The sequence below is a fragment of the Rhodococcus sp. B10 genome (genome assembly GCF_011770055.1).
Taxonomy (GTDB): domain Bacteria; phylum Actinomycetota; class Actinomycetes; order Mycobacteriales; family Mycobacteriaceae; genus Rhodococcoides; species Rhodococcoides kyotonensis_B.
Map to the genome: position 1 here is coordinate 115,343 of NZ_JAAFYV010000009.1, position 42,255 is coordinate 157,597.

Sequence of the window (42,255 nt, forward strand, 5' to 3'; positions counted from 1 at the left end):
GGAGTCGCGTTCGACGTCACCGATCCCGAACCACTCCCCGACCAGCACCCGTTGTGGTCGCTCGAGAACGCGATCATCACACCTCACGTCGCGAACCCAGCGTCCGGATTGTCGACGGCACTGGCTGCACACATCGCACGCAACGTCGAACTTCGCTGCGCTGGAAGCGAATTGGTAGCCAAGATCGACCCGAACCGGGGCTACTGACCTCGTTCGGGCGGACGAGTGTTGGCGGCGACGTACTCCGCCAACACCGTCCGTAGCACCTCACGAACCGCTTCGGCGGGTTTGGACAGCGGCTGGTTCGCGGGTGTCCCCAACGACACCTGCACTTCGATGACCGGTTCGATCCGTCGCAGCTCCAGCCCCTGAACGTTCATCATTCTGCGCGCCACGGACAGCGGTAACACCGTCGCGCCGAGGCCACTTCTGACGGCTTGACCCATCAGGGTCACCGATTCGACCTCCGCCACGATCTTGGGTTGTGCCAGAGCGGATTCGAACGCTGCTCCGACGACCTTGCGGATCGTGTGCATCCGGCCGGGAAGCAGCAGCGGCACTTCGAGCAGGTCGAGCAACGACACGGCGCTACCGGCTTCGCCGGGAAGACCGGTGCCCGACGGCGCGACCACCATCAACTCCTCGGTCAGCAGCCTCTCGAACGTGACGCCCTTGATCGGGCCCGCGTCGTAGAGCAGAGCCATGTCCATGCGGCCGGTCATCATTGCTTCACTGAGCACACCGCCGAAATTCTCGTTGATATGCAACAGAATCGACGGGTACCGCGCACGGACCGCCGTCAGCAGCGGTAGCGCGATCGCGGCGACGGTGCTGTACGGAGCAAGCCCCACCGACACGCCGCCGGCCAATTCCCTTCCGACGACACTGACTTCGGCCTGTGCGCTCTCCACCTGCCGCAGAATCACCTGCGCGTGTCGGTACAGCGCCTTTCCTGCGTCGGTCGGTTCGACGCCCTGTTTGCTGCGAATCAAGAGCTGCTGCCCGAAGTGCGACTCCAACGCCGTCATCTGTTGACTGAGCGCCGGCTGGGCGATGTGGAGGATGTCCGCTGCGCGCGTGATGCTGCCGGCATCGACGATCCGAACGAACGAGTACAGCCGTCGTGTGTCCACTGTTTGTTCTTCTCTCCTATCGGTTCAGCACAAGGTTTCCTCACCGTTTCAGATGAGCTACAGCGCTGTAGCGATTCACGTGCATCCGACACGCGGGTCCCGCATATTCCCAGGTGAACCAGCATAAGCCTTTGCTATTACATCACTGCGAACGGGTATTAACGCTCGATCGTCGTTCCTGCGTAGCGTCCGTTCCAACGAGATGCGGCACCGGGCGTACAGCCCACCGTCACCTGACGTTCCACTTCGACAGGCAGAAAGGCAGGAAGCGATGGTTTCCAGAATCGACCTCGTCGCCGATCTGGGCGAGAGCTTCGGCGCATGGACCATGGGCGAAGACGAGGCGCTGCTCGACCTGCTCACGTCGGCGAACGTCGCCTGCGGCTTCCATGCAGGCGACCCGCGCACGATGGATCTGACCGTTCGGCGTTGCGTCGAACGTGGGATCGCCGTCGGCGCGCACCCGAGCTTCCCCGATCTGGCCGGATTCGGCCGTCGCGCAATGGATCTGACGCCCGACGAGGTACGAACGGACGTCCTGTACCAAATCGGTGCCCTGCAGGCGTTCGCGACGGCGCACGGTACGTCGGTCACGCACGTGGCTCCGCACGGCCGGCTCGGCAATCTCGTCGCGACACGACCGGATTACGCCACCGCGGTCGTCGACGCCGTCTGCGCTCTCGACCCGAGCATGATCGTCATGGCGCAGGACGGCTGCCTCGCGGACGAGGCCCGTACGCGTGGTGTGCGTGTCGGAATCGTCGGAATCGCCGATCGCGCGTATCGACCGGACGGCACCCTGGTGCCGCGCACCGAGCCGGGAGCCGTGATCGAAGACCTCGACGAATTGGTGGCTCGCACGGTGCGCATGGTGGTCGACGGTGTTCTCGACGCGGTCGACGGCACACCGATCGCCATCGCGGCCGATACCGTTCTACTGCACGGCGACAACCCGGGTGCAGTCCGCACCGCCGCAGCCATTCGAGCTGCTCTCGACGCGGCAGGCGTCGAGATTCGGGGGTTGCATTCGGACACCGTGCGCCGCGATCGCTGTCCGGCATGACGGGCTTGACCATCACCGACTGCGGCGACTCGGCACTGCGAGTCACGTCGTCGGCGGCGACGACGGAAGAGAAGTGGGCCCGGGTACACGCCCTGGCGGCCACCCTCGACGCTCGCAGTCCATCAGGCGTGTTCGGCGCGATCGTGACCTACGACGCGCTGCTCGTCGAATTCGATTGCGTGACAACCTCACACGACGCAGTACGGAGGGCCGTCGAGTCCGCAGCACAGGCAGGTGGCGACACCGAGCATCGCGCACCGCGGTCCTTCGTCGTTCCGGTCGTCTACGGAGGTGTGCACGGTCCCGATCTGGAGCTCGTCGCCTCGGTACTCGGAGTGAGCACGGACGAGGTCGTCCGTATCCACTCCTCCGAGCCGCTCACCATGCGTTGCTTCGGGTCTCCGGGCGGAGCGCCCATGCTCGACGGGCCTGCGTTCGAACTTCCCATTCCTCGACGGTCCAGTCCACGCCCGAGTGTTCCGGCCGGAGCGGTCGCCGTCGCGGGGCGTCAGGCCGTCGTATCCGCCCGACCGGCACCCGGCGGGTGGCAGGTCCTGGGCCGCACACCTGTCGAACTGGTCGACCTCACGTCGAGCCCGTTGTCGCCTTTCGCCCCGGGAGACACCTTCAGCTTCGAACCCATCGACGCTGCGGAGTGGGACGCGTACGCAGGAGGCATCGATGGCTGAAACCTTGACGATCCTGCAGCCTGGGATCTCCGCCGTCACCGACCTCGGACGGCGACGCGCGAGCCGTGTCGGGCAGATGACCGGTGGCGCGTCGGATCAGTACAGCGCCGAGGTCGCGAACGCTCTCGTCGCGAGCGAACCCACTGCACCGTTGATGGAACTCATGGCGTTGGACTTCGCCATGGTGCCGAGCACCGACATACTCGTCGCTGTCACCGGCGCCCCGGCCGATGTTCGCGTCGACGGCGTTCGGGCCGCGCAGTGGGAACCCGTGGTGGTTCCGGCGGGCGCGACGCTGTCCGTCACACGGATCCGTCATGGGCTGCGCGTCTACATCGCCGTGCACGGTGCCGTGCACGCGCGGTCGTTGATGAACAGTTGCGCACCAGATTCCGTGCTCGGGTTCGGCAATCACCTCGCATCGGGAGACACGATCGAGATCGATGTCGACTGCCCTCCGATACGACACCCCCATTTCGACATCCCCGTCTTTCGTCTCGGCGCCGCCCGCCCCCGGTTCGGCGACCACTGGGACGTTCCCGTCACCGACGGCCCCGACATCGGGGACTTCGGTGGCACCGAGACACGGCTGTTCGACACCACCTTCACCGTCGGTGTCGCCAGCAATCACATCGGACTTCGCCTGGCCCCACCCGACGGCCATCGGCTACCCGAACGCACCGCGGCGACGGAGATGTTGTCCCGCGGTGTTCCGATCGGAGCCGTCGAGGTTCCCGCCGGTAACGAACTTCTCGTCCTCCATCGAGGACGCGGGGTCACTGCCGGTTACCCGGTGCTCGCCGTCGTCACCACGATCGGCCTGTCACTACTCGGCCAGGCTCGACCCGGCCACACCGTCCGTTTCACCCGTACCGGCATCGACAGCGCGGTCGCTGCGCACCGACGACGGCAATCCGACATCGATGCAGTGCGGTCGAGAGTCCACACGGTCTTCACCGCGCTCGGCATTCCGACTCACGTCGGCCCTGGACCACTACCCAGCTCTGCACTCACACTGGAGTCAGCATGACAAACGCACTCACCCCGGACACAGGCACTGCACCCCCGGCACCGGAGACGACCAAGATTCGCAAGGTCGTCCTGGCCGGTTGTGTCGGCATCTTCGTCGAGCTGTACGACAACGGCATCTTCGCCTTCATGGCGACGGCGCTGGCCATCGTGTTCTTCGACGTCTCGAAGTCGTCGGATGCCCTGATGCTCGTGTTCGCCGGCTACGCCATCTCGTTCTTCATTCGACCGCTCGGCGCCGTGGTCTGCGGCATCCTCGGTGACCGCATCGGCAGACAGAAGATGCTGGTGTTCGTCATCATGCTCATCTCCGTCGCCACCGCAGGCATCGGTCTGCTTCCGACCTATCAGGCCATCGGAATCGCTGCTCCCGCGCTGTTGATCCTGCTGCGAATCATGCAGGGCTTCTCGGTGGGCGGCGAGGCTGCAGGCGCGATGACGTTCCTCGCCGAGCACGCTCCGGACAACAAGCGCGGTCGAATCACCAGCTACGCCCAGATCGCATCGTTCCTCGCTCTGCTGACCGGCACGCTCGTCGCCTTCGCGATGTCGCCCTGGCTGAACGAGGCAGCGATCGACGGCGGCGGCGTCGCGAGTTGGGCATGGCGCGTTCCGTTCCTCGTCGCAATTCCGATGGGCATCGCCGGGTGGTACATCCGTCGTGCAATCAGCGACACCCCCAACTTCGAGAAGCTCAAGGCCGAAGGCGGTCTGTCTCGGAACCCGCTCAAGGAAGCATTCGCGACCCCCGAGCACCGCAAGGCAATGATGTTGGCCCTGTTCATTCCGCTGATGAACGGCTCCGGTTACTACGTCCTGTTCTCGTACATGCCCACGTTCCTCAAGGGTGAGAGCATCGGATTCTCCACCGGCACCGCGCTGCTCGTCACCGCCGCATCGCTGGTTGCGATCTGCATTGCAATCCCGTTCATGGGCGCGCTGTCGGACCGGATCGGTCGAAAGAACGTCATTGCCGGAGCGGCTGCGGCCATGGCCGTCGCGGGCATCCCGTGCTACGCACTCATCGCTACCGGCAACGTCGCCCTCGCCGTCCTCGGCGCCTGCGTCATGGCCGTCATCTTCGCCGGACACACTGCCGTCATCCACATCCTGATCGTGGAGCTGTTCCCCACCCGCGTTCGCTACTCCGCGTACGGCCTCGGGTACAACATCTCCTCCGCTCTGTTCGGTGGAACGGCTCCGCTGCTGATGACCTGGCTCATCCCCCACTTCGGAATCTACGTCCCTGCCTACTACGCGGTGATCACCGCGATCGGCACGCTCATCGCCGTCAGCACCATCACCGACCGCGCCCACGAACCGCTTCGGGACACTCTCTAAGGACTCTGTCATGCCATTCAGCGACTACAGCACTGCCCTCGTCACCGGAGCGAACACCGGAATGGGCGCCGCCGCCACCGAACTGCTCACCAAACGCGGAATTACCGTGTACGGCCTCGCCCGCGATGCTGCCAAACTCGACGACGTCGCATCACGGACCGGAATGATTCCGCTCGCCGTCGACGTCACCGACACAGCCGCATTGACTGCAGCTGTCGGGGATCTCGACATCGACATTCTCGTCAACAACGCAGGCGTGTCGGCGACGGGCAACATCCTCGACGCCAGCGAGGAATCCGTCGACGCGATGGTCGACGTCAATCTCCGTGCCGTGCTCCATCTGTGCCGGCTGCTTCTGCCGGGCATGGTCGAACGCGACCGCGGACACGTCGTCAACATCAGCTCCATCGCCGGTCTGTACAACTTCTACGGACACACCGCCTACCACGCCACGAAGGCTGCGGTGCACCAGATTTCGCGCCAGCTCCGCAACGACACCAAGGGCAAGCGCATCCGCGTCACCGAGATCTGCCCCGGCCGCGTCGAGACCGAGATCTTCGGTCGCAATCTCGGCGGAACACCGGAAGCCATGAAGGAAGCGTGGGACACGTTCTACGAGGGCTTCGAATCGATCACCACCAAGGACATCGCCGACGCCATCGAGTTCGCACTCGATGCACCGCGCCACGTCAACATGGGCCTGATGGAGATCATGCCCACGTTCCAGGTCCCCGGCGGCCTCGACTTCGTGCGGCGCAATGACTGAGACGACACTCGGCGTGGTCGCACACGCAGCCGACGACCTGCGCGTCGAACAGGTGCCGGTTCGCCGTCCTGCTGCCGACGAGGCCGTCGTCGAGATCGCGTTCGGCGGAATCTGCGGATCCGATCTGCACTACTGGACGCACGGCGCCGCAGGCGAGTCCATCCTGAAAGCTCCGATGCTTCTGGGCCACGAAGTGGTCGGCACGGTCGCCGCGGCGGCGGCCGACGGAAGCGGTCCCGCCGCCGGGACCCGTGTCGCGGTGCACCCTGCCACACCGAAGTCCGGCACCGTGCGTCATCCCGAGGATCGGCCGAACCTGTCACCAGGATGCACCTATCTCGGTAGCGCGGCCCAATTTCCCCACACCGAGGGAGCTTTCGCGAAGTACTCGGTGCTGCCGAGTCGCATGCTGCGCCCTCTGCCCGACACTCTGGACTTCCGCACGGCTGCCATCGCGGAACCGGCTGCGGTGGCATGGCACGCGGTTGCACGTGCCGGCGACGTGACGGGAAAGAAGGCGCTCGTCGTCGGATGCGGCCCCATCGGCGCACTCGTCGTCGCGGTGCTGGCACGCGCCGGTGCCGCCGAGATCGTCGCGGTCGACCTGCACGAGACGCCGCGCGAGATCGCCCGGTCGGTGGGTGCAACCCGCACCCTCGACGCCTCGGACTCCGAATCGATTGCCTGCGTCGATGCCGACGTTGTCATCGAATGCTCAGGCAATCGATTCGGTCTCGAGTCGGCCATCCGCGGTGCGACGCGCGGTGGCCGAGTGGTCATGCTCGGGCTGCTTCCGACCGGAATGCAGCCTGCCCCACTGTCTCTCGTCATCACACGCGAACTCGAGCTGGTCGGTTCCTTCCGATTCAACAGCGAAATCGACGACGTCCTCGAGGCGCTCGCCGACGGTTCGCTCGACGCGGGCGCCGTGGTCACCCATACCTTCGGCGTCGACGATGCTCTCGAAGCATTCGCCGTCGCCAAGGATTCCGCACACTCCGGCAAGGTACTGCTCGAGTTCTGAGCCTGCGCGTCATCGCCGATCGTTATATCCCGAGAACGAACAGGTCTTGGGCATCAGGAACATTCGACGCTAGCGTCGATGTCGATACCACCATATTCACCCGAGGAGATCACATGTCTTCGCCCCTTCTCGCCTCGCGTGTCACCCGCATGCGTGAGTCTCCGAGTGTTGCAGCGGCACAACGGGTTCGGGAACTGAAGGCCGAGGGGCGATCGATCCTCGATCTCACCGTCGGTGAACCCGACTTCGACACACCGGACCACATCAAGGCGGCCGCGATCGCGGCGATGCAGTCCGGATTGACCAAATACACTGCCGTCAACGGTATTCCAGTACTGCGCGAAGCGATCTCCAAGCGGTTGATGGAGAAGACAGGTCTCGACTACGACGCGTCGCGCATCACCATCGGCGGTGGCGCGAAGCAAGTCATCTTCCTGGCGTTGATGGCGACGGTCGAAGCCGGCGTCGAGGTTGTCGTCCCCTCCCCGTACTGGGTCTCGTACCCGGACATGGTCGAGGCGCACGACGGCACCCCCGTCGTCGTCGACTGCCCCGAGTCGGACGGATTCCTGCTGACGCCGGAACGTCTCGAAGCTGCCATCACACCGGCCACCCGCTGGGTCATCCTGAACACCCCGTCGAACCCAACCGGCGCGATCTACGACGCGGACAGGTTGGCGGCGTTGGCCGCGGTGCTCGACAGGCACCCGCATGTCCACGTGCTCTCCGACGAGATCTACGACGAGATCTGCTATCTCGACGCCCCCGCTCCCACGCTGCTCGGCATCGCACCCCACCTGCGCGATCGCGTCTTCCTCACCAACGGCGTGTCGAAGTCGTACGCGATGACCGGCTGGCGGCTGGGTTACGGCGTCGGCAATCCGGAGCTGGTCGGCGCGATCAACAAGTTGCAGTCTCAGTCGTCGTCGTGCCCGTCGTCGATCAGCCAGGCTGCTGCCGCCGAGGCGCTGTCCGGTGATCAGAGTTTCGTCACGGAGTCGGTGGCGAGTTATCGACATCGACGCGACGTCGCGTTCGAGCTGCTCGACGCCGTGGACGGGCTCGACCCCGTGCTCCCGCAGGGTGCGTTCTACCTCTTCGTCGGCTGCTCCTCCCTGATCGGCGCGCGCACACCCGAGGGTGTCGAACTCCGTAGCGATCAGGATGTCGTTCTCTACCTGCTCGATCACGCTTCGGTCGCGACGATCCAGGGGTCCGCGTACGGCGCGGACGGATACTTCCGGGTCTCGTTCGCCACGTCCGAGGACGTTCTACGTTCCGCCGCGGCCAGTATCTCCGCAGCCGTCTCGTCACTGACTCGATAGGAATTCTCATGGTCCACGTCACCACCAAGATCGACCGCCCCGCGAAGGAACTCGTCGACGAGCTCGGCGCTTTCTCGGCCGCAACCATTCACGAGGCCCAAGGGCGTTCCGGCGCATTCGATTCCGGCATCAAGCCCATCGATCGCGACATGTCGTTCTGCGGACCGGCTTTCACGGTCGTGTGCCATCCCCGCGACAACATCATGCTGCAGGTCGCCATCAGCTACGCCCAGCCGGGTGATGTGCTGATCGTGTCCTCGGGCGACCAGCCCGCGGGCCAGTTCGGCGACGTGCTCGCCAATGCCTGTGTTGCACGCGGTATCGCAGCACTCGTCACCGACGGCGGTGTCCGCGACTCGCGTGAGATTCGCGAACTCGGCTTCCCGGTCTTCAGCAAGCACGTGTGCATCCAGGGAACCGTCAAGGAATCCCTCGGGCCGATCAACCAGCCGCTCGTCTTCGGCGGACAGCTCGTCCGCCCCGGAGATGTGATCAAGGGCGACTGCGACGGTGTCGTGCTGACGCGTAGGGAAGAAGTGCGGTCGGCGATCGACGCCTGCCGCGAACGCGACGCCGCCGAGGCGGAGTACATCGAACGCTACAAGCGAGGCGAGACGCCCATTCAGGTCAGCAATCTCGCAGCGGTTCTCGAAAGCAAGGGTCTCACCGTCGACGTCTAGAGACGCTTACCGCGACGAGATCGTCATGGTCAAGGCCGCGAGATCGACGTCGACAGCACTCGGTGCGCGCAGCGAGGTCACGGTCGCCCACTTACGGCCGATGAGCCCGGCATCGCTGTCGTCGTCGCTCTCCGCGACGATCTCGTCGAAGCGCACGGTCACGAAGCCCTCGCCTCGGTCGCCGATCTCCGCCTGCACCGCGCCGAACTCGGCCAACGGCGCAGCGGCGACGCCCTCGAGTTCGTCGAGTGGCACGTCGGGAATGTTGACGTTCAGCACGGAATCCGGCCTACCGTTCTCCATCGTCCACCGCACCGCATCGCGTACCACGAGCTCGGCGGTGTCCCAGTGCGTGGGGTTCGTCGTCGCGAGCGACGCCGCCATTGCCACCACGCCGTGTGTCGACGCCGTCAGGGCCGCGCCGACGGTTCCCGAATGCAACACGGCCGAGCCGGTATTGGGGCCGTGGTTGATGCCCGACAGCACCAGGTCGGGTGGATCCCCGAACGCGCCGCGTGTGGCGACGAACGCGATCAGGGCCGGCGACGCCTTCACGGCATACACCGGGACGTCGGCCAGACCGTCGATGGACCGGGTCGTGACCGCCAGACGCGAGTCGCTGCCCATCCCCGTCAGCGACGCGCTCGCACCGCTGCGCTCCTCGTGCGGAGCGGCGACGACTACGTCGAGACCAGCTTCGACGGCGATACGCGTCAACAACGCGATGCCGTCGCTGAAGACGCCGTCGTCGTTGGTGACCAGTGCCCTCATGACGCGGATCCGAACGTGCGGACATCCACGGCTTCCGTCAGTCGCAGGACGAGATCGCGCTGACCGCTGCCGAGGCCACGTCGCGTGACGTTGGCGCTTCCCGCACCGCCACCCAGTTGCAGAGCGTCCCTCATCGACATTCCTCTCGCCAGACCGGTCGCGATACCGGCACTCATCGAATCGCCCGCGCCGTGGTGGTCGACCTGACTCAGGTCGGGGGTCACGATTTCGAGGACTTCGTCGTCCACCAGAGCGAGCGCGGGTTCCGCGGCACGGGAGATGACGACTACCTGGGCGCCCTCGTCGTGCAGCGCTCGCATGGCCTCGATCAGCGCCTCCGGTTCCTCGGAATCTGCTCGGCCGTCCTCGATCAGATCCTCGTGACTGACCTTGAGCACGGTGAGCCCACCTGCCAATGCGGCCGTCATCGTCGGTCCGGACAGATCCGCCACGATCGGCACCCCGAGCGCAGTCAGATCGGCGGCCAGTCGGGTGTAGAGCTCGGGTGGGACGACGTTCCCGGAGTGGGGTCCGCCGAGAATGGCGATGTCGCTCTTGCTTCCGACTGCAAGCGACAGGCCGAACAAGTCGTCCAGTGCGTGGCGCGCCAAGGGCGGCGGGTCGACGGTCGCGACTTCCTTGCGTTCCCCGTCGCGGCGGTCGTGCACGTACGAACCGCTTTCCTGGCCGATTTCGACGGCCTCGACCTTGATGCCCTCGCGTTCGATGAGGTCACGCAGAACGCCACCGATCTCACCACCGAAGACCCCGCACAGCGTCACATCCAGGCCGAGCACCGAAGCCATCCGGGAGATCCAATGCCCTTGGCCACCCGCATGCACGTGCAGTTCCGGGTCACCGCTGGGCGAACAATCCAGCGTCACCGTCAACAACGGCGAAGGGGCGAATACGAATGCGGTCGGACTTTCGCGAATGTCAGGCACCGAGACGGAATGCCCGATCCACGCGCGGGTCAAACGGACTTTTCGGACGCCGTCGATACCGGTGGCGCCGCCGTCGTGCATGTTTCGCGGGGCGACGGTTCGGCAACACCGAAGAGGTGTGGCCCTCTCGCGCGCCTCGCCCGAAGCGCGGTGTGAACCAGGCACACGACCACCGAAAGGGCTCGCACACGTGCACTTCGACATCGTCATCATCGGCGCAGGTTCGGGAAACATGGTCGCGGACAGCCGCTTCGACGACAAGTCCGTCGCCATCGTCGAGGAAGCCGCCTTCGGTGGTACCTGCCTGAACGTCGGATGTATCCCGTCGAAGATGTTCGCGTACACGGCCGATGTGGTCGACACCGTCGTCGGCGCGCCGAATTTCGATGTACCTGTCGATCAGGACTCGGTGTCGGCCCGGTGGCCCGACGCTCGCGATCGCATCTTCGGTCGCCTCGATCGTGACGCGCGCGACGCGCGTCGGGGGCGTGAGGAGGCACCCAACATCACGGTCCTGACCGGAACCGCTCGGTTCGTCGCTGAGAAATCCTTGCGCGTCGAACTGGCGGACGGATCGACGACCGATGTCAGCGGCGATCGCATCGTCGCCGCGGCGGGAAGCAGACCCGTCGTCCCCGACGCTCTCGCCGGCGACGACATCGGCTGTCACACATCGGATTCCATCATGCGCATCGACGAGGCCCCGACGCGCCTCGCCGTTCTGGGCGGCGGGTACATCGGAGCCGAATTCGCACATATCTTCTCGCGCTTCGGGTCGGCCGTCACGATCATCGAACCGTCGAAGACTCTGTTGTCGGGCCACGACGAGACGATCACCGACACCTTCACGACAGTGTCCTCGGCCCGCTTCGATCTTCGACTGGAGAACTCGGTGACGGCGGCACGCCGCACGGCCGACGGCATCGTCCTGTCACTGGAGAACGGCGACACACTGACCGTCGACACCGTGCTGGTCGCGACGGGGCGCACACCCAACACCGATCGACTCGACTGCGCCGCAGCAGGACTCGACATGGACGACGACGGGCACCTGCTCACCGACGCGCAACAACGCACCAACGTCGACGGCATCTTCGCGCTCGGTGACATCTGCGCGTCCGTTCCACTCAAGCATGTCGCCAACCGTGAAGCGAAGGTGGTGGCACACAACCTGGCCGACCCGGACCATTTCCTCCGGATGGACGACGACCTCGTGCCGTCGGCTGTCTTCACCATTCCCCAGATCGCCAGCATCGGAAAGACGGAACAGCAACTGCGAGACTCGAACACCGCCTACGTGGTCGCACAGAAGAAGTACTCGGACGTCGCCTTCGGGTGGGCCATTCAAGACGACACGGGTCTGTGCAAGATCCTGGCCGACCCGGACAGCGGTCGAATACTGGGCGCCCACATTCTCGGACCGCAGGCGGCGACGATGATCCATATTCTTTCCGTCGCAATGCACTTCGACATCTCGGCGCAAGACCTCGCCCGACGGCCGTTCTGGACACATCCGGCGCTCCCGGAACTGATCGAGAACACGCTGTTGGACATTCACTGAAATCATCTCGAACGAAAGGACATGCACATGACCGACCCGACGACCAGGTTTCCGATGCCCGAACGGAGCGGACAGCCGGAACTGCCGCATCCAGGGCTGACCCAGGACATGGTGACCGCTCCCGACCACGGAGAGAACAGCTACCGCGGATCCGGGCGACTGGACGGGCGCAAAGCACTGATCACGGGCGGCGATTCGGGAATCGGCCGCGCGGTCGCGCTGGCGTTCGCGAGAGAAGGCGCCGACGTCGTCATCGCGCACCTCGAAGCGGAGGCTGCCGACGCCCAGGCGACCGTCGAACTGATCGAATCCGCGGGACGTTCCGGACGCGCGATCGCATGCGACATCACCGACGAGGCGCAGTGCGCTTCTCTGGTATCCGCGGCGGTCGACACACTCGGCGGCCTCGACATTCTGGTCAACAACGCCGCGTACCAGATGGCCCAGAACGGCGGTATCTCCGACATCACTACCGAACAGTTCGATCGGGTGCTCAAGACCAACCTGTACGCACTGTTCTGGATTTCGAAAGCCGCTGTGGGAGTGATGAAATCGGGGTCCACGATTGTCAACACCACGTCGATTCAGGCGTCGAATCCCTCGCCGGAGCTGTTGGACTACGCTACGACGAAGGCCGGTATCGTGGCCTTCACCAAGGGTCTGTCCGCTGATCTCGCCGAGCGCGGAATCCGTGTGAACGCTGTCGCTCCGGGACCGATCTGGACCCCGTTGATACCGGCGACCATGCCCGCATCCAAGTTCGAGAAGTTCGGTGAGACGGTCCCTCTCGGACGCCCAGGACAACCTGCCGAGCTCGCGCCCGCGTACGTGTTTTTGGCCTCGGACGATTCGAGCTACATCACCGGCGAGACCATCGCCGTGACCGGGGGAACGCCGATGACGTGAGGCGACTCCGTCGTCGTCATCGGGTGCTCGGGGCCTGCCACAACCCGACGATCGCGTCGATCAGATCGGTACCGCACCGATTCCACTCCTCGACGGGGTCCGCGCGCGAGTCGGCGACGTCCCGTTCCGTTTCGGCGACGAAGTGTGTCATCAGGTTGCGTGCCATCGCCCCGCGCGAGCTCCTGACGTCGGCGGGCAGGTCGGGCTTGCGCGCGTCGAGGCCCGCGACGATGCGACGCAGCGATGCAGACGCGAGTGCTTCCTCGTACACGATCGGACGGAGCACGGGATCGGTGATCACCTGCGCGGCGAATCGTGCATACCACGTCGGACGTCCGAGCTGCGCCAAATAGTCGGTCGACGGCCTGACGAGAAGCGTGATCCATGTGCGCAGATCGTCTCGGTCCGAGTCGTCGTTCGCATCCGATTCCAGCAGGTCTCGCCGGATTCGCTCTATACCGCGAGCGTGTTTGACGACGATCGCGCGCACCAGGTCTTCCTTCGTACCGAAGTGGTAGCCGACAGCCGTGTTGTTCCCTTGGCCCGCAGCTTCGCTGACCTGACGGTTCGACACTGCGAACACGCCCTGTTCGGCGAACAGCCGTTCTGCGGCAGTCAGAATCACCTCGCGCGTCTCTGCCGCGCGAGGTGATCTGCTCTTCGAATGCGTCACTGCACCATTATCGGGCCGAGACCGACTCGTCGTCGTCGGAGACCGCCACCGACCGGCTCGCATCGGCGTCCGGTCGTGCCGGAACGAACCGCGGCAGGAAGGCTGCGATCACCAATGCGACAACCGCCGCGCCCGCGGCGACCCCCATGACGACCTTGAAACCGTCCTGCGACGGCAACGACACCGAGCCCATCGACATGGTCATCTGCGCGAGGATCACGCCCGCGACCGCACTTGCGAACGACGTTCCGAGAGAACGCATCAGCGTGTTGAAGCTGTTCGCCGCGGCAGTCTCCGACGCGGGGACGGCTCCCATGATCAACGCAGGCATCGCACCGTAAGCCAGACCGGTGCCCGCACCGATGACGAGCGAGACCAGAACGAGCTGCCACACGGCGCCCATCAGGAAGACGCCGCCTCCGTAACCGATTGCCACCGTGATCGCACCCACCATCAACGTCACCTTCGGACCCATGGTGGTCGTGATTTTCGACGAGAGCGGCGCCACCACCATCATGACGAGACCGGACGGCGCCATCACGAGACCGGACAACAGCATCGACTGCCCCAATCCGAATCCGGTCTCCTTCGGCATCTGCAGAACCTGCGGAAGAACCAGCGTCATCGCGAACATCGCGAAGCCGAACACGATGGACGCGAGGTTCGTGAACAACACCTGCTTGCCGACACTGACGCGCAGATCGACGAGCGGCTGCGCCACTCGAAGTTCCCACCAGGCCCACACCGCGAACGCAGCCGCCGCGACGACGAAGCACGCCAGCGTCGTGCCACTGCTCCAGCCCCACGTTGCGCCCTTCGAGATCCCGAGGAGCAGCGTGACGAGGCCGATCGACAGCGAGGCCGCACCACCGAAATCGAACCGACCACCGGTGCGGACGGCCGATTCGGGGACGACCGTGACGACCAGCACCGTGACGACCGCACCCAGCCCGGCCGCGGTCCAGAACAGGAAGTGCCAGTTCGTGTATTCGGCGATCAAGGCGGCTGCAGGCAATCCCAGTGCACCGCCGACGCCCAACGAAGCGCTCATCAAAGCGATGGAGCCGGGCAGTTTGTGCACGGGCAGGACGTCCCGCATGACGCTGATCCCCAGCGGAATCACGCCCGCTGCAAGTCCTTGCAGCGCGCGCCCTGCGACGAGCGGAACGAGGCTGCTGCTCAGCGCGCCGACCACGGACCCGGCAATCAGGAGCCCGAGGCTGACGAGCAGCATCCGACGCTTACCGAACATGTCTCCGAGACGACCCATCGTCGGGACCGCGACTGCTCCGGCCAAGAGCGTCGCCGTCACCACCCACGCGGTGTCCGACGCCGGCGCGTTCAGCAGCGACGGCAACTGCGGGATCAACGGAATGACAAGGGTCTGCATCAGTGCGACGACGATGCCCGCGAACGCGAGTACGGCGACGACCGGACCCGTTGCGGGCGCGTGCTGCTCGTCGTGCGCAGCGTGCGTAAAGCTCATGAGAACTCCAGAAATAGGGGACGTGCGACCGCCATGTGGTTCAGTCGACTGACTTAAACTACGAACGTTGCTTGTATCCGTCAACTAATTCGCGGTGGATGTGTCCTCTATCACGCGACGGGCTGACGCAAGATGGTGCGCAGTTTCGACGCGTCCACGCGGCGTGGGTCGTTCAGATAGATCTCGTGATGCTTGCCGGTCATCGTCAGCCCCGCTTCGGGCAGATAGCGGTGATGCAGTTCTGCGAGCACAGGAGCCTCGTCGTCGTAGGGGCCCACATGGAGCGTCTGAACACACCGGCCTTCTCGAAGCGTCTCGACACGCACCGCGTCGATACTCCGCGGGTTGCTCTTGCCCCTCACGGCGACGACGGCCGCGTCGAACATCGACGCGTCGATCCAGTCCGGCACCATGATCATGACCGTCCAGTGCCATGCCGTTTTGTCCCGAGCGGTCGTGAACGAGTCCATGTCCGGCGCCCACCACAGCGCCTCCAGCGGCGGTACGACGTAGTCGCGTGTCAGATCGCGTTTGCTGGCGAACTTCAGCGTGTACGCCACCGGGTACAGCGCGGCGAGCGCATCGGCGTATGCGGATGCAGTGTTGGGGTCGCCCTGACCGTCGATCATCGCGTACTGCATCGGCGGCATGTCGACGACTCGAAACTCGCCGAGACGCGCGACGTATCCGTCGAGTGTCGTCTTGAAATCGACCTTCACGCCGGGCCCCGTCCGTCGGTTCAGGCGATCACAGTACCGCTGACCGCCTGAACGAGGACTCGACCGAGCACGCCACGGCGCCCGAATCGTCCATTTCGTACAGTGGATGCAGTGAACCACGTATCGAGCATCGCTGCATCCGAGAACGAGCTGGGTGGACTGGCCGGTTGGGCCGTCGGATTGATGGAGGCGATCGGCGGCCCAGGAGCGGGCATCGCGGTCGCGGCGGAGAACTTCTTCCCTCCCCTGCCGAGTGAGATCATCCTGCCGTTGGCGGGGTTCACCGCGTCGCAAGGCGGGATGACGCTGTTCAGCGCGTTGTTCTGGACCACAGCAGGCTCGGTGATCGGCGCGCTCGTTCTGTACTGGCTGGGCGTGAAGCTCGGGCGTGACCGGATGTACGCGATCGTCGACCGCATGCCGTTCGTCGACACGAATGATCTCGCGAAGGCAGAGGATTGGTTCGCCCGCCACGGTCGATCGGCGGTGTTCTTCGGTCGCATGATTCCGATGGTGAGATCGGGCATCTCCGTACCTGCAGGCGTCTCTCGCATGCCCGTCCTGCAGTTCACCCTCTACACCACGCTCGGCAGCCTGATCTGGAACTCGATCTTCGTCCTCGCCGGCTACTTCCTCGGCGAGAACTGGCACTACGTCGAGAATTACGCCTCGGTTTTCCAGTACGTCGTCATCGGGGTCGTCGTCGCTCTGGTCGTGTTCTTCGTCGTGAAGAAGAGGAAGAAGCGCCGCCAGCCGGCCTCCTGACGAAGACCGGCCGACGGCGTCGAACCGTCTAGGCCTGGTGACGAGCGAACAGCGCTCGTGCCGCCACGTCGAATTCCTCGAGGCTCATGCGGCTGTCCACGGCGCGCTTCACCAGTTCCGCATGGGTCTCCCCTGCCAATCCGGTGATCGGCTGGTCGAGATCCAGGTTCGACGGAAATGCGTAGCCCTCGGCGGATGCAGCGATCACGTTGTCGACCTCGCGGTCCCGACCCCGCTCGGTCCAGTCGAGCAAGATCGGGTACAACGCGGAACCGATGACCTCACGGTCGACGCTGTCGAGCGCCCTTCCGAACGGGGACGAGACCTGCAGCAGGTTCGCCATGCGGTAGATGTCGCTCGACGTGTTGTGACCGGCGGCATGGAACAGGGCGGGATTGAAGAACACCGCGTCGCCCTCCTCGAGGGGCAGCTGAATGTAGTTGTCCGCGAAGTACTCTCTGAACTCCGGAAGGTTGAACGCGATGTAGCCCGCTTCGAACTTCTGCGAGTACGGAAGGTACATCGTCGGACCGCTCTCGATCGGCATGTCGCAGTGCGCCACTGCTCCCTGCAGCGTCAGGGCCGGTGACAGTCGATGGATGTGTGCCCGGAACTTCGCCGCGGTGTCCGTCGACATGAAGCCTAGGTGGTAGTCGCGATGCGGATTCTGTGCGGCCCCACCGGGGTTGACGACGTTGATCGCCGACGTGACTTGGTACATCGGACCGAGCCACGCCTCGGACACCAGCGCGAGAAGGTCGTTGGAGTAGTAACGGGCGAACTGCTCGGGCTCGGCGATCGCGAGCTTCTGCAATGCGGACCAGATGCGGTCGTTCGCACCCGGCTTCGCGAAATGATCTCCGCCCACCACACCGCTCTCGTGCTGCCGACGAATGATGTCACGGAATGTCGAGGTGGTTTCTTCGATCGCGTGTTCCGACGTGAAAGCCTTCTTGAACACCACGATTCCGGGCCCGTTCAGCAAAGCGTCCGCGAGCTCGTCCTGAATCTCGGCACGAACAGCCGCATCCGAGGCCTTGTCGGTCAGCGCAGCTGCGTCGTAGATCAACACGTTCTTCAGTACGTCGAACGCGTGCGGGTAGTCGGCCAACGCCGTTTCCTGCGACACCAGAGCGCGGAATTCGTCGATGTCGCAATCGGACTCGCGAAGTCGGTCGGTGCGTGGGGTCTGCTGGATGTTGCTGGTCATGACACCGTCCTCGGCTGTGGAAAGGGTGGAACCGCGCATCACGGCTCCGGTGAAGTGATTCAAAGCTTGCCGAACGCGGCAGCACGTGCACAACCCGCAAACCCATCAACTTTCCCTCGAGGATATCAATGGCGATCGCGTCGGCGCGCGCGGCTGTGGAACGCGACCGACGCTAGCTCTTGTCGCTCGCCATCGTGGCCGCAAGCCGTGCATGTCGACGTCCGTACGCAAAGTAGATGACCAGCCCGAGCGCGAGCCACACCAAGAACCGAATCCACGTCTCGACCACCAGGTTCACCATCAAGTAGACACAGGCGAGACCGGACAGGATCGGCACGAGCGGAGAGAACGGAACACGGAAGGGCCGCTTCAGATCCGGCTTGGTCCGCCGAAGAATCGGCACCGCGATGGAGACGAGGAGAAACGCGAACAACGCTCCGATGCTGACCATTTCGGCGAGTTCCTTCAGCGGCACCAGCGCGGCGAGCAACGCGACGGCTACCACGACGCCTGCGGTCAGTCGGGTGGGTGTGCCGAATCGGGGTGAGACCTTGGCGACCGATTTCGGCAGCAAGCCGTCCCGTCCCATGGCGAACCCGATGCGGCTGATCGTCACCAGTTCGACGAGGATCACCGACGTCAGTCCTGCGACCGCTGCGATCGACACGAGCGAGCCGGCCCAGCTCGCACCGACCGCGTCGAAAGCTTTGGCAATCGGAGCACTGTCGTCGAGATCGGTGTACTGGACCATTCCCGTCACGACGAACGCGACGAGCATGTAGAGAACTGTGCAGGCCACCAGCGTGCCGATCAACGCCCGAGGCAGATCGCGTGACGGATGCTTGGATTCCTCACTGAGATTGGCGACGGCTTCGAAACCGGTGTAGGCGAAGAACACCACTGCTGCGGCAGCGACGACGCCCGCGACGCCGAATGCTGCAGGCGCGATACCCGCCACTGCCTGCATGAGCGGTTGGTCGAGGGTCGAGCCGCCTGCCTCCGCCGGGGCCGACTTCGGAACGAAGGGCACGAGGTTGGATTTGTTGATGAAGAAGAAGCCGGCGACGACGATGAACACCGAGATCGCCACCTTGACCACGACGAGCGTGTTCGTCACGCGCGCAGACTCTTTGACACCGACCGCCGCGACCACACCGAGCGCGACGACGATCAGCACAGCGCCCACGTTGACGGGCGCCTCCTCGGTGAACAGACTCGGTGGAAGTCCGAACAGGTCCGCAAGGTAGCCCGACCAGCTGCGGGCGACGACTGCGGCGCCGAGGGCGAACTCCAACACGAGATCCCAGCCGATGATCCATGCGAACAGTTCGCCCAAGGTGGCGTAGGCGTAGGTGTAGGCGCTCCCCGCCGTCGGAACCGCGGACGCCAGTTCGGCATAGCACAAGGCGGCGAGCAAACTGACGACACCAGCGATCGCGAACGACAGAACGACGGCGGGACCGGCATTCTCCTTCGCTTGAACTCCGGTCAGCGTGAAGATGCCCGTCCCGATGACGATTCCGACGCCGAAGCCGACGAGATCACGAAGACGCAGTTGCTTGCGCAGACTTCCCGGGCCACTGTCGTCATCCACATCGTTCTTGATCTCGTCGACCGTCTTGGTGCGGAATATGTCCATTCATGTGACGCTAGAACACGAATTGTCGTGTTCGCCAACCGAACTCGATGTTTATTTTGCGACTCCTCGGGATTACGGACATATCGGGAAATACGCCCGTTCCTGTGCGCTCGTACGGAACCGGTCAGGACCCGTCGGCGAGGTGGGCATTCAGTACTGCACGATTCAGCTCAGCCGCGGCGACGACGATGGCGGCCGCCTGAGCGGGGTCACACGTGCCATCGGTCGTCACCGCCACCGCTTCGCGTAGTCGCGCGCACATCTCGGTCACCTCGGGGTCGGAGGACTCGTCCACGTCGGCCGGTTCCGATTCGTCGACGAGCGAGAGCCGCGGCAACGAAACATCGTCGACGGTCGGAGCGCTCTCACCCTCGCGGTCGGCGGTCTCGTCCGCGGTCTCGGGACGGTAGTTTCTGGCATTGCCGTTCAGTACCGTCCGCTCCCCTTTCGACAGTGCGACGAAGGTCGTTCGTCCCGCGTCCGGATCGCCGCTCACCCGGAACACCGATGACGGCGCTGCCACCTTGCGCACCACCATCCCGTCTTCGACGCCGTTGGGGTTGCGGCGTGTCCACGCCATATCGGTCACCTCCGGGTGCGCTCGACGGGATTCGGCTCCCGTTTCAGACTTGCACACGACCGATTCGGCGTCGACTTTCGCTAAGACGGACCCTGCACCGCCACCGACCTCAGACGGACCCGTCGAGGAGCCACCGACCGGCCCGGTGATACTTCCATCGAGCCGGGTCGTGGGTGCTATGCGTGCGCACGTCACGCCAGTAGCGGTGGAAGTTCAGCGAGTCCGACGTCGACCGGGCGCCGATGAATTCGAACAGCTCACTCGCCGCTCGCTCCGCACTCTCGCTCGCGAAGGCACTGGCTTCGGCCACCGTGACGGCTGCCCGTTCGTAATCGTGCTCGGTGCGCACGACGTCGGCATGGTCGAGTCGTCGAGCGGCTTCGTAGAGCAGCTGCTCCGCGGCGTGTACGTGCGTCCCGAGCTTGCCCACTCGGTACGCGGTCAGCGGGTCGTCGACCGCGCGGTCGACGTGCGCTGTACGCCACGGTCGAGCGACATCGCGCAGCAGTTCGGCACCCCGGTGCAGGACGCCGAGCCCTATTCCGACGTCGACGGCGGCATGGATGACGGTTGCGTACGGCGGGAACGTGTTCTTTCGATGATGCCCGTCGAAAGGCCTCAGCGAGAACAGTTCCGGCACTTCCACCCCGCTCAACCGGACCGTTCCGCTGTGAGTACTGCGCTGCCCCATGGCGTCCCAGTCGTCGACCACGGTCAGTCCCGCTGCGTCGCGCGGCACGTACGTCAACGAGAATTCGCCGGATTCGGTCGCGGCCTGCACCGGAATCCACTGCGCGGTCAAGGCCCCGGTCGAGTAGTGCTTGACGCCGTCGAGCACGACCGTTCCGTGACCGGTCTCGGTCAGCGTCGTCGTCGGCAACGACAGCACGGGCCGTGACCCACGTTCGGCTTGCGCGTTTCCGAACCGGTGTCCTGCAAGGATTTCCGCCGCGAAGTGACGCTTCTGTTCGAGTGTTCCGTCGGAGAACATCGGTTCGATCAGGTGGAAGTGGTTCTGCGGTACCTGACCGAGCGATCCACTGGCGCGGGACAGAACGACGAACACCCGGACGACGGTTTCGTAGGAGACGCCGGCGCCACCGAACTCGCGAGGCACGCGGATTCCCAGAAGACCACTCTCGGCAAGAGAGGTCAGTTCCTCGACCGGGACCTCCCGAGAGCGGTCCAATCGATCCGCCGCCGCACGAAAGACGTCGGCCAATTCATGGGCTGCCGCGAGAGCCTCGTCGGCGTCGCGTAGAACGGCGACCTTTCCGATCGGCAAAGCGGTGTCCGCGGTCATCGATTCTCCTACCATTCTCGGGGAATTACCCGCCGCTGCAGCATTGCGAGGGGCGCGGGCAGACTCAATCACCGGACCGAGAAAGCTGTCAACCTGCGATAACGTCCATCTGTGATGTACGTCACCACCGTCCCGGCATGCGGTCGACAGGAATGCCCTGTGGTCTGGCGAACTTTAAAACCAGCGTGAATTTAACTGAGGAATTTCACTCCGACGAAGAAATGCGCACGCACGAAAAGTTTGACTTCAATTCGAGCCGGTGTAACTGTTCTGCCCGGAACTGCACAGTCCGAAAAGAAAGTTCTGTCGATGCCAAGACCGCTCGTCTACAACGCTTTCCTGCACTTGACACCCAATCACCACAGCCACGGCTACTGGCGGACCCCCGAGGGCCGCGTCCAATACGGATACAAGGATCTGCAGCCGTACATCGACGTGGTGAAGACGCTCGAGCGGGGCCGAATCGACGCGCTCTTCATCGCTGATGTCGTCGGGGTGTACGACCTCGACTTCGGAGACGGCACGACGACCATACGCGCAGGCTCGCAGTTCCCGGAGAACGATCCGATCACCATCGTCTCGGCGTTGGGGCATGCTACCGAGCATCTCGGTATCGCTGTGACCAGCAACATCATTCAGGACCATCCGTTCTCGTTTGCCCGACGCCTCTCCTCGCTCGACCACTTCACGAACGGTCGCGTCGCGTGGAACATCGTGACGTCGTATCTCAGCAACGGATTCCGTAACTACGGGTACGACGAGATAGTCGGCCACGACGACCGATACGAGTGGGCACAGGAATACGTCGACGTCACCTACAAGCTCTGGGAACACTCGTGGGAGGACGACGCAGTTCTCCACAACCACGAGACCGGTGAATTCTTCGACCCCGCCAAGATCCACACCATCGATCACGTCGGCAAGCGCTACAAGGTGCAGGGTCCGCACATCGTCGAGCCGTCACCGCAGCGCACACCCGTTCTCTTTCAGGCCGGGAATTCCCCTGCCGGACGTAATTTCGCGGTCACCAATGCCGAGGTGACGTTCCTCCCCTCGTACAGTCCCGCCTCAGCGGTGCGTGACGTCGCGATCCTCGACGAGCAGGCGCGCGCGATCGGTCGCGAGCCGTCGTCTCTCAAGAAAATCGTGATGCTGTCCACCATCATTGGTTCGACGGAAGAGGAAGCGAAACGAAAGCGCGAGTACTTCCGAGAAAACGTCGACTTCGAAGCACTGCAAGCATTCTGGAGCGGAGGATCCGGCATCGACCTGTCTTCCGTCGATCCGGATACGCCGTTGTCCGAACTTGCCGGCCGGGCCCAACTCGGCAACCACGTGCAGTCCAACTTCCGCGCCGCGGCAGATTCTCTGGAGGACCCGTCGACGGTGAGTTGGCGCGAGTACCTCGTCGAGAAGTCTCTTCTGCCGGGCAGATTCGCCGGCACGCCGGAGCAGATCGCCGATCACGTGCAGGATTGGGCCGACTCCGGGATCGACGGTTTCAACGTCGTACCCATCACCACGCTCGGTTGGTGGGACGAGTGGGTCGACCACGTCGTGCCTGTACTGCAGGACCGCGGCCTAGCTCAGCGCGAATATGCGCCGGGCACGCTGCGTGAAAAGCTGTTCGGCCGTGGCGACCGCCTCGGTGACGACCACCGTGCCCGCTCTGTCCGCATCGGCAGCCACCAACCCGCATGATTCATATCCACTTCTCCGGAGCCACTTCATGACTGCCACGCTCGACCCCATCACGGTGCGAGAACGATTCGCCGATGTCCTGGCCGACATCGCAGCCACCGCCGTCGCGCGCGACCGCGATCGCACACTCCCCCACGACCTGGTACGACGGCTCGCCGAACGCGGTTTCGGCGCCCTGCGCGTACCGACGGAATTCGGCGGGTCGGGTATCGCGGTTCCCGAACTCGCCGAGCTGGTACTCGATCTCGGCGCCGCCGACTCCAATGTCGTGCAACTGCTTCGCACGCACTTCATCTTCACCGAGGCGATCATCCACTCGCCTGAATCCGACGAACGTTCGGAGTGGTTGCGCCGCATCGGACGTGGCGACCTGTTCGGCGGCGCCTACACGGAACAGAATGCGCAGAACCAAACCCACTTCTCGACGCGCATCGAGTCGAGAACCGGTCGACGCCTGGTCACCGGACGCAAGTTCTACAGCACCGGGTCCCTCTACGCGGACTGGATTCTCACCACTGGAGAGGGAGACGACGACACTGTCGAGCAGGCCGTCGTGCCCGCGAAGGCCGACGGCGTCACACTCGTCGACGACTGGCACGGATTCGGTCAGAAGCTGACCGCAAGTGGCACGACGGTGTTCGACGCGGTCGACGTGACCGACGCTCCCCAGTTGCCCGCCGACCTGGAGCTGGGAAGCTACGGTACGTCCGTCGCGCAGTTCTGGCACCTGCTCGCCCTCGCGGGAATCGCCCGCGCGGCGCACGTCGACGTCGTCGAGTACGTCCGCGGTCGGGCCCGCTTCTTCAGCCAGGGTGCCCGGCAGTTGCCCCGTGAGGACGCGCTGGTGCAGCAGGTCGTCGGTGAGGTCAGCGCGGCACGCCATGTCGCCGAGACGCTGGTACGTCATTCGGCTCGCACGCTCGGCGACCACGGCACCGCCTTGCTGGGAGGCAACAACTCGCAGGAGCTGGAGGACGCGACCGAGATCGAGATCTACCGTGCTCAGGTGTCGGTCATCGATACCGTGTTGAAGGCCGTCACCCGGTTGTTCGACGTCGGCGGCGCATCGGCGCTCAGCGTGGAGAAGGGCTGGGATCGACACTGGCGCAACGCACGAACACTGGCGAACCACAATCCGACGCCGTACCGTCTGGCGAGTATCGGCGACTTCGACCTGAACGGCGCGTCCCCGTTCCGGCAGTGGCTCAGCGGCATCGACCTGCGCAACAGGGAGAGCTAGCCGTGGACTTTCTCACCTACGCCTCGCTCGGATTGTCGACGGGTGGCGCCTACGCACTGGTCGCGCTCGGGCTGATCGCCGCCTACCGCGGCACCGGCGTCATCAATTTCGCGCAGGGCGCGCTGGGAACTTTCGGTGCTTACTCCTTCTGGAAGCTGCACGAAGCCGGCTTGCCGCTCCCCATCGCCATCGCAGCAGGCGTCGTGGTCAGCGGTCTGATCGGCGTCGCCTTCTTCGCGATCGTCGGCAAACGCCTGGCGCATGCACCCGTTGTCACCAAGATCCTGATCACGCTCGGTCTACTACTGGTTCTGGAAGCCGTCATCCGACTCGTCTGGACCAATCACCAGATCACCATCGATCCGTTCCTGGTCAGCGGCGGGTTCGAGGTCGGCGGGGTACGCGTGCAGAACATTTCCGTCCTTCTCGGAGTCACCGCCCTCGTCGCCACCACAGCGTTGCATGCGCTGTTCACCCGAACGCGGTTCGGCTTGATCACCATGGCCATCCAGGACACCGACCTCGGTGCTCAGTCCATCGGAATCGATCCACGTAAGTGGGGATCGGCCGCATGGGGTCTCGCAGGTGTGCTGTCCGCTGCGGGCAGCGTCCTCGTTCTCCCGATAACGCAGTTGTCGCCGACGTCGGCTGCGCCGATTCTGGTCCCTGCGCTGGGGGCCGCGCTCGCGGCGAAGTTTCGCAGATTCTGGGTGGCGTTCGGCGTAGCGATCGGAGCCGGTGTGCTCGAGGGCCTCGTGACCGGACTGTACGACGCGCAACTTGCGCGTGCCGTTCCGCACATCATCGCGCTCGCAGTTCTCATCGTGTTCGCACGCACCGACATGAGCCGAGGAACCCGCGAAGTCAAGGCGGTCTTCCACGTCGGATCGGGACGAATCCGCCCGCTGCATGTCGTGATCGGTACCGCTGTCGTCGTCACGCTCGTCACCTTCGGAAACGGTTCGACAGTCGACGCATTGAGCCTCACTGCGATTTTCGGCCTCGTCGCTCTCGGCATCGTCGTGTCGACGGGTTACACGGGCCAGGTCAATGCACTGCCGCTCACGTTCGCCGGCATCTCGATGCTCGTGTTCGGTGCAGTGAGCCACCACGGCGCCTCGCTCCTCACCGCCGCGGCGGCAGCGGTGGTCGTCTCACTCGTCGTGGCAGGCCTCTCGTCGATCGTGTTCGTACGTGCCCGCATCTACGAAGTGACCATCGGGTCCCTGGCAATCGCGTCGATCGTGCAAGTCCTTGTGTTCTCGGTGGACAAGTTTTTCAACGGCACGACGGGATGGGCCATCGGTGACACCGAGCTGTTCGGGATCTCGTTCAGCAACATCGTCGAACCTCAGAACTTCGCACTGCTGGCGTGGACCGTGCTGATCGTGGGGCTGATCGTCGTCGCGAACATTCGACGCTCTGCTGTCGGCCGCTATCTGCTGTCGGTGCGCCAGGACGAGCGCCTGCCCGCCGCTCTCGGAATCAACGCTGTGCGAGCGAAATTCACGTCGATTCTCCTGTCGGGCACGTTGTGGGGGCTCGCGGGAATTCTGCTCGCGATTCAGCGTGGGTTCATCTCCAAGGGTCAGATCACGTTGGAGGGCTTCACCTACAGCGATTCGTTGGCACTGATCGCGTTCACGATTCTCGCCGGTACAGGACATCTCGCCGGCGCGGTCCTGGCAGGGTTGTTCGCCCCAGGTGGACTCCTCGCGAGCATCCTGTCCTTCACACCCGACATCAACGACTGGTTGTCGTTGTTCTTCGCCGCGAACATGATCCTCGTTCTGACCACCGAACCCGACGGTGTCGTCGGCCAGTTCCTTCGGCTCCGCGGGGCGGCGTTTCGCACGTTCCGATCGGCTCCCGTACAGAAGGAGAAGGTGCATGCCACGCTTGAACGTCTGTGACCTGTCCGTCGACATCGGAGACCACAGGATTCTGAACGACGTGTCCTTGTCGGTGCCAGAGGGCCGAATCGTCGGACTACTCGGAGCCAACGGTGCAGGCAAGAGCACCGCGATCGACGCAATCACCGGATATCAGCGCGTCACGTCGGGCACCGTCGAGGTCGACGGCAAGGACGTGACGAGGACGACCGCACCCGCTCGAGCCCGTCACGGCCTCAGCCGCACGTTCCAGGACTACCTGCTGTTCGAGGACCTCACCGTGGAGGAGAATCTACTCTCCGCTACGGAAGTCAGGAGCCGAAAGTCGATCGCTGCCAGCATTGTTCGGTTCGGTCGGCCCGGCGCCCAGGAATTCGCGCGGGTCGACGAGGTTCTCGTGGCCCACGGTCTCGACGACATCCGCCACAAGCGCGTCGAGGAGCTGTCTCTCGGTTGGCACGCACGAGTGAATCTGGCGCGCGCCGTCGTGCAGGATCCGTCCGTGCTGTTGCTCGACGAGCCGGCCGCCGCGCTCAGCGTCGATGCACGACGACGCGTCGTCGACACCGTCAAGAACATTCGTGACACCTCGGACGTCGCAATACTGTTGGTGGAGCACAACTTGGACGTCGTCACCGAAGTCTGCGACGACATCTACGTTCTCGAAGCGGGGTCCGTCATCGCGCACGGCCCCACTTCCGAGATCCTCGATCATCCGATGGTTCGGTCCATCTATTTCGGCGAGGAAGAACCCGGCGCTCTACCGGCCGGGAGCGGAGCCGGCGGAGTGACCCAGAAACACACCGAGGTGACCGCATGACGATGGCAATCGACACCGCTGGCCTGCACGTGAAGGGCCTGACCGTCGACTACGGCAACGGCGCGGGGCTGTGGGACTTCGATCTCGACGTCGCACCCGGCGAAGTGGTCTGTGTCATCGGCAAGAACGGCGCGGGCAAATCCAGCGCATTGCTGGGCATTTCGGGTTTCGTGAAGCCACAGTCCGGATCGGTCGTGGTCGACGGGCACTTGCTCGCGGGTACTCCGTACCGGCGATGCAAGAAACACATCGGTCTGGTCGTCAAGGGTCGATCGCTGTTCGGAAGCTTGACCCTGGCCGAGAACCTTGCGCTCGCGCACATCGACGAACGCGACTTCTTCGACCTCTTCCCACAGCTCGCCGATCGTCGCGACGTACCCGCCGGAAGCCTCAGCGGAGGTCAACAGCAGCTGGCCGCCGTCGGCCGCGCGCTTCTGCGTGACGTGCGTGTCGTGTTGCTCGACGAATTGACGTTCGGACTCAGCCCGGCCGTCCGAACCCTGATCGCGCGTGTCGTCGGCGAGCAGGCCCGAGACCGAGGCATCAGCGTGGTCGTAGTCGAGCAGCACGTGGAGACTGCGGTTGCCATCGCCGATCACACCCTCGTACTCGCCGACGGCCGAACCGCGCTCGAGCTCTCACGCGACGAATTGGTCGACGCCACCGAGCACGTCGAACACACCTATCTACATCCCTGATCACGAAGGAAAACCATGTTCACACGTAAGTTCCGTGCGGGTCTGATCGGCTTGTCCGCACTGTCGCTCCTGGCCGCCGGATGCTCCGGGGGTGGCGACAGCGACTCCGACACGATCAACGTCGGCTTCATCGCGCCGCTGTCGTCGTCGCCGTCCGCGTTCCAGGATCCAGCATTGGTTGCCGAGATCGCCGAGAAGGCCGTCAACGACCAGGGCGGCATCAACGGCAAGAAGCTGAACGTCATCGTCTACGACACGAAAGGTCAGCCGGCCAACGTCATCGCGGGCGCACGCAAGCTCGTGAACGAGGACGACGTCGTCGCGTTCATCGGCGGCAACAGCGGCGACGGTCTCGCCGAGATCGGCAAACAGGCAGGCGTCGTCAACTGGTTCCCGATGGGCTGCGCCGCTGCCGACGTCTCGAACGAGCTGTCGATGATCGCTGCACTCAACTGCGCCGGCGCGGCTCAGGGAACGTATTTGGGCGGCACCAGGTTCAAGCCGAAGAAGGCCGTCTACGTCGCGTACGCAGGCAATACTCCGTACATCGAGAATGCGAAGCTCGGGTACCGAAATGCCGGCGTCGACGATGTCGAGATCATCGAGATCGCGCCCGACACGACCGATTACGCGCCCGTCATCGCCAAGATCAAGGCGGCGAACCCGGACGTGTGGGGCGGCATGATCTACACGCCGGAAAAGCTGACCGCACTGGTCCAAGCTGCCGTCGACCAGAACCTGCGGATTCCGTTGGTGCTGAGCAACAACGTCATGGAAGACGCAACCATCAAGGTCGTCTCCGACTCCGGAATCCCGAACTCCGTCGCGCTCGAAAAGGGTGAGGATGCGGCGCAGTTCGCCACGTGGAAGGAGTACGAGGACCAGCTCGCGAAGTACGACCCGGAAGGCAAGGTCAAGACTCCGCACGACGGCAGCGTCAGCACCGACTGGCTGGCCGTCTGGACGTTCGCACAGGAAGCACGCAAACTCGACACCGTCGACCGCGATACCTTCCGCGAGCACACCCAGAATCTGACGGACTTCCAGACCGACGTACTGCACGACATCGACTTCACGATCCAGGACGGTCCGGTCCTCACTGCACCGCGTCAGGCCAACTTATGGGCCTTTGCCGGTCACATCGCCGACGGCAAGCTGCACGTCGACGACCCGACTCCGTTCAGCGCGTTCGAGAAGACGCCAGTGCAGTAGCACCGCCACTTCGTCCGACGAGATCGAAGTTGTGTAACCGATCAGAAGAATGCCGGTAAACAACTTCGGTCTGGTCGTCGTGTCGACAGGCCGTGACCCCCACGTTTCGCGACGGTCCGGCTCGGGCATGCGGACGCCATGCCCTCAATCCTCTACACCGCACAGGTGACCGCGACACCCGGATCCGTCGAAGCAAGCGACGGCGCTCTGACGTTGGACGTGCACGAACCCTCCGAACTCGGTGGAACCGGTGGATCCACCAACCCCGAACAACTGATGGCCGCGGCTTTGGCGTCGTGTCTGCTCGAGTCCGTCCGCATCGCTGCGGGCACGGCCGGCGAAAGCATCGACGACGTGTCCGTCGAAGGTTCGGTCAGCCTGTCCGACACGGACGGCGTCGGCTACGACGCCACGTACTCTCTCGCTGTGTCGCTGCCGAACTTCGCGAACCCCGACAACGTTCTGGCTCAAGCGAAATCGATCTGCCCGTTCCTGAAGAAACTCGACGACGTCGACGTGACCCTCACCGACTGAAGTCTCTTTTCGCGCCGCTGCGAGTCAGCACGAGACCTGTACCGACGACGCCGATCAGACTGATCGCCAACGCAATCGAGGACCACCCCTCGGTGTGCCAGTACACGTCCTCCAGAGTGATCAACAGCGCTGCTTCGTCCACGATCAGACCGAGACCGATTCCCAGTGCCGCTCCCATCCAGGACCGGCTTCTGGGTGAGCGGTCGACGAGCCCGAACACGGCCACTCCCGCCAGAATCAGTATCCCCCACAGGTAATGGTGAAGGTGTACGCCGCCGGCGGACACGTCACCGACATTGCTGGTGTCGATTTGGATCAGCCACGTCACCAACCTCGCGCCGCCGAACGTCACGGTGAATGCCAACCACGCCAACACGATTCCTCGGCGCGCGGGATCCACTTGTCGGAGCCGACGTGGAAACCGGAACCGAGCGGGAGTGGATATCTCGTGGGACTTAGCGGCGGCATCGTCGGACATACTTACTGTCTACTCCAGTATGCCGGGGCGCCATCCCTCACCCTCGCCGAGCGGTGATGTGACGGCAGAGGAAGATGACGACGCGTACACAGTCTGGAGGACACGTGACATCTGGTGGGGCGCTCGCGCGGCGACTGGGGCTGTCCGACGCGATCGTGATCGGCGTCGGATCGATGATGGGCGCGGGTGTGTTCGCGGCGTTCGCCCCGGCATCGGCAGCCGCGGGCGTCGGTCTGCTCGTCGGTCTTGCTGTCGCCGCGATCGTCGCCGTGTGCAACGCCCTGTCGTCGGCGCAGTTGGCTGCCCAGTATCCGACGTCGGGTGGCACGTATGTGTACGGGCGAGAACGGCTCGGGCACTGGCCGGGGTTCCTCGCCGGGTGGAGTTTCGTGATCGGCAAGACTGCGAGTTGCGCAGCGATGGCGTTGACGTTCGCCCACTACGCAGTACCCGACGAGTACACGAAACTCGCTGCCGTGGCGGCGGTGGTGGTGCTCGCCTCCGTCAACTACGTCGGCGTGACGAGAACCGCGGCGCTGACCAAGGTGCTCGTGACACTCGTCCTGATCGTTCTGGTGGGAACCACGCTCGTCGGGCTGTCGGCACCGACGCGTCTGCCCGACGCCTCGGCGAGTATCGACCACGGCTGGTACGGAATCCTTCAATCGGCCGGACTGCTGTTCTTCGCATTCGCCGGCTACGCGCGCATCGCCACGATGGGCGAAGAAGTCGCGGACCCACGCCGAACCATCCCTCGCGCCATCATCACGGCTCTGGCGATCGCTCTGTGCATCTACGCCGTCGTCGCGGTAACGGTCCTCGCGGTGCTGGGACCCGACCAGCTCGCTGCGTCCACCGCACCGCTCGTCGATGTCGTGACCACGGCGGGCCAGGCATGGGCAGCCCCGATCGTGCGCGTCGGCGCCTCGCTGGCAGCGCTGGGTGCCCTGCTGGCGCTCATCGCGGGAATCGGGCGCACATCGCTGGCAATGGCTCGCAACCGCGACCTACCGCGCTGTCTGTCAGCGGTGCATCCGCGCTTCGCGGTACCCCACCGCGCCGAGATCACCCTCGCCGTGGTGGTCGGAGTTCTGGTTCTCACCGTCGACCTTCGCGGCGCGATCGGGTTCTCGTCGTTCGGGGTTCTGCTGTACTACCTGATCGCCAACGTCAGCGCGTGGACGCAGGCGCCGGACGATCGTCGGTATCCCCGACCTGTTCAAGCAGTGGGGGCCGTGGGATGCGTCGCGCTCATGGCGACCTTGCCCGCGCCGGCGATCGGCGTCGGCGTCGCGGTTCTCGCCGTCGGGGTCGTGTATCGCTGCGTTCGACTCCGACGGGCCCGCTGACGTCTCCGCCCGTCCGACATGTTCTGCGACGGCACAGGGTCGACGACCCGCCCTGTCTCCGAACCGCCCGACATCGTCGACAACATGTCCACGGCCCCGACGAGGGCCAGCAGACAGAACAACGCAACGAACCACACCGAGAATCCCATCACGACAGACGCAATCCCCGCCCCGGCCAGCCCCACGACAACGAGGGCACCCCATCTTTCGTACACGCGAGAACTCCACTCGTTGCGGTTCCACTGTTTCGTCAATGAACATTCGCAGCGCGCGCAGCGGGGGCACAGAGTCCAAAGTCACCGACGGACGGCACAAGACCTCGTGTGCGGTGCCGCGAATTCAGTTCTCTCTGCTGACTTTTCGGCGACTGGACCTGCGGTCGTCACGAAAACGAGGGGCGGCGACGCGTAGCACGCGATCCGCCGGCGGAGTAGTCGGTTTACAGCGGCGCCCACGACCACCGTGCCGGGATACCACTCGCCTCCCCCCACCCGGTTTCCGTTTCGTGCGTGTACGGAACGGGCACACACGCGCATGGTCACGAACGAGCCTGGAACAACCTCACCTCCGAACACCTCGACACCGTTGAAGCGTGCGATCACCGGGAAGATGCTGTTCGTGTTCATTCTCGGCGACGTCCTGGGCGCCGGGATCTACGCGCTGGTGGGCGAAATCGCGGGTGAGGTCGGCGGGGCCATCTGGCTGCCCCTCTTGGTCGCGCTACTGATGGCGATGCTGACGGCGGCGTCCTACGCGGAGTTGGTCACCAAGTACCCCCGCGCCGGTGGAGCAGCCGTGTTCGCGGAGAGGGCTTACCGACGACCGTTCGTGTCGTTCATGGTGGGATTCTCGATGCTTGCTGCGGGTGTGACCAGCGCTGCCGGTCTTGCGCTCGCCTTCGCGGGCGACTACCTACAGGTTTTCGTCGAGATACCAAGTGTGGCAGCTGCTTTGATCTTCCTGGCGGCGGTCGCGATGTTGAACGCGCGCGGTATCACCGAGTCCATGCGAGCCAATCTGGTGATGACGGTCGTCGAAGTGTCCGGGCTCGTGACGATCATCGCGCTTGCCGGGCTCGTCCTCGGGCGCGGCGAAGGTTCACCGTCACGCGTTCTCGAGTTCGCCGACGGAACCACCCCCGCATTCGCTGTCCTGGGAGCCGCACTTCTCGCCTTCTACTCCTTCGTCGGTTTCGAAACCTCGGCGAACGTGGCAGAAGAAGTGACGGATGTTCGCCGCGTGTATCCGCGCGCGTTGTTGGGCGCGGTCGTAGCGGCCGGAGCGGTCTACATCCTGGTCGGTCTGGCAGTGTCGACCGTCGTCGATGCGGACACCCTTGCCGGGTCGAGCGGGCCCCTGCTCGAGGTCGTGAACAAGGCAGACGCGGGATTCCCGCCGTGGCTGTTCAGCCTGGTCGCGCTGATCGCGGTCGCGAACGGCGCCCTGCTGACCATGATCATGGCGTCGCGATTGACGTTCGGCCTGGCACGCGACGGACTTCTTCCGTCGGCGTTGAGCAAAGTACTGCCGGGTCGGCGCACTCCGTGGGCGGCCATCGTCGCGACCACTGCCGTCGCCATGATCCTGTGTGCGACGGGATCGGTCGCGGCTCTCGCCGAGACTGTCGTCCTGCTTCTGCTGGTCGTGTTCGTGAGCACGAACGTGGCCGTGCTCGTTCTTCGCCGCGACGATGCGGACGGGGACCATTTCCGAGTTCCGACGGTGTTCCCCGTTCTGGCTGTCGTGACGTGCATCGTCCTGGCCACGCAGCAGTCGGCGGAGACCTGGCTGCGTGCGTTGGTGCTGCTTGCGATCGGAGCTGTTCTGTACGGCGTGCGGCGTCTCGCGACGGCTCGGTCGGGCGGTAAGTCCGCGACGTCATGACCGATCCTTGCCGATGGAGACGGTCCGCCCCCTCTCCACGTACAGAACCTTGTCTCCGATTCCGTCGGCGTCGGCCTCACGAAGAAAGTCATCGAGCGGCGACGAGAACACGCCGTAGTCGTCGAAATGAATGGGGATTGCCCGGTCCGGGTCGATCATCCGGATCGCGCGAACTCCCTGCTGTGCATCCATCGTGACCATCAAGCCGCGTCGAGGCGACTGCCCGAACGGTAGCGTCGTGCCGCCGAGGTGAAACACGCCGGTGTCGATGGACGGATACCGTCGCGGGATCTCCAGGAGGTCGTCGACCACGAGCGTGTCGCCTGAAATGTAGATTCGCAACTCGACATTCTGCGATTCGAGTCCCGGATCGATGCGCGAGAACTCGATCATGCTTCCCATGACGGGCGGCACGAGATGGCCGGCGACTGCCCAGCGCGGGCCGTGACGTCCCGGCATCGACGTCACGGTTGCGCGGGTGCCGCGTCGTTCGATGGTCTCGGACTCCCATGTCTTCACCGGGCGTGCGTCGACGAATCCGCGACGGCCCAGTTTCGTCGCCGCGTGCCCCGTGGTGATGATGGGGGTCTCGCGATCCAGCTGTTTCTGGGCGCGCCGATCCCAGTGATCTCCGTGCAGGTGCGACAGAACGACGGCGTCGATGGGAGGCAGTTGGTCGATCGACAACGCCGGTTCTCGCAGACGTTTGGACACCAATCCGTGGCCCAGGTACGCGTACTCCCCCGCATGGAGAAAGTTCGGGTCGGTCAGCAACGTGATGTCGCCGACCGAGATCAAGCACGTTGCATTGCCGATGAAGGTGAACGTTCCGTGCATGGTCTTCTCCCACGACGACATCGAATGGACTGTCGTTCGGCTTCCACGGAGTCACTTCTCGCAAACCCGCTCCGAGCTGGCGCACTAGTTTCGTCGCGGCTCGGAACCCGATCCCGATTCACGCGGCCGAACGTCGCTGAAGAAGGGACAGTCGGACGCCCGACACCAGGAAGAACACCCCTCCCAGCACCGCGTACCCTGCGACTCCCCCGACCTCGGCGGCACCCTGCACGCCCTGCGCCAGAAAGCCGCCCCCGGCCAGTATCGAAATGCCGCCGCTGAGCATCTGCGGCACCTGACCCCCGCGATGCCGGTTTCGCACCGCAGTGACGAGTTGCGGAAGGCCCGATCCGACAGCCCAAATTCCCCATACGACCAGGACAGCTGCGATGGATACGGTCGACGCCCACCCGAGCGCGACCGCGACGACAACGCTCACCACGACATTGATCCACTGCGCGATGCGCGCCGCCTGTCCGTTGTGGCGGTTCCTCACCTGCCAGAGAACCGCGGCCGCGTCGACCAGCGGGTAGACGACGAGCAGAAGAGTCAGCGCCGGCCCCGACGAGCCCCCGGCCGGTATCAGCGACGCCGCCCACAGCATCGCGAAAGCGAAACGCGCGAGATAGAGCCGACGCAATCCCACGTCGTGGGTCGATCTGGACGTCGCTTCTGTCGTGATCGTCATGGTTCTTCTCTTTTCTGCACCCGAAAAGGTGGTTGTAGGGTTACTAGTTCGTCTACACGGAGAGTAGACTGGCCGACACTCGGACGCAACAGCACAGAGTGTCGAATGCAGTGCACATCCGCAGGACCTCCGACTCTCGCGTGCACTCCGCCGATCCTCGATCGTCGAATGTGCGAGAACGCGAACACACGCCACTCGATGGACGTCTTCGCCAGAAGGAACCGATGAACACCCTTGTGGTCTACGAATCCATGTACGGCAGTACCCGTCTCGTTGCCCAGACCATCGCCCGGGGAATGCGCGTGACCGACGACGTTCACGGGTCGAGTCGGCTCAGGACGCGGGATGCCGGCATCGGAGCGGCGTGGGCGTCGCAATCAGTGCACGACCAGAACGGGACACTGGGCGTAATGAATCATGTTCTGGCTCACCGAACCGAGTAACGCTCCTGCCATCTTCCCCCGGCCCCGGCTCCCGACGACGACGAGCTGAGCAGAGGCGGACAGTGTTCGAAGGTGATGTGCGGCTTGCCCTTCGACACTGGCGCACGTGACCGCGACATCCGCGAACGAATCGGCGATGGGGTTGACCGTGTCGCGCAGCCATTGCCGCTGATCGCTGCGCAACCGGTCCCAGTCGATGAGACCCGCCGTGTATCCCACTCCGACGGACTCTGCGATCTGCCACGCATGTGTCGCGATGACCGGGGCCTTCACGGTGTCGGCGAACTCGAACGCGGCAAGCAACGCGTGATTCGACGACTCCGTACCGTCGACTCCGACGACGACCGGCATGTCAGCATCGGCGTCGTCAGCCGAGTGTGCGCGCCACACCAGCACGGGGCACTCGACCGAGTTGCACACGCGAATCACCTCGCCCCCGAGGACGAGATCGGTCAGCGCAGACGACCGACGGGAGCCGACCACGATGACGTGCGCATCGTCCGATACCGATTCGAAGTAGTCGGTGACGGATTTGCGCGTCTGCACCGCCCTCAGGTCGATGCTCGGGTTTACCTCCCGTACGGCGCGTTCTGCAGCGTCGAGCGCCTGCCGTCCCACCTCGCGCAGCTCGCCGAGAATCTCCTGCTCACCCGCAAGGACCCCCGTCCCCAGGTACCAGGTCACATCGGGAAGCGAATGCACCAAGACCACCGAGCGTCGAATCCGAGCGGCGTACTCCCCCGCCCACCGTGCGGCTTCCAGAGCCGGAACGGACCCGTCGATGCCGACGTAGATCGGCATCGCGTCGTTCGTCGATTCATCCATCCGAGTCACCCTCCCGGTCGAAGCGAATGATGGCCCTTAAGATTTCCTCGACGCGGGCGACGCCGTCAGTGCCGAAAGTCCTCGCCGACGGCTCTATCGGTGCCTCGGGACGACGCAGGTTGCGCCCGGCCGGCACCGCGACCTATCGCGGTGACACCCGTCCGTCGAGAAGCCGTTCGGACAGGTCCCACAACTGCCTGGCGTGCTCCATGTTCTGCATCGGCTTCCACAGCGTTCGGAGTGCGGGCGGCCCACCGATCACGCGAGTCGGACCGAAGAACTGGTCTCCTTCCGACGTAGTGCCCACTGCCGCCACGACAGCTGGACGGGCAGCACTCTCGACGGTGCCGGTAACACCCACGCGGGTGAGTGCACTGATGACGCGTCTGCCGACCACGTTCTTGTCTCTGCCCATACCTGGTTGCGCGGCAAGCAGATTCGTGGGAGACACACCGGGATGGGCGATGTTGCTGGAGATTCCCCACCCAGCGGCCTTGCTTCGTGAGTCGAGTTCTCTCGCGAACAGCGCGACCGCAAGCTTGGACTGAGCGTACGCTTTCGAGACGTCGTAATGCTTCTCCCAGTTCGGATCGTCCCAGTTGATCGAGCCCGATCGCGCCGCGATGCTCGTCTGATGCGTCACTCGTGCACCACCCTCGCGCAACAAGTCCAGCAGGCCGAGCGTCAGCGCGAAGTGGCCCAGATGATTCGTCCCGAACTGCAACTCGAACCCGTCCTCGGTGACTTGCCGGTTCGGCGGCTGCATGACACCTGCGTTGTTGACGAGGATGTCGATCGCACGCCCGTCGGCTCGGATGCTGTCCACCAGTGCCGCAACAGAATTCAACGACGCGAGGTCGAGAGGCCGCGTCGACACCTTCGCCCCCGGCACGGCGGCACGGATTTGTTCGATCGTGGCCGCGCCCTTCGCGGAATTGCGAACCGGCATCAGCACTTCGGCGCCTGCGGCGGCGAGTTGCGTTGCGACAACTCGCCCGATCCCGTCGCTCGCGCCGGTCACGATCGCCAGTTTGCCGGTCGAATCTCGAATATCGATGTGGTGTGCCATGAGTCGCTCCCGCTCGTTCGGTTTCCGTTACACCTTCGATGTTCGCGGTCCGTCCCGTCGATAACCAGTGACTGTCGATCCACCGTTAAGGAATTGTCTGCGTGCCGACGACAGCCAGCAGCTGTAGTTTCTCGTAGCTCTCGCTACCGGGTACCGCGGTGTACACGAGAAGTCGGTGGAACTGGTCGGGATCGAGCAGGGTCTGACACTGCAACTCGAGTTCACCCACGATCGGATGGACGAACCGTTTGACGTGCCTCGGACGCAATCCCACCTCGTGCGCTGCCCACAACACTCGAAATTCCTCGCTTCGATCGTGCAGGAGGTCGACGTATTGCGCAGCGCGAGACCCCGGGCCGCGAAGGGTGACGATTTCACGCAAACCGGAGACGTACAGGCGCGACAGGAAGTCCCGCTCGTCCGGGTGATACATCTCCCGCGTGCTGGGATCGGCGAACCATCGATAGCCGAGACTGCGCGCGGGTCCGACGCGTAACGACGCATCACCGGTCAACGCCGCACTGAGCGGCGTCTGTCGAAGCGTCTCCCCCAGTTCGGACACCACCTCCGCCGGGGTGTCCTGCAGGCGATCCAGAATCCGCAGCACACCAGGACCGACATGATCGCTCTCGGTTCCCCGTACAGGTGGGTTGTGGCCGGCGAGCCGAAACACGTGGTCACGTTCCGCCACCGACAGGTGCAGTCCTTGACAGATCGACGCGATCATCTCGACCGAAGGATGCGGACCCGTTCCACGCTCCAACCTCGCGTAGTAGTCGGTCGACATGTGGCAGAGCTCTGCCACCTCTTCACGCCTCAGACCGACTGCACGTCGTCGTCTGCCGCGCGACATGCCGACGTCCTCGGGTTGTAGCGACTCTCGTCGACGACGAAGAAATGCCGCCAACTCGACGCGGTCGATCACAGCGCGCTCTCGCATGTCACGTTCGGGATCTTCATGTCACGTTCATACCGTGAGACAGGAGCCGCCGACCAGGGACCAGCAATCCACCCTTCACCCAGTCAAGCGTTCGAGGCGCCGCAATTCGCGAGTCCACCTCTTCGAATTGGCGCTCGCGGCAGTCACTCGCACCACCCCTACGCCGCACGCCGCGACAACGCTCCCCGCTGCCCAGATTCCCAGTGCAGCACATACTCCCAACGCTGCATTCTCGATGCCCTTCCTGGGAGGCCGAGTCCAGCTACCCTCGTCGTCGACCCAGATCGGAATCGTCTGTCCCTGTACAGCATCGATCGGTACTTGCACGCGTCCCGAATGTTCGACGTCGGCGACCCTCCATCTCGCCTCAGCGTAGCTCTGCATGACGACCGCGAATTCCGTAGGCGCAGTCACCGGTGCAGGAACGTCCACGACCGTTGCCTGGGCCGGGTGTACATGCGCGCTGTCCAGCGAAGATTCCGCGCCCAGCCTCGAATAGGTCGACGATCCGAACACGGCGGCGACAGGTACCAGCAACAACACGAAACCTACTGCGATCACCGTTGCGAGAGAGGTCATTCGATCCCCACGTCGCATCAACGAATTGCTGCTCCACGGCGCCAGTCGCCACCACCGCACCATGCGATCCAGGTTCATGATTCGGCTGCCACCTGCCCCTCGTACCGCCCCACGATCGAGTCTTATCGACTCGACACGACCGGGTCAGGGACAAAAGTCACGTAGGTTGCCGCGTTGGTCCACCGGAATGCGCCGTAGCTTCCGAGCTCATGGGCGGCGGTAAATAGCACTCGACTGTCTTCGCTCGACGACGGTGCAAAACTCGCCGTTGTACGACGAAACCTGCTCGATCGGCGGACAATGACACCACCGGGACGGGGGTCGGCGGGGCCGCGTTCAGCTCGACGGCAGGCTTCGGCCCACAGCCGGAAGTGGGGGTGTGGGCAGTGGATGAAGTCGACGAACTCGGGCCGGACGGTGCCGCACCCATCACTGCGGCCGTCGATCCGCGGCGCGTTCGAAAGTCGTGACCGTCGTGCCCGGACAACCGATCCTCAGCCGGCTACCCGGTATCGCGACCGCGCGCGACTATCGTCGGGAGTGGCTGCGCCCTGACATCACCGCCGGGCTCGTCCTCACCGCCCTGCTCATTCCGGCGGGGATGGGGTACGCGGAGGCGGCCGGTTTGCCGGCGTACGCCGGCCTCTACGCGACCATCGTTCCGCTCCTCGCCTACGCGCTGGTCGGACCGTCGAAAATACTTGTCCTGGGCCCGGATTCGTCACTGGCACCGTTGATCGCCGCCGCGGTCGCGCCGTTGGCCGTCGCGGACGACCCGGAAAGCGCACTCGCCCTCGCGGGCATCCTCGGCGTCCTCGTCGGACTGGTGTTGCTCATCGGAGGTTTTCTCCGGCTCGGGTTCGTGACCCAGCTCCTGTCCAAACCCATCCGACTCGGCTACCTGAACGCAATCGCGCTCATCGTCGTGGTCGGCCAGCTCCCCAAGCTGTTGGGATTTTCGGTGGACGCAACAGGCCTCGTCGGCGAAATCGGAGGGATAGCGACGTCGGTCGCACGGGGCGAGATCGATCCGATTGCCGCCGCAGTAGGCGTGGCATCGCTGGTTGTCATCATCGGACTGCGGCTCGGGGCACCCCGGGTGCCGGGTGTGCTCGTCGCAGTCGTCGGCGCTGTCGTCGCGTCCGCTGCGTTGGGACTCACCGACGAAATCGGAATGGTCGGTGCATTGCCGGCAGGACTACCGCTGCCGTCGTTCGGCGGAGTCGACTGGGGCGATGTGGGGCGACTCGTCGGACCCGCAGCCGGTATCGCCCTGATTGCGTTCGCCGACACAGGCGTTCTCTCCCGCACCTTCGCTGCTCGGCGTGGCGACGATGTCGACGGCAGCACCGAGATGAAGGCCGTCGGAGTCGCGAACGTCGCCGGCGGACTGTTCGGCGGATTCCCCATCTCGGCGAGTGGATCTCGAACACCGGTTGCCGAACAGAGCGGCGCCCGGACGCAACTTGCGTGCGTCGTCGGCGCCGTCGCGGTCCTGGTGTTCGTACTCGTGGCTCCCGGGGTGACGAGTTATCTCCCCGACGCAGCTCTCGCGGCCGTCGTGATCGTGGCGGCGACCGCGCTCGTCGACGTGAAGGGGTTGGTTCGACTGTGGCGCATGAGCACGGTCGAATTCGGTCTCGCGATCGCAGCATTCCTCGGGGTGGCCCTCGTCGGCGTACTGCAGGGAATTCTCGTTGCCATCGGCCTGTCGTTCGTCGCGGTCGTCGCTCGGGCGTGGCAGCCGTATCGCACCGAATTGATCAGCCTGCCCGATCGCGCGGGGTTCCACGACGTCGAGCGCCATCCGGCAGGGCATCGCATTCCAGGGCTGGTGCTGGTGCGGTTCGATGCACCGTTGTTCTTCGCCAACGGCGAGATTTTCGACGAATACGTACGGTCCGTCGTCGCCGACGCACCCACTCCGGTCGAATGGGTCGTCGTCGCTGCCGAACCGATCACCGGACTCGATACGACCGCAGTCGACGAGCTGGTCGACCTGGACACCTACTTGGAGGGGAACGGGATTCGTCTGGCGTTCGCCGAGATGAAGGGTCCGATCAAGGATCGTCTGATCCGATTCGGTGTCGGCGACAGATTCGACGCAACGCACTTCTTCCCCACCGTCGAGTCGGCGGTGGCCGCCTTTCAGGATCGCGCCTGATCGGACAAGGCATTCGTACGAAACGCCAAGCGCCACAATCCAACCCAATCGAATAGCGGAGTTGCGGGTCGTACGCCTGGTCTCGACCTGGGGACCCGCACGCGAAGCACGCCCGGTTCGACGATGCACCGCACGGGTGTCGCCAGCTCGAGAGATTCACCGTCGACTCCTACCGGGATCCGAGTGGCGTCGGCGGCGACGGTGACCTCGACGGCAGTGTTCTGCGTGAGCCCGTGAATGTTGGTGCGACGCAACAAGCCGACGGCTTGTCTCGTGTTGGCCACGGACACGGTGACCGCGCCGAGGACGCCCCGGTCGAGACGGTCTCGGCGACTCAGGCCCGCCAAATCGGTACTGCCGTACGGATTGTTGCTCACCAGAACTGCCTGCGGGCCCTCGACCGTCGTGTCACCGATTCGCGCGACCAACCGGTGCCCCTCGTTTCCGGTCAGCAGATCCGGAAGCATCTTCAACACCGTGGCAGTCTTGTCGTCGCGATAGGCAGGACTGCGGACTATCTCGGCGTACACGCCGAACGACGCATTGTTCACGAACGGCCGACCGTTGATGAACCCGAGGTCGACGTGCAGTTCGAGCCCGTCGCGCAGAGCATCCAGTGATCGTGACGGATCCGCACGGTCGAGTCCGAGGTCCATGGCGAAGTGGTTGCGAGTTCCTGCACTGATGACCAGGAACGGCACGTGATGTTCGGCCGCGACGGCGGCAACGAGCGCCTGCGTCCCATCGCCACCTGCAACCCCGAGCAGGTCTGCCCCCTGCTCGACCGCTCGTTCGGACAACGCGGTGACGTCGACAGTGCCCGGCCCCTCCAACAGGACGACGTCCGCGCCCAGCTCTTCGGCTTTGCGTTTCAGATCGAACTTCTCGACCTTTCCGCCACCCGAATACGGATTCATGACGACGAACGGCCGTTGTGGCGGGGGCACGTCGTGCTCGGCCATGCTCGCCTCGGCACGTCGTTGCCGCAGAGCGCGGCGGGCACACGCGACGGCCAGCGCCGCGAGCGCATAGGACAGCAACACGACCCAGAACAGACGGGATCGTACGAACAACGCGAGCATGACGATCGGCGCACCGATCGCGATTCCGAGCCCCAGCCAGCGGAACAACCCGCGCCGAGTGAGAAACCAGTACAAAGCGGCGACCGTGACGACGACTCCACCTACACCCACGAGTACGAGCGCAACGGTCCCGAGCACGCCGGCGAACACCACCGGAACGACGGACGCCGCGACAGCGAACAGTATCGCCGCACGCGCCGACCCTGTCTCTTA

At 64.4% G+C, this 42,255-nt stretch carries 40 protein-coding genes (1 of these 40 running past the window's edge); 22 read left to right on the plus strand and 18 right to left on the minus strand.

The annotated features are described in order from the left end of the window. Window positions 1–207, plus strand: the 3' portion of a protein-coding gene (locus tag RhoFasB10_RS08435) for a D-isomer specific 2-hydroxyacid dehydrogenase family protein (RefSeq protein ID WP_346764367.1). The gene continues 711 nt to the left of window position 1, outside the view; only the last 207 of its 918 coding nucleotides appear in the window; the start codon falls outside the window, past its left edge; it ends in the stop codon at window positions 205–207. On the opposite strand, the gene nac is transcribed toward RhoFasB10_RS08435, so the two are convergent. Next, window positions 201–1,133: a nitrogen assimilation transcriptional regulator NAC gene (nac, locus tag RhoFasB10_RS08440; RefSeq protein WP_243636801.1), complete on the minus strand. Its 933-nt coding sequence runs from the start codon at window positions 1,131–1,133 to the stop codon at window positions 201–203. The two genes, RhoFasB10_RS08435 and nac, sit on opposite strands and share 7 nt — an antisense overlap. Window positions 1,134–1,404: 271 nt before the next feature. Here nac and RhoFasB10_RS08445 point away from each other — a divergent pair, with 271 nt between their 5' ends. From RhoFasB10_RS08445 to RhoFasB10_RS08480, 8 genes are all read left to right on the plus strand, one after another. Continuing rightward, window positions 1,405–2,196 (plus strand): 5-oxoprolinase subunit PxpA, encoded by a 792-nt coding sequence (locus tag RhoFasB10_RS08445; RefSeq protein ID WP_068431311.1) that lies wholly within the window; start codon window positions 1,405–1,407, stop codon window positions 2,194–2,196. Continuing rightward, window positions 2,193–2,885 carry a carboxyltransferase domain-containing protein gene (locus tag RhoFasB10_RS08450; protein ID WP_114330930.1) on the plus strand — a complete coding sequence of 231 codons (693 nt, stop codon included), beginning with the start codon at window positions 2,193–2,195 and terminating at the stop codon, window positions 2,883–2,885. Before RhoFasB10_RS08445 ends, RhoFasB10_RS08450 begins: the two co-directional genes overlap by 4 nt. Next, window positions 2,878–3,915, plus strand: coding sequence for a biotin-dependent carboxyltransferase family protein (locus RhoFasB10_RS08455; protein WP_167675986.1), 1,038 nt, complete (start codon window positions 2,878–2,880; stop codon window positions 3,913–3,915). Before RhoFasB10_RS08450 ends, RhoFasB10_RS08455 begins: the two co-directional genes overlap by 8 nt. After that, complete coding sequence (locus RhoFasB10_RS08460) at window positions 3,912–5,255, plus strand: MFS transporter (protein WP_167675988.1); 1,344 nt, start codon at window positions 3,912–3,914, stop codon at window positions 5,253–5,255. The genes RhoFasB10_RS08455 and RhoFasB10_RS08460 overlap by 4 nt, the downstream gene beginning before the upstream one ends. Before the next feature lie 10 nt (window positions 5,256–5,265). Next, on the plus strand, window positions 5,266–6,021 hold the full coding sequence (locus RhoFasB10_RS08465; RefSeq protein WP_068431317.1) for an SDR family oxidoreductase: 756 nt from the start codon (window positions 5,266–5,268) through the stop codon (window positions 6,019–6,021). Then, complete coding sequence (locus RhoFasB10_RS08470; RefSeq protein WP_167675990.1) at window positions 6,014–7,045, plus strand: L-idonate 5-dehydrogenase; 1,032 nt, start codon at window positions 6,014–6,016, stop codon at window positions 7,043–7,045. Before RhoFasB10_RS08465 ends, RhoFasB10_RS08470 begins: the two co-directional genes overlap by 8 nt. 113 nt (window positions 7,046–7,158) lie before the next feature. Then, window positions 7,159–8,370 (plus strand): aspartate transaminase, encoded by a 1,212-nt coding sequence (locus tag RhoFasB10_RS08475; RefSeq protein ID WP_167675992.1) that lies wholly within the window; start codon window positions 7,159–7,161, stop codon window positions 8,368–8,370. An 8-nt stretch (window positions 8,371–8,378) separates the two neighbouring features. After that, window positions 8,379–9,050 carry a 4-carboxy-4-hydroxy-2-oxoadipate aldolase/oxaloacetate decarboxylase gene (locus RhoFasB10_RS08480; RefSeq protein WP_114330925.1) on the plus strand — a complete coding sequence of 224 codons (672 nt, stop codon included), beginning with the start codon at window positions 8,379–8,381 and terminating at the stop codon, window positions 9,048–9,050. Between the two features lie 6 nt (window positions 9,051–9,056). Here the strand turns inward: RhoFasB10_RS08480 and RhoFasB10_RS08485 are convergent, their stop codons facing one another. Both RhoFasB10_RS08485 and RhoFasB10_RS08490 read right to left on the minus strand, forming a co-directional pair. After that, window positions 9,057–9,821 (minus strand): 5'/3'-nucleotidase SurE, encoded by a 765-nt coding sequence (locus RhoFasB10_RS08485; protein ID WP_167675994.1) that lies wholly within the window; start codon window positions 9,819–9,821, stop codon window positions 9,057–9,059. Then, on the minus strand, window positions 9,818–10,846 hold the full coding sequence (locus RhoFasB10_RS08490; protein WP_167675996.1) for a PfkB family carbohydrate kinase: 1,029 nt from the start codon (window positions 10,844–10,846) through the stop codon (window positions 9,818–9,820). Before RhoFasB10_RS08490 ends, RhoFasB10_RS08485 begins: the two co-directional genes overlap by 4 nt. A 109-nt stretch (window positions 10,847–10,955) precedes the next feature. Here RhoFasB10_RS08490 and RhoFasB10_RS08495 point away from each other — a divergent pair, with 109 nt between their 5' ends. Together RhoFasB10_RS08495 and RhoFasB10_RS08500 are read left to right on the plus strand one after the other, a co-directional pair. After that, on the plus strand, window positions 10,956–12,326 hold the full coding sequence (locus RhoFasB10_RS08495; RefSeq protein ID WP_346764368.1) for a mycothione reductase: 1,371 nt from the start codon (window positions 10,956–10,958) through the stop codon (window positions 12,324–12,326). Window positions 12,327–12,353: 27 nt separating this feature from the next. Next, window positions 12,354–13,232: a glucose 1-dehydrogenase gene (locus RhoFasB10_RS08500; RefSeq protein WP_084424044.1), complete on the plus strand. Its 879-nt coding sequence runs from the start codon at window positions 12,354–12,356 to the stop codon at window positions 13,230–13,232. 16 nt (window positions 13,233–13,248) lie between these two features. Here the strand turns inward: RhoFasB10_RS08500 and RhoFasB10_RS08505 are convergent, their stop codons facing one another. From RhoFasB10_RS08505 to RhoFasB10_RS08515, 3 genes are all read right to left on the minus strand, one after another. Beyond that, window positions 13,249–13,905 carry a TetR/AcrR family transcriptional regulator gene (locus tag RhoFasB10_RS08505; protein ID WP_068431328.1) on the minus strand — a complete coding sequence of 219 codons (657 nt, stop codon included), beginning with the start codon at window positions 13,903–13,905 and terminating at the stop codon, window positions 13,249–13,251. Window positions 13,906–13,912: 7 nt separating this feature from the next. Continuing rightward, window positions 13,913–15,391: an MFS transporter gene (locus tag RhoFasB10_RS08510; protein WP_068431329.1), complete on the minus strand. Its 1,479-nt coding sequence runs from the start codon at window positions 15,389–15,391 to the stop codon at window positions 13,913–13,915. 110 nt (window positions 15,392–15,501) lie between these two features. Then, a complete protein-coding gene (locus RhoFasB10_RS08515; RefSeq protein ID WP_068431331.1) occupies window positions 15,502–16,110 on the minus strand; it encodes a GyrI-like domain-containing protein in 609 nt (202 codons plus the stop codon). 183 nt (window positions 16,111–16,293) lie between these two features. Between RhoFasB10_RS08515 and RhoFasB10_RS08520 the strand changes: the two genes are divergently transcribed. Beyond that, complete coding sequence (locus RhoFasB10_RS08520) at window positions 16,294–16,875, plus strand: DedA family protein (RefSeq protein WP_114331009.1); 582 nt, start codon at window positions 16,294–16,296, stop codon at window positions 16,873–16,875. Between the two features lie 28 nt (window positions 16,876–16,903). Here RhoFasB10_RS08520 and RhoFasB10_RS08525 read toward each other — a convergent pair whose 3' ends face one another. The 4 genes from RhoFasB10_RS08525 to RhoFasB10_RS08540 all read right to left on the minus strand — a co-directional run bounded on the left by RhoFasB10_RS08525 (window position 16,904) and on the right by RhoFasB10_RS08540 (window position 21,607). Next, complete coding sequence (locus tag RhoFasB10_RS08525; RefSeq protein WP_167676002.1) at window positions 16,904–18,085, minus strand: phytanoyl-CoA dioxygenase family protein; 1,182 nt, start codon at window positions 18,083–18,085, stop codon at window positions 16,904–16,906. A gap of 172 nt (window positions 18,086–18,257) precedes the next feature. Further along, on the minus strand, window positions 18,258–19,724 hold the full coding sequence (locus tag RhoFasB10_RS08530) for an amino acid permease (protein WP_167676004.1): 1,467 nt from the start codon (window positions 19,722–19,724) through the stop codon (window positions 18,258–18,260). 124 nt (window positions 19,725–19,848) lie between these two features. After that, window positions 19,849–20,304 (minus strand): hypothetical protein, encoded by a 456-nt coding sequence (locus tag RhoFasB10_RS08535; protein ID WP_167676006.1) that lies wholly within the window; start codon window positions 20,302–20,304, stop codon window positions 19,849–19,851. Between the two features lie 109 nt (window positions 20,305–20,413). Next, window positions 20,414–21,607, minus strand: a complete 1,194-nt coding sequence (locus RhoFasB10_RS08540; RefSeq protein WP_167676008.1) for an acyl-CoA dehydrogenase family protein — start codon at window positions 21,605–21,607, stop codon at window positions 20,414–20,416. A 309-nt stretch (window positions 21,608–21,916) separates the two neighbouring features. On the opposite strand from RhoFasB10_RS08540, the gene RhoFasB10_RS08545 reads away from it, so the two are divergent. From RhoFasB10_RS08545 to RhoFasB10_RS08575, 7 genes are all read left to right on the plus strand, one after another. Next, complete coding sequence (locus RhoFasB10_RS08545) at window positions 21,917–23,308, plus strand: NtaA/DmoA family FMN-dependent monooxygenase (protein ID WP_068431340.1); 1,392 nt, start codon at window positions 21,917–21,919, stop codon at window positions 23,306–23,308. 28 nt (window positions 23,309–23,336) lie between these two features. Beyond that, on the plus strand, window positions 23,337–24,548 hold the full coding sequence (locus RhoFasB10_RS08550) for an acyl-CoA dehydrogenase family protein (protein ID WP_068431506.1): 1,212 nt from the start codon (window positions 23,337–23,339) through the stop codon (window positions 24,546–24,548). A 2-nt stretch (window positions 24,549–24,550) separates the two neighbouring features. After that, window positions 24,551–26,461 carry an ABC transporter permease gene (locus tag RhoFasB10_RS08555; protein WP_167676009.1) on the plus strand — a complete coding sequence of 637 codons (1,911 nt, stop codon included), beginning with the start codon at window positions 24,551–24,553 and terminating at the stop codon, window positions 26,459–26,461. Continuing rightward, the gene (locus tag RhoFasB10_RS08560) at window positions 26,439–27,260 is read left to right on the plus strand and encodes an ATP-binding cassette domain-containing protein (protein ID WP_167676011.1); all 822 of its coding nucleotides are present in this window, start codon (window positions 26,439–26,441) and stop codon (window positions 27,258–27,260) included. The genes RhoFasB10_RS08555 and RhoFasB10_RS08560 overlap by 23 nt, the downstream gene beginning before the upstream one ends. Then, window positions 27,257–27,958 carry an ATP-binding cassette domain-containing protein gene (locus RhoFasB10_RS08565; protein ID WP_167676013.1) on the plus strand — a complete coding sequence of 234 codons (702 nt, stop codon included), beginning with the start codon at window positions 27,257–27,259 and terminating at the stop codon, window positions 27,956–27,958. The genes RhoFasB10_RS08560 and RhoFasB10_RS08565 overlap by 4 nt, the downstream gene beginning before the upstream one ends. A 15-nt stretch (window positions 27,959–27,973) precedes the next feature. Beyond that, the gene (locus RhoFasB10_RS08570) at window positions 27,974–29,170 is read left to right on the plus strand and encodes an ABC transporter substrate-binding protein (protein WP_167676015.1); all 1,197 of its coding nucleotides are present in this window, start codon (window positions 27,974–27,976) and stop codon (window positions 29,168–29,170) included. Window positions 29,171–29,335: 165 nt separating this feature from the next. Further along, window positions 29,336–29,704, plus strand: coding sequence for an OsmC family protein (locus RhoFasB10_RS08575; protein WP_346764369.1), 369 nt, complete (start codon window positions 29,336–29,338; stop codon window positions 29,702–29,704). Here the strand turns inward: RhoFasB10_RS08575 and RhoFasB10_RS08580 are convergent. Beyond that, window positions 29,694–30,182, minus strand: a complete 489-nt coding sequence (locus tag RhoFasB10_RS08580) for a hypothetical protein (RefSeq protein ID WP_114330909.1) — start codon at window positions 30,180–30,182, stop codon at window positions 29,694–29,696. The two genes, RhoFasB10_RS08575 and RhoFasB10_RS08580, sit on opposite strands and share 11 nt — an antisense overlap. A 104-nt stretch (window positions 30,183–30,286) precedes the next feature. Here RhoFasB10_RS08580 and RhoFasB10_RS08585 point away from each other — a divergent pair, with 104 nt between their 5' ends. After that, window positions 30,287–31,531, plus strand: a complete 1,245-nt coding sequence (locus RhoFasB10_RS08585; RefSeq protein ID WP_167676019.1) for an APC family permease — start codon at window positions 30,287–30,289, stop codon at window positions 31,529–31,531. 534 nt (window positions 31,532–32,065) lie between these two features. Continuing rightward, window positions 32,066–33,415 carry an APC family permease gene (locus RhoFasB10_RS08590; protein WP_167676021.1) on the plus strand — a complete coding sequence of 450 codons (1,350 nt, stop codon included), beginning with the start codon at window positions 32,066–32,068 and terminating at the stop codon, window positions 33,413–33,415. Here the strand turns inward: RhoFasB10_RS08590 and RhoFasB10_RS08595 are convergent. From RhoFasB10_RS08595 to RhoFasB10_RS08620, 6 genes are all read right to left on the minus strand, one after another. Then, a complete protein-coding gene (locus RhoFasB10_RS08595; RefSeq protein ID WP_240930968.1) occupies window positions 33,410–34,273 on the minus strand; it encodes an MBL fold metallo-hydrolase in 864 nt (287 codons plus the stop codon). The genes RhoFasB10_RS08590 and RhoFasB10_RS08595 overlap by 6 nt on opposite strands. Window positions 34,274–34,370: 97 nt before the next feature. Next, a complete protein-coding gene (locus RhoFasB10_RS08600; RefSeq protein ID WP_167676023.1) occupies window positions 34,371–34,940 on the minus strand; it encodes a hypothetical protein in 570 nt (189 codons plus the stop codon). Window positions 34,941–35,317: 377 nt separating this feature from the next. Next, the gene (locus RhoFasB10_RS08605) at window positions 35,318–36,208 is read right to left on the minus strand and encodes a universal stress protein (protein ID WP_068431374.1); all 891 of its coding nucleotides are present in this window, start codon (window positions 36,206–36,208) and stop codon (window positions 35,318–35,320) included. 142 nt (window positions 36,209–36,350) lie between these two features. Next, window positions 36,351–37,277: an SDR family oxidoreductase gene (locus RhoFasB10_RS08610; RefSeq protein WP_068431376.1), complete on the minus strand. Its 927-nt coding sequence runs from the start codon at window positions 37,275–37,277 to the stop codon at window positions 36,351–36,353. An 85-nt stretch (window positions 37,278–37,362) separates the two neighbouring features. Further along, entirely contained in the window at window positions 37,363–38,217 is an 855-nt protein-coding gene (locus RhoFasB10_RS08615; protein WP_206030666.1) for a helix-turn-helix transcriptional regulator, read from the minus strand. A gap of 75 nt (window positions 38,218–38,292) precedes the next feature. Next, a complete protein-coding gene (locus RhoFasB10_RS08620; RefSeq protein ID WP_068431380.1) occupies window positions 38,293–38,874 on the minus strand; it encodes a hypothetical protein in 582 nt (193 codons plus the stop codon). A gap of 397 nt (window positions 38,875–39,271) precedes the next feature. On the opposite strand from RhoFasB10_RS08620, the gene RhoFasB10_RS08625 reads away from it, so the two are divergent. Continuing rightward, window positions 39,272–40,960 (plus strand): SulP family inorganic anion transporter, encoded by a 1,689-nt coding sequence (locus RhoFasB10_RS08625; RefSeq protein ID WP_068431510.1) that lies wholly within the window; start codon window positions 39,272–39,274, stop codon window positions 40,958–40,960. Here RhoFasB10_RS08625 and RhoFasB10_RS08630 read toward each other — a convergent pair. Next, on the minus strand, window positions 40,945–42,180 hold the full coding sequence (locus RhoFasB10_RS08630) for a diacylglycerol kinase family protein (protein WP_346764370.1): 1,236 nt from the start codon (window positions 42,178–42,180) through the stop codon (window positions 40,945–40,947). The genes RhoFasB10_RS08625 and RhoFasB10_RS08630 overlap by 16 nt on opposite strands. Window positions 42,181–42,255: the final 75 nt, after the last annotated feature.

Bases quoted from the DNA above. Each gene is read 5' to 3' on its own strand.
- RhoFasB10_RS08445 (WP_068431311.1), top strand. From the start codon at position 1,405: ATGGTTTCCAGAATCGACCTCGTCGCCGATCTGGGCGAGAGCTTCGGC.
- RhoFasB10_RS08450 (WP_114330930.1), top strand. From the start codon at position 2,193: ATGACGGGCTTGACCATCACCGACTGCGGCGACTCGGCACTGCGAGTC.
- RhoFasB10_RS08455 (WP_167675986.1), top strand. From the start codon at position 2,878: ATGGCTGAAACCTTGACGATCCTGCAGCCTGGGATCTCCGCCGTCACC.
- RhoFasB10_RS08460 (WP_167675988.1), top strand. From the start codon at position 3,912: ATGACAAACGCACTCACCCCGGACACAGGCACTGCACCCCCGGCACCG.
- RhoFasB10_RS08465 (WP_068431317.1), top strand. From the start codon at position 5,266: ATGCCATTCAGCGACTACAGCACTGCCCTCGTCACCGGAGCGAACACC.
- RhoFasB10_RS08470 (WP_167675990.1), top strand. From the start codon at position 6,014: ATGACTGAGACGACACTCGGCGTGGTCGCACACGCAGCCGACGACCTG.
- RhoFasB10_RS08475 (WP_167675992.1), top strand. From the start codon at position 7,159: ATGTCTTCGCCCCTTCTCGCCTCGCGTGTCACCCGCATGCGTGAGTCT.
- RhoFasB10_RS08480 (WP_114330925.1), top strand. From the start codon at position 8,379: ATGGTCCACGTCACCACCAAGATCGACCGCCCCGCGAAGGAACTCGTC.
- RhoFasB10_RS08485 (WP_167675994.1), bottom strand. From the start codon at position 9,821: ATGAGGGCACTGGTCACCAACGACGACGGCGTCTTCAGCGACGGCATC.
- RhoFasB10_RS08490 (WP_167675996.1), bottom strand. From the start codon at position 10,846: ATGCACGACGGCGGCGCCACCGGTATCGACGGCGTCCGAAAAGTCCGT.
- RhoFasB10_RS08500 (WP_084424044.1), top strand. From the start codon at position 12,354: ATGACCGACCCGACGACCAGGTTTCCGATGCCCGAACGGAGCGGACAG.
- RhoFasB10_RS08510 (WP_068431329.1), bottom strand. From the start codon at position 15,391: ATGAGCTTTACGCACGCTGCGCACGACGAGCAGCACGCGCCCGCAACG.
- RhoFasB10_RS08520 (WP_114331009.1), top strand. From the start codon at position 16,294: ATGGAGGCGATCGGCGGCCCAGGAGCGGGCATCGCGGTCGCGGCGGAG.
- RhoFasB10_RS08525 (WP_167676002.1), bottom strand. From the start codon at position 18,085: ATGACCAGCAACATCCAGCAGACCCCACGCACCGACCGACTTCGCGAG.
- RhoFasB10_RS08530 (WP_167676004.1), bottom strand. From the start codon at position 19,724: ATGGACATATTCCGCACCAAGACGGTCGACGAGATCAAGAACGATGTG.
- RhoFasB10_RS08535 (WP_167676006.1), bottom strand. From the start codon at position 20,304: ATGGCGTGGACACGCCGCAACCCCAACGGCGTCGAAGACGGGATGGTG.
- RhoFasB10_RS08540 (WP_167676008.1), bottom strand. From the start codon at position 21,607: ATGACCGCGGACACCGCTTTGCCGATCGGAAAGGTCGCCGTTCTACGC.
- RhoFasB10_RS08545 (WP_068431340.1), top strand. From the start codon at position 21,917: ATGCCAAGACCGCTCGTCTACAACGCTTTCCTGCACTTGACACCCAAT.
- RhoFasB10_RS08550 (WP_068431506.1), top strand. From the start codon at position 23,337: ATGACTGCCACGCTCGACCCCATCACGGTGCGAGAACGATTCGCCGAT.
- RhoFasB10_RS08560 (WP_167676011.1), top strand. From the start codon at position 26,439: ATGCCACGCTTGAACGTCTGTGACCTGTCCGTCGACATCGGAGACCAC.
- RhoFasB10_RS08565 (WP_167676013.1), top strand. From the start codon at position 27,257: ATGACGATGGCAATCGACACCGCTGGCCTGCACGTGAAGGGCCTGACC.
- RhoFasB10_RS08570 (WP_167676015.1), top strand. From the start codon at position 27,974: ATGTTCACACGTAAGTTCCGTGCGGGTCTGATCGGCTTGTCCGCACTG.
- RhoFasB10_RS08580 (WP_114330909.1), bottom strand. From the start codon at position 30,182: ATGTCCGACGATGCCGCCGCTAAGTCCCACGAGATATCCACTCCCGCT.
- RhoFasB10_RS08590 (WP_167676021.1), top strand. From the start codon at position 32,066: ATGGTCACGAACGAGCCTGGAACAACCTCACCTCCGAACACCTCGACA.
- RhoFasB10_RS08595 (WP_240930968.1), bottom strand. From the start codon at position 34,273: ATGTCGTCGTGGGAGAAGACCATGCACGGAACGTTCACCTTCATCGGC.
- RhoFasB10_RS08600 (WP_167676023.1), bottom strand. From the start codon at position 34,940: ATGACGATCACGACAGAAGCGACGTCCAGATCGACCCACGACGTGGGA.
- RhoFasB10_RS08605 (WP_068431374.1), bottom strand. From the start codon at position 36,208: ATGGATGAATCGACGAACGACGCGATGCCGATCTACGTCGGCATCGAC.
- RhoFasB10_RS08610 (WP_068431376.1), bottom strand. From the start codon at position 37,277: ATGGCACACCACATCGATATTCGAGATTCGACCGGCAAACTGGCGATC.
- RhoFasB10_RS08615 (WP_206030666.1), bottom strand. From the start codon at position 38,217: ATGCGAGAGCGCGCTGTGATCGACCGCGTCGAGTTGGCGGCATTTCTT.
- RhoFasB10_RS08620 (WP_068431380.1), bottom strand. From the start codon at position 38,874: ATGAACCTGGATCGCATGGTGCGGTGGTGGCGACTGGCGCCGTGGAGC.